The following is a 56747-nucleotide window of genomic DNA, read 5'->3' on the forward strand; positions in this document are numbered from 1 at the left end:
CTCCGGCCCCGACTTCCACGCGTCCTCGAACACCTCGTGCGCGTGGAACGGCTTCCCGGCGTCCAGCAGCGCCTGCGCCTCGGCGACCGTCTCCCGCGGAGTCCGCACGACCCCCTCGGGCTGCCGCTCGACGCCCGTCTCGCCGTACGGCAGCGGCCGCCCCAGCCCGTCCCGCGGCCGTGCGCTGCGCGCCCGCCCCTCGGCGTCCCGGTCCCGTGCTCCTGTCCCCGCGTCTTCCATACGACCGATTGTCCCCCTGTCGCCCCTCGCCCTCTTTCTGCCCGGCCGGGAACGTGGGGTAAGGTGCTGTTCGCGCGATCACGCGGGTCACCGCGAGGGAACGCACCGGGACGTGGCGCAGCTTGGTAGCGCACTTGACTGGGGGTCAAGGGGTCGCAGGTTCAAATCCTGTCGTCCCGACTCTATGGAGTCGCAGATGAGGGGCGGTTTCGGAGAAATCCGAAACCGCCCCTTGATCTTTTCTGGGAACCAGTGGGGAACCAGCTGAAGGGTGCGCGGAGCGCGTAGCACGCTGAGGTGTGCGGAGAGTGCCGTACCCGCGGCTGTGATCTTTCGGACGTCCGGGTGCAGGTAGCGCTGAGTGGTGGTCAGTGAACCGTAGGACGCGCCGGGCCACGAGCGGGCGGGGTCTCCTCGATGATGGGAACCGGCCAGAGCCCTGGAGCGGGCCCGAGCGCGGTATGTGAGCCTGCCTGCCACGACAGGCACAGTGAGCGGGTCTGCTCGCTCTTGAGCTGGGCGAACCGGTCACGGATGTACGTCCTGAGCTCCCGTCCGGGGAAGGATATGAGTGACAGGTGCTCCCCGTGGTTGCCCTGGGCCCAGCGCGCGGCAGTGATCTCGTAGCCCGAGACGTGGGCGCAGAGCTGGAGCAGGGCTTCGGGCATCTCCTCCTCGATGAGGAGATCGGCCTTGGCGACCACCACGTCGCGCATGGCTTGGATGTTGGGGATGAAGACGGTGGTGGCCCAGGTGCGCCACTCCGCGAGTTCGTGCTCGGTGGGCGGTGTGTCGTGGCGGAAGGGGTCGCGGCCGTCGGGGCGGGCGTACATCTCCGAGAAGGTGTCGTAGGTGCGGCTGTTGGCTTCCATCAGGGCGAACAGCGGCCCGTAGAAGTCACTCAGTTGCTGGTTGACGCGCGTGAGCCGGGCCTGCCTCTGCGCGAGGCGCAGCCCGTTCAGGTAGGTCGCGAGGTAGCCGACGAACGCCAGCCCGACGGTCACGATCACTGTAGCCATGGGAGGCGATGTTATGGGCCTGCCCAGCATCTGCTGAGGACGAGGTTGTGGAGGCGGGCGACACCGTGCATGGCGTCGTGGATGCCGTCGCCTTGCAGGCGGCAGACGCGGCGGATCTTCTGGCTCTTCGGGGAGGCGGGCCGCGTCTCGTCCGTCGGTGGCGGTGGAAATCCCGTGCCAGTTGCTCAAACACCCGCTCTGCCGCGTCGCATTTTCGTGCGCCGGTGTCGTGCACGGCCGGCTGAGCCATGTCGAAGCCGGCCCGCTGGACATCCACCGCGAGCCTGGCCAGGAACCCTTCGCGATTGCGGTATTCGTCGCCCGGGGGTTCCTCGTAGGCGGCCACATACAGGTCCGCCAGCTCCTCCCGGTCTCCGTCCGCCTGCCATCGGCTCAGTCTGCGGAAGAACACTTCGCCCATAGCCATCCCCTCGCCCGTAACACCCGGCCCTCTAACTGCCCCACCAGCCCCGGACTCATTCGGACGCCCGGCTCCACCCGGGCACCGTGGCAGGGTCCGGGTCCTCGGACGGGCCGGCCCCGGGAGACTGTGGCGAGGCGCCGGGAGGGACGGGGGAACGGGTCGGTGAGTGGGGGAGGCAGGTCGTCCGGGTGAGGGCGCGCGGGGTGCCGGTCGGCTTCAACGTGAGGGTGTCGGGGGTAGCCGGCAGCAGTCGGGCCTCGACCCCTGGGGCGAGCCGAGCGGGTCACCGCCGTCCGGTGAGGCGTTCGTGTGCCAGGGCCGCGGAATCCTCGGGGCACTGTGCCTCTGCCACGCACACCTCGACATACCGTGTGCCGCTCGCCGCGTGGCGCGTCCGTACCCCGGCGGTGTCCCGTGCGGCGTCCGTCGTGCACGGGACGATCGCCACGAGTCCGTTGCGGGCCAGTACCTCGGCCGTGATACCCGTACGGTCCGTGTCCTCACCGGTGGCGACGGGCCTGTCGAGGACCTGCACCCGGCGCCCCTCGGCTGTCAGCCGCTCGGCCATCGTGAAGGCGGCTGCGCGCCGGTCGGCGAGTGACCGCCCGGTGACCCAGACCGTCGCGCCCGGGCAGGTACATCGGCACTTACCGTCGTTCAGCATGCGTACCCCCAGGCACAGGTGATGCCGCGCGGGGCCTCCGGCACCTCTCGTTGAAGACTTGACCATACCGTTGCCCGCACCTGGGGTCACCATGGGCGGTGGATGCGAACCCGATGGGACGGATCGGCGCCCTGCCGTGGCGGGCGCCCAGGCAGACGGAAGTCGAAGCCCGTGGGTGCGACCCGCCATCGCTCCTTCGCTTGCGCAAGTCTGGAACCGTTAGACTCGCGATTCCTGCCGCGAATGTTACCGTGTGGTGACGGAAAGTAAGCGGCGCGTCTTCGAGTCTCGGGGGATGCGTGACGGGTGCCGGACTGCCGCGGTCTGAGTTCAATGGGGTGTTCGAGCAGGTACTGGACCGGGCTCTTGGGCTCGCACCGGTCGCCGAGGCGATCGACCGGTGCGCGGGACCGCTCGGTCGCGAGGAACTGCGTGACCGGGCGGTGCGGGCGCGCGGCGCCATCCTGGCGTTCGCGGACATCGAATACCGTGCCTATCGCGAAGCCCTTGCCGCGGCCGGCGAGGGCGGGCGGGCGACCGTAGGCGCACCGGAGCCGGCGGCCGACGGCGTCGCCGCGAAGCCGAAGCCGTCTGTGCCCTCGGTGCTCATGTGTCGGGTGCCGGCCGTGATCGGGCTTGTGTTCCTGCTCTCCGGCTTCGCCGTGCGCTCGTACGGCGGTCGCCCCTACGTCGGAGGTGGTCTGGTCACGGTCGGGCTGCTCGCGGCGGCCGTCGCCGTCGGAGCGGCGGTCGGTGATCTCCTGTGGTTGTCGGTGACGGCGGCGCGCGGTCACTCCGGGGGCGCTCGTGACGTGCTTCCCGACGTGGGGCGGGCCCGGCGGGCGTGGGAACTGGCCCTGCTGGAACGGGGGATGGTCCCCTTCCTCCTGGGGCGCCTGGAAGAGGCTCGTATGGGGGAGCGGGGTGATCGCGCCGCGCGTTAGTCCTCGCGGGTGAAGGGGGCGCTGCTGTCCGCCCTGCTGTCTTCTACAACTCTGTTGAAGTTGATTGCGGCTGCCGGCTCGCCCTCTGGCGGCAAGGCGGCCCGATGGAAGGGGAGTCGGCATGGTCCTGTGGGGTCGGGTCAAGGACTCGGCGTCGCGGATGCAGACGGGAAGACCGACCCGTCCGAGCGGCAGCGCGTCGCGCGGCTCGTCTTCGGCAACGAGGTGCTGCCGAACTTTCCGGCCGACGACCTTCAGCGTCGCTTCGACGGCAACCTGGACAAGCCGACCGCCGGCTTCGGCTTCGACTTCGGCAAGGTAAGCGTCTTGCAGGAGGTGGCCAAGGTGAAGAAGAAGCCCGCCGAGGCCCGCGCCGTGATTCGGATCGGCATCGGCATCGGCGGCGCCGACGGTGACTTCGACGCCGTCGAGCGTGCCGTGGTCCGGGACGCGTGCTTCACGCTGGGGCTGCCGCCGCACGGGTTCGACCTCTGACACCGGGGTGGTGCGCTGCTACAGGGGTGTGGCCGCGTGCAGCAGGAGCAGCAGCGTGAGTGCCGAGTTGGCGGAGGACATCGCCGAGAGCAGTGCTCCGGCGGCGGCCGTCCACACGGCCGGCCCCGCTGTGGTGAGGAGGGACGGCCAGCTGTGCACGGTCGGCGCCGGGCCGAGCAGGGCCGCGACCCGGCGCGGGAGCGGGCCCGGTGCGGCCAGGCCGGCCAGCGTGGGGGAGGGGGTGCCCCGCGAGGCGAGCGCCGCCATGCCGATCGCGCGGGCCACGGCCCTGCGGCTGCCGACGGCCTGTGCGGCCTCCTCGTCCGCCCAGCGTTCCGCCGCAAAGACCACGGCGTTCCGCAGCGGCAGCAGGAACGGGTTGGCGCGGGCGGCCAGTAGGACGATCAGCAGATGCCGGTGATGCCGGGCCGCCAGGTGCGCGCGTTCGTGTGCGAAGACGGCACGGCGCTCCCGGGACGCGAGACGGGCGAGCATCGCCGTCGACACCACGATCCGGTCGCGTGGGCCGCCGGGCAGCGCGTAGGCGTAGGGCTGAGGGTCCGGCAGCACCGCGACCTCGGTGGCCGGTAAACCCTCCAGCGCCGCGTGGGCCCGCCCTCGTAGCCGGAGATGGCGCAGCAGCGTGTGCGCGCAGCCGGCGAGGACCGCGAGCAACGCGGGGATGGCGGCCTTGCCCACGATCTCGTGGCGGGGCACGCTGTCGCGCACCTCGGGATCCGACCAGCCGTCGGGGAGCGGGTTGCCGGGGAGCTGCGCGGTGCCGACGACCATCAGCAGCGCCAGGCACACCGTGCTGCACAGGGCCAGCACGGCGGCCACGCCGGTGAGGAGCGTGGTGGCGGTGCGGGGATGGAGGCGCTGTTCGGCCAGGCGCGCGATCGGCCATGCGCTCAGGGGCAGTACGAGCGGCAGGAAGACGAAAATGCCCACGTGCGCGCTCAGCCCTCGTCGCCCGCGTGCCGCAGGAGTTCTCGCAGCAACAGCTCGTCGTCCTCGGGCAGCGTGGTGATGAAGCTGGCCAGCACCGCCCGGCGGTCCTGCTCGCCGTCCAGGACCCGGCGCATCTTCAGCGCGGCGAGGCCGGCCTCGTCGGCGGACGGCATCCACACGAACGACCGGCCCTCGCGCTTGCGGGTGACGGCGTTCTTCGACAGCAGGCGGGCGAGCACCGTCATCACGGTGGTGTAGGCGAGGTCGGCTGCCAGCCGGTCCTGCACCCAGGCTGCCGTCACCGGCCCCTCGGCCTGGTGCAGCGCCGCGAGCACCTGCGTCTCCAGCGCGCCCTGTGCCCTGCGACGGCCGCGCGGATCCGGCTCCGCCACGTGAAGTCTCCCTCCTGCCCGGCCTCTCGTGCCGGGGAGCGTCACATCGTACAAAGCGGTGCATGCGCCACTCACCGCAAACTTCTACAGTGTTGTAGATTCTAGCTCGGGGTCCGTGACACGGGCCCGAACCGACGGTGTGTGTGGAGGGACGAAGATGGGTGTTTCCCTGTCCAAGGGCGGCAACGTGTCGCTGAGCAAGGAGGCTCCGGGCCTGAGCGCTGTACTCGTGGGGCTGGGCTGGGACGTGCGGACCACCACCGGCGCCGACTTCGACCTGGACGCCTCCGCGCTGCTGCTGAACGCCTCGGGCAAGGTCGTCTCCGACCAGCACTTCGTCTTCTACAACAACCTCACGAGCCCGGACGGTTCGGTGGAGCACACCGGTGACAACCTCACCGGTGAGGGCGAGGGCGACGACGAGAGCATCAAGGTGAGCCTCGCCACCGTGCCCGCCGACGTCGACCGGATCGTCTTCCCGGTCTCGATCCATGACGCCGATGCCCGGGGACAGAGCTTCGGGCAGGTCCGCAACGCCTTCATCAGGGTGGTGAACCAGGCCGGCGGCGCCGAACTCGCCCGCTACGACCTGTCCGAGGACGCGTCCACCGAGACCGCGATGGTCTTCGGCGAGCTGTACCGCAGCGGCGCGGAGTGGAAGTTCCGCGCGGTCGGCCAGGGATACGCCTCCGGCCTCGCGGGCATCGCCGCCGACTTCGGAGTCAGCGTCTGAGCCGACGACGTACCCCAGGAATCCGTGTGAGCGGCACACCCGGTCTCCGGCCGGAGGACCGGGCGGACTTCGAGGACGCGGTCCGCCTGGCTCTGGCCACGGCCGACGTACGGTCGGCGCTGCGCACCGATCCGAGCGGCAGGGCGGCCGGGCTGCTGAGAGCGTGGGCGCTGGCCGCGCAGGACGAGATCTCGGCCGTCGCCGCCGAGGAGTACCGCGTGTACCTTGCCGCCCGCTCCGTGCCGTACGGGCGACCGGGCACCGGTGACGGCACGGTGGGGCCGATGCTCGCCGTGCTCACGCCCCTGATATCCGCCGGCGCGGGGACGGTACTGCTGCTCGTGGGATACGGACTCCGGCTCACCGGTGCGGCCACGGAGTTCGCGGCCTCGGTCGTACGGGCCGGCTGGGTGCTCGCGGCGGCCGTGGCGGTGACCGGCGCCGCGGGCGCGGGCGCACTGCTGTGGGCGGCGGCACGAGGCGGAGGCCGGAGCGCCGGGCAGGGGCTCGACCCGCTGCAGGCGCGGGAGAGATGGCGTCAGGTCCTTCTTGAGCGGGGCGTGCTGCCTTATCTGCGCCGTCGCCTGCCTGATGCCCTGACCTCGTGACGGACCGCGAACGAACAACCCGGCGAACGACAGAGAGACGAGGACGCATGTCGGTCAATCTGACCAAGGGCCAGCAGATCAGTCTGAGCAAGTCGGACGGCACCTCGCTGAGTGCCGTGCGTATGGGGCTGGGCTGGCAGGCCGCCCAGCGCAAGGGGTTCCTGGCCAAGTTGGCCGGTGCCCGGGAGATCGACCTCGACGCGTCGGCGGTGCTGTTCGCGGGCGGACAGCCGGTCGACGTGGTCTTCTTCCAGCATCTGGTCAGCGACGACGGCTCGGTGCGGCACCTCGGCGACAACCTCACCGGCGGTGCGGGGGCCGGAGCGGACGACGAGGTGATCCTCGTCGACCTCGGCCGGGTCCCGCCGCACGTCGACCAGATCGTCTTCACGGTCAACTCGTTCACCGGACAGACCTTCGCCGAGGTGCAGAACGCGTTCTGTCGCCTGGTCGACGAGACCACCGGACAGGAACTCGCCCGCTACACCCTCAGCGGCGGCGGACCGCACACCGCACAGATCATGGCGAAGCTGTACCGGGCCGGCGGTGGCTGGCAGTTGAAGGCCATCGGCGAACCCGCCGCCGGCCGGACCTTCCAGGACCTGTTGCCCGCCATCGCCGGTCACCTGTGACCGGGGCGCCCCGCTCCGCTCGGCGACATGGGTTCGCCGGGTCTCTCGGCATACGGCTCGGGGACCTCTCCAGGGCCCCCGGGCCGGGGATCCCGAAGGTTGGGGCGCGTCCGCTGGGCGGACGTGCATTGCCCTCGCCTGGCCCTCCGCGGTGGAGATGGGGAAGGAGCCGTGCCTGCCTGGGCCGATGCCGGTGAACCGGTGGCTGCGGGCTTCGGAGAGCGCATCGAGGGGCGGGTCGCCGTTGTCGATGACGGGCATGTCCCGATAGAAGTGTTCCACCACGTGGGAGGTCAGGTCGACTTCCTCGCCGACGGGCTCATCACCGCTGGGGTCCCGGTGGGTCACCACGGGCGAGTCGAGGACCATGAAACCCGGATGCGGCCTGTCGTCGCCGAGGCGGAACTGGGCCGGCGCGGTGGTGAACGCCGAGTGCGGGACTGAACGGACGCCCTCGCCTGTGCTGGCCCCCCGCGGACGTCCATGGAGTACTGGTCGTACTCCGCGACCACGGCCCACGGCGTTCGGGCACGTCCCGCCGGGGAGCACCGGTCCGGGTCCGCCACCGTATGCCGTCTCTGAGCTGCCGTCGCGTCCACACCTGCGGACGCCCCGGCTTGATGCCGTACCCACTGGCCGTTCGTCAGATCTCCACGTCCGTAGGCCCCTTGCTCGCACGGTTTCAGCGGTTGGAAGAGCTCGAAGAGCGGCTACGCGGCCCGGTACGGCGCGGCGGTTGCCGCGGCCTCGGCGGAAAGGGTCGAGACCGCGGCGGCAGCGCGCCGGTCCCGGCCGGTGAGCTTCCATCCGATCAGCCGCGCGGCCATGGCCGGGGTCGGCGGAAAGACACCGAGCTGGCCGAGCATCGTCATGTCGTCACGCACGGCCTCGTGTTCGACCACCTTGCCGTCGCGCACGGTCAGTACGTGGATGTGCTCGTAGTCGAGCTCGCGGCCGGTCGGCGGCACCACCTTGTCGAGCTTGCCGTCGCGGAAGAGCACGAAGGGCCCGGTGTGCCGTCCCTGCATGCGCAGCCGGACGAACACCTGGCCGCGCTCGTCGTCCACCCCGGTGCTGAGGATGGGGAAGCGCAGATCGCTGTAGGCCGAGCGCATCCAGGCGCTGGAGGCGAGGACCCCGGCCGGTCCGGGGATCGCGCAGGCGGCGGGGGAGTTGTATGCCTCCCGGTTGCGGAAATCGGCGCCGACCACGGCGGCGGCGAGGGCCGGGTCGCCGGTCTCGATGACATCGCGGCCGCCGCGGGCGTATCGCCGAAGACCGTGTTCGCGAGCGCAGGCAGCAAGCGCGAGATCATGGACCGCATCATCGATGCCGGTGTGGCCGCCTCCCGTTCCCAGGAGGTGATGGCGCGGTTGCTGGCGCTGCCCGAGCCGAAGGAGGTTCTCGCGGTGTTGGCCGCGGGCACCCGCTACGGCAGCGAGTCGCAGTTCACCGTGCACGAAGCGATCCGGCTGGCGCTGCCGGTCCATGAGGACGGCGCGGCACTGTGGGAGCGGGCCACCCGCAACGCCCATACGGCGCTGCGCGCGGCGGCCGACCACCTGCATACACTCACGCCGCGCCCGCGCTACTCGGCGGCGGAGACCGCCGACCTGCTCTGGCTCTGGTTCGGCCCGCATGCCCGGCGCATGCTCGTCGCCGAGGCCGGGTGGTCCTGGGACCGTGCCGAGACCGCGATCCGGGAGGCGGCCATCGCGGCCCTCTACCGCAAGGGTGACGAGAGCTGAGTCGTCGGCGCGGTGAAGCGCTCGGTGACCGCGTCCAGCGCGGCTCGGCTTTCCTGTTCCTGCTGATGATCCGGGAGATCCGTCGCGCCGACCTGGGCCGGGCGGGTACCTCGACGGAGGTGTTCTCCCGGGCGACCAGGGGGCCGGCGCGGCCGCGGTGGCGTTGCCGGCGTTCGTCCCGGTCTCGTTCCTCACCGCGTACGCGTACCTGTGCTGGATCCTGATACCGGTGATCGGACCCCCGGTCCTGGCCCGCCTACGACGCCACCGGCAGAGCTGGGGGTGGAGCCTGCGCGTGATTCCGCGCCCGGTCGGTGGCGGCCCTGCGGTCGTTGCGGGCCCCGGCCGGGACCTCAGGCAGCTGTTCGAGGATGGGGCGTGGCATCTGGCCTGGCCAGGTTGTCGGCGCTTTCGCCGTCCCGCAGTGCGGCGCGGGTGAGGGTCGTCGCGGTGCGCAGAAGGCTGGAGATGGCCTCCTCGGGGTCCAGTCCGTACAGATCGGTCAGGCTGAAGAGCGCCTCGGCGCTGACGACGATCGCGAGATCACGCTTGAGCTGCTCCAGCGCGGCCGGTTCGAGGGCGCCGCTCTCGGCCGCCGGTGCCAGCGCGTGGTCGATCATGCCGAAGCGCAGCCCCGGGCGGGCGGCGGCTTCCGCGGGCCGCACCACGGTGGCCGCGATCATCGCCCGCACCACGCCCTGCCGGGCCTGGATATGACGCAGCAGGAACTCGGTCGCGGCGGCCACCCGCTCCACCGGATCGGTGGAGTCGGCGACCGGCGTCAACGCTTCGGCGGGGGTGGGCAGTTGTCCAGCGATGGCCTCGCGCAACAGGCTGAGCAGGTCGGGGAAGTATCGGTAGGCGGTTGCCTCGGAGACCAGGGCCCTACCGGCCACCTCGGGCATGGTCACCTCCTGCCCGGTACGACTGAGCTCGGCCGCGGCCTGCACGATCGCGGTGCGGGTGCGCAACTTCTGGTTGACGCGGCCCGTCGTGCTCTGTGTTCCCATCGGTCCACCTCTCGTTGTCCGCGCGGCTTGGGCGGGTCGACTTCCATGATGAGAGAGCTTGCGTCACACGATGCGAGCACTCTTCCTTCATGAGGGCATGCTCTCATAAAGAACTTTCCCCGTGAACGGCGACTCGGCCGCCGGGCCGGGTGACGGTGAAGTCGTCGGCCCGGGCCCGGCTTGTTCCGCGCCCTGGAGGGCGGCGGCGCGACCGTCCGGTGTCTCGGGGTCGTCGAGATCGCTCTCGCCTCACGGGTCGAGGGTCCGCCGTGGCATAGGTGCGCCGGTCGCGGCAAAGGGCTTCCGTGTTGTGTCCAGCGCCGCCGAGTTGGCCGCCGGAACCGCCGGTTGCGCCGCCCCGGGCGGATGGGCGGGTCGTCGTCGAGGTGATGGGCCGCTGCCTCACGATCGCGGCCGACGGCTTCGCCTGAGTGTCTACCCCCTTTATGAGAGTGGACTTGCATGAATTGTGCGAGGATTCTAAAGTAATGCGAGTCCACTCTCACGAAAAGGGATCGCCGCTGTGAACGCTCCGACCGCCACCCACGCCACCCGTACCGTCGATCTCGCGGGCGGCCTGTCCGTCACCGTCGACGAGTACGGCTCCAACACCGAAGGCACCGCCGTGCTCCTCCTGCACGGCGGTGCCGGTCCTCGCACCATGACCGGACTGGCCACCGCACTGTCGGAGCATGTTTTCGCCATCGCGCCGACCCACCCCGGCTTCGACGGCACTCCGCGCCCCGACTGGTGCGACTCCGTCGCCGACCTGGCGGTGGCCTACCTCGACCTGCTGGACAGCCTGGACCTGACCGGCGTGATGGTCATCGGCAACTCGGTCGGCGGCTGGATCGCCGCCGAGATGGCCCTGCGTGACACCAAGGGCCGCATCGGTGCCCTCACCCTTCTCAACGCCGTCGGCATCCATGCCAACATGCCGGCCAACCAGGTCATAGACCCCCGCACACTGCCGCCCCAGGCGGTCACCAAACTCTCCTTCGCCAACGCGGCCTTCCGCCCCGACTTCTCCACCTTCACCGACCAGCAGCGCGCCACCGCCGCGGCCAACCAGCAGACCCTGGCCGTCTACGGCGGCGCCGGCTTCACCTACGACCCCAAGCTCCGCGGCCGCCTCCACCGCATCACCCTCCCGGTGCTGGTCGCCTGGGGCGAGGAGGACGGCATCGCCAACACCACCTACGGGCGCGGCTACGCCGACTCCTTCCCCAACAGCCGCTTCGTGCCCATCCCCGAGGCCGCGCACTTCCCGCAGATCGAGCAGCTCGGAAAGACCCTGGAGGCCATCGGCGACTTCGTCGACACCGTCGTCAAGCCGGGCCTGGCCGACTGACCCCAGGTCCTTCCGCCCGCGCCCCATGACGACCGGCGCGGACCGGGCGTTCGTACGGTGAGCGGCTCCGCCCCCGTCGGCGCCGGGCGTGTCTGTGCCGGTCCGGCGTCGCGCTCGTCCTCGGAGGTGAGGGCGGCGCGTCGTCGGGCGACCATGCAGAAGGGACACCACCGCGTGCATGGCCTGCCTTGCGCAGCCCGAGCAGCTGCCGGACCTGCTGCACCACGGCGGCGCGGGATACCGGGACGACGACGGGGACGGCCGGCACCGGTTCCAGTTCGCCTTCACCGAGCTCCCGCTGGCGGCCGTGCTGGCCTTGCAGGCCGGGCTGGTGCTGCCGCTGCTGTGGCGGCGCCGCCCCCGGCATGTGCCCGCCCGGAGGTGCGACCCGGGCGAGGACCCCCGGCTGGCCGCCCTCACCGAGCGCGAGCGTGAGATCCTCGTCGCCATCGGCAAGGGCTGGACCAACGGCGAGATCGCCGCCCGCTTCGTCGTGGCCGAGTCCACCGTGAAGACGCACGTCGGCCGGGTGCTTGCCAAGATCGGCGCCCGGGACCGCGTCCAGGCAGTGATCTTCGCCTACGACCAGGGCATCGCCCGCCCTGGCGCAGGCTGACGGACCTTGCTCTTACCCTCCTCTCACCCTACAGGCCGTAGGGTGTGATCTCCTCCTACGGGCTGTAGGAGAATCCGGCCCCGAGGTCGGCCCGGTGGTACGTGACGTGGCACTCTACGGTCGGTCTCGCGGTGACGGCGGGGCCGTGTCCCGGACCGAGGAGTGGAGAGAATGAGCGAACACCGGCGCCGATCGCCGGGGCGGACCGCGCCGGGGTCCAGCCCCGACCGTGTGCCGTCCGGCTCCGGCCCTGTGCCGTCCGGCTCCGACGGTGTGCCGTCCGGGGGCCGGGCCGCGGCCCGCAGGGCCGCCAGGTCCGGGGGCGGGCCCACCCGCCGGGCCGGGGGCACGCGGCGCCCGGACGCCGGACGCTCCGGCCGACGCGGCCTGATCGACTACCCGCGGGCGGGCAGGCGCGGCGTCCGGCGGTGGCTGCCCTCGTGGAAGCTGGTGACCGGCACCTTCCTGCTGCTCACCGGCGGCCTGGTGGGCCTGTTCGGCTATGCCTACGCCACGACGACGATCCCCGGCGCGAACCCCAGCACGCAGGCGCAGAGCAACACCTACTACTGGTCGGACGGCTCGGTGATGGCCACCCAGGGGTCGACCAACCGGCAGAACGTCGATCTCGCGCAGGTCCCGAGACTGGTCCAGTGGGACTTCCTCGCCGCCGAGAACGCCACCTTCTACTCCGATCCGGGCGTCGACACGCAGGGCATGCTCCGCGCCGTCTACCACATGGCCACGGGCGGTGAGGTGCAGTCGGGGTCCACCATCACCCAGCAGTTCGTGAAGAACACCTACCTCACGCAGGACCAGTCGGTCACCCGCAAGCTCAGGGAGATCATGATCTCGCTGAAGATCGGTGACCAGATGTCCAAGCAGGAGATACTCCAGGGCTACCTCAACACCTGCTACTACGGCCGGGACGCCTACGGCATCGAGGCCGCGGCCCGCACCTACTACCACGTGCACGCCTTCCAGCTGAACGTCAGCCAGGGTGCCTTCATCGCCGCCACGGTCAACGAGCCGAGCCTGCTGACGCACGCCGACACCGATCCGGCGGCCAGGGCCCAGGCCAAGGCGCGCTGGAAGTACGTCCTGGACCGGATGGTCAAGATCCACCAGATCACCGACGCCCAGGAGCAGCACTACCTGGCCTCCGGGTTCCCCACGCCCAAGCCGTACACGTCGTCGGCGGGGATGTCCGGGCAGACCGGCTACCTGGTGCAGGCCGCGACGAAGTACGTCGAAGCCCACGCCTCCCTCACGGACCAGCAGCTGGGGCGCGGCGGCTACCAGATCCACACCACCTTCGACCGGAAGAAGGTCAACGCGCTGGCGGCGTCCGTCGCGGCGATGGAGCGGAAGCACCTCGACCCGCAGCACCGCTCCGCCGACAAGGACGTCCAGGTCGGCGCGGCGTCGATCAGCCCGTCCACCGGCGCGGTCGTGGCGCTGTACGGCGGGGCCGGCTGGAACAAGGGGCACTGGACGGACAACGCGGACGCGACCGGGGTGCCGGTCGGCTCCACCTTCAAGCCCATCGACCTGGCCGCGGCTCTCGACCACGGCGCCGTCCTCTCTCCCGGACAGCCGGCCTCGCCGATCACCCCGGCCTCGAAGTTCGACGGCGACGACGGCATCACCATCAGGAACCAGCAGGGCCAGGAGCTCCCGGACTCGAACGACCCCACGGGTCTCCTGCACCAGCGCAACGACGTGACCACGAAGTGGGGTTACATCACCCTGCGCAAGGCGATGGAGCAGTCGGTCAACACGCCCTACGTCCAGCTCGGCGAGTACGTCGGCTACGACGACGTGGAAGGCGAGGCCCTGAAGGCGGGGCTCCTGCGCACGAGCCTGCAGTACGACACCCCGGGCTTCTACATCGGCACGTCCACCCCGTCGGCGATCCGCATGGCGGACGCGTACGCCACCTTCGACGACGGCGGGATCCAGCACGAGCCGTACTCGGTCACCAAGGTCGTCGCCGACGACCGGGAGCTGCCCGGCTTCGGCAGCCCCAAGGGCACCACGGCCATGCCCGCGTCGACCGCCGACACCGTCACCGACGTCCTGCGGGACGTCGTGAAGTACGGCACCGGTACCAACGCCCAGGCCCTGGGCCGCCCGGTGGCCGGCAAGACCGGTACGACCGACGACTACAAGTCCGCCTGGTTCATCGGCTACACCCCGCAACTGACGACGGCCGTGAGCATGTTCAAGGAGGACCCGAAGAACGCCGGCCTGCAGTCCATGCAGGGCGTCGGCGGCTACGCCAAGGTCTTCGGCGCCGACATGCCCACCGAGGTGTGGACCCGCTACATGACCGCCGCTCTCCAGGGGCAACCCGTCCAGCAGTTCCCGCCCGCACCCCAGCTGGGCCAGAGCACGGACGAGAACGGCGCACCCTCGCCCACCCCGACCCCCACCCCCTCCGCGGCCCCGAGCACCCCCGCGGCCACCCCGACCGCACCGGCCACCATCCCGAACCACACCACCGCACCGTGCCACCGGCACCGGAGGCACTGCGCGGCCCCGAGCCCGACCGACACCACCGGTACCACCACCGGAACCACCGGCGGCGGGCTGCTCGGCGGAACGACCGGCGGCACCACCTCCCCCTCACCGACGACCGGCGCACCGGCCACGGCCGGTACCCGCGGCGGGCCCTGAACCGCGTCAGGCCGGTCGGTTCCCGGGCAGGAGCCACCCGATGCGCAGTTCTTCGGCACCCGGGCGGAACGTCCGCATGAGTTCGGCGCGCTCGGGATCGTCCTCGGGAAGGTTCTCGGCGAGGAGGGCCTGCGCGGCGACGGTCTGCGGCCGGGCGCCGAGCGCGGCCCGCAGGTGGAGTGAGCGGCGCAGCATCGCGATCCGCTCGGCGGGCTCCTTGTGCGGCGCGAGGTGTCGGATGATGTAGGACTCGAAGTAGCCGTCGCCGTACTTCGCCGCGATCTCGAGAGCCGTCTCGTAGCGCGGGAGGGCGCCGGCCGGGTCCTCGTCGATGTTGTCCAGCAGGACGGCCAGGTGGTATTCGGCCCAGCCCCGCGTCCTCTCGTCGCTGCTCCCGGCCGCCGCGCGGTAACCGGCCTCGGCCGCGGCGCGGTCGTCGGCGCGGGGGTCGTACCGGAACAGCAGGCGGCTGTAGGCCAGCCGCGCCGCGAGCAGGTGTGCCGTCGGCGAGGCGGGATCGAGCGCCGCGACCGCTTTCTCGGCCTCCTCGTGACCGTCGATCCGGAAGAACCAGCGGTCGACGGCGATCTCCGCGCGCAACTCGGGGTCGGCGTCCGGGCCCAGGACGGCGAGCGCGGCGTCCCACTCCCCGAGCAGCAGCAGTCGGCGGGCCGTGTAGGTGGCATCAGCTATCATGGCACCTACATTAGGAAACGGCGATGTAGGTGGTCAAGTGCAGTACGGTGACTACATTGGGAACGTGACGCGGTTGGCCGTCGAGCTGGCCAACACCGGGACCCTCGATCGGCACGGCGAACTCGTCGCCGCGTTCTTCGCCGAGCACGAGGTGACTCCGCCGCCGGACGGCGACTACGGCGAGCTGCCCGACCTCGTGCGCACGGCCCTGGCGCAGTCGGTCGACGGCACCGCCCCGGACGCCGTGCACCGTCTGCTGCGCGACTACCCGCCGGAGATGCACCTCTCCGACCACGACGATTCCGGCGGCTGGCACATCCACTTCAGCCGCAACGGCACCCCGGCCGGGCGCTGGGTCGGACAGCTGATCGCCGCCCAGCTCGCCCTGGTCGTGGCCGGGGATCCGGCGGTGACGCTCGGACGGTGCGCCGCGGCCGGGTGCGGAAACTACTTCGTGGACCAGTCGCGGAACCGGACCCGCAGGTTCTGCTCCAACGCGTGCGCGAGCCGGACGACGGTCGCGGCCCATCGGGCCCGGGCGGCGAAGAACACCTGAGCGGGCGGTGACGGCCCCGGCTACCAGGCGCGCGCCGCCCGCCGCAGGGTGTCGCGCACCCGGCGCACGCCGGGGTCGGCCTCGGCGCCGGGGCGCTGGACGAGGAACAGGGTGTTCAGCGGCGGTTCCTCCGGGTCGTGCAGGAGGGTCAGCCGGCCGGAGTCGAGGTGGTCCTGGCACAGCGAGCGGGGCAGCACGCTGACGCCCGCCCCGGCGCCCACCGCGGAGAGCACCGCGTAGAGGTTGGGCACGGTGACCGCGGCGTGCGTGGTGAGCTGCTTGCCGAAGACGGTCCGCCAGTAGCGGCGCAGGATCGGCAGGTCGTCGGCGTAGGTGACCAGGGGGACCGCGCGCAGGGCGGCGGGCAGGCCGCACGGGTCGTCCGGCGGCGCCTGCGCGGCGATCCGCTCGGCCCAGAGGGGAGCGGCGACGAGCAGGTACTCCTCGTCGGTGAGCGGCACGGACTCCAGGGCGCGCCCGCGCGGCCGACGGGTGGCGACGACCAGATCGTGACGGCCCGCCCGCAACTCCTCAAGGAGCGGCTCCGGCAGTCCCTGGGCGACCCGGAGCCGGATGCCGTCCGAGACCAGGGGCGCCAGGGCCGGCAGGACGCGTACGCACAGCAGCTCCGACGGGCCGGCGAGGTGCACGGGCGTGGCGTGGTCGGCCTCGGAACCGCCCTCCAGGGCGGCGAGCGCGTCGAGGGGGCTCGCGATCCGGGCGGCCAGCTCGTGGGCCAGGGCGGTGGGCCGCACACCGCGCGGCAGCCGGGTGAACAGCTCGCGGCCCGTCTGCTGCTCCAGGGTGCGGATCTGCGCGGTCACCGTGGGCTGGGAAAGCCCGAGCGCGGGCGCCGCCGCGGTGAAGGTGCCGGCGCGGTAGACGGCCAGGAAGGTGCGCAGCAGGTTCAGGTCGGCATGCGCCGGGAGCTGTCCGCCGGGGCCGGCCACGGCGTCGAGGGGGACGGGGGTCCGCTTCTTCACGGCAGCCATCGTATCCGGAACCGGCATCGGAGTTCCGATGGCAGAGATCGGCGCTCCTATTGGTACTCCGATGGTGGGCGGGCCTACGGTCGATTTCCCGACACCGCACTTCACCGTGAGGACACCCCCATGACCACGCAGAACGCGATCAACTGGCCCGAGAAGTACCTCCCCGGCACCGGCGACAACTTCGTCTCCAACGAGGTGATCGTCCAGGGCGTCACGGCGGCCCGGGTCTGGCACTACCTGACCGACACCTCCGAGTGGGAGGGCTACTACGACAACGTCGCCGACATCGGTTTCCCGCAGGGCGGCGGCCCGCGGCTGAAGGGCGACCAGGTCTTCAGTTTCGGCACCTTCGGCTTCCCGCCCCTCGACGCCCACGTCGTCGAGTACCAGGCACCGGCGCAGGGCACGCCCGGCCGGCTGTCCTGGACGGCGAAGCAGGACGGCAAGCCCGAGGAGCGGCTGGACGTGCTGCACGCCTGGCTGGTCGAGGACCTGCCGGGCGGCCGGGTGCGCATCCTCACCCAGGAGACCCAGATCGGCGCACCGGCCGCGGCCCTGGCGAACGAGCGCCCGAACCCCATGCTCAACGGCCACCAGGCCTGGCTGGACGGCCTGGTCCGCGCCGCCTCCGAGTAGTCCGGTCCGCCGAAACCGGGAGCGGCCCTCACCTCGCGTTACGCTCGGGGACTGTGAGTGACGTGCCGGGCGGGCGACCGCCAGAGACCCCCGGGGAGCCGGCGGCCGAACCGGGGACCGCCCTGCGCGTCGCCGTCACGCTTCTGGTGGCGGCCTCCGGGGCGGTGGAGACCATCTCCTTCACCGCCCTCGACCATGTCTTCGCCGGGGTCATGACCAGCAACCTGGCCCTGCTGGGGATGGCGGTCGGCCGCGCCCAGGGCACGGGCGTGACCGCGGCGGTGCTGGCGCTCGCGGGGTTCGGGCTGGGCGCGGCCGGAACCGCCCGGTTCACCCGCGGGCACGAGGGCACCGTCACGCACTGGCCGCGGCCGGTGCTGCGCTGCCTCGTCGGCGAGGCGCTCCTGCTGGCCGTGGGCGCGGTGGTCTGGGCCGTCCTCGGCGGAGCGCCGGGGCCGGCGGCCCGGGACGTCCTGCAGTTCGGCGCCGCGCTGACGATGGGCATCCAGTCGGGGGCCATGGTGGCGGCCGGCCGGGCCGCGGCACCGACCACCTATCTCACCGGCACGCTGGCCACGTACATCGTCAAGGGCGTGGGAGCGGGCCGCCCGAACCGCTGGGTGCCCGTGCGGCTGGCGGCCCTGATCGCGGGCGCGGGGGCCTGTGCGGCGGTCCTGCGGACCGCGCCGGGCTGGGCCGGAGCACTCCCGCCGGTCCTCGTGGCGTGCGCCCTCCTGGCCGCACGCGCTCCCGGGAGGGAGTGAGGGTTTCTAGTAAATTAGTAATTAATCTTGACACGGTTTCGGCCACGGGCCACAGTCATCGCCGAGACGACGTGGTCCCGCTCCGGCAGAGCGGTTCGCGTCTCGTTCTCCTGCTTCCCAACCCCCGGGAGACGCAAGTGACTTCGCACCCGCCCGCAGCCGGACCCCGGCACCACCGGTTCACCAGGCCCGCCCTCGCGGCGGCCGTCGCGGTGGTCCTGGCCGCCACCGTGACCCCCGACGCCGTCGCGCAGACGGCGGTCGACCAAGGCGCACCCGCCGGCTACGACAGCGGCCTCGCGCCGACGCCCTACATGGGCTGGAACACCTACTACGGGCTCGGCGCACCCACCGAGAAGGAGGTGCGCGCCGTCGCCGACAGACTCGTCAGCAGCGGTCTGCGGGACGCCGGCTACGACATCGTCTGGCTGGACGGCGGCTGGCAGGCCGACAACCCCCGGGACGCCCGGGGCCGGTTGACGGCCAACCCGGACCGCTTCCCCTCCGGCATCCCCGCCCTCGTCTCCTACCTGCACGAACGCGGACTACGGGCCGGCATCTACACCGACGCGGGCACCTACGACGGCGGCAGGAGCTGCGGTCTGGGCAGTCGCGGGTACTACGACCAGGACGCACGGCAGTTCGCGAGCTGGAAGATCGACGCCATCAAGGTCGACTTCCTCTGCGGGATCGGCGCGAAACTCGATCCGGGCCCCGCCTACAAGGAGTTCGCCGACGCGGTCGCCAAGTCCGGCCGCAGGATGCTGCTGAACCTCTGCAACCCGCTCACCGACGACTGGGGCCTGCCGCACACCCCCGAGCAGGACGCCCACAACACCTACGTCTACGCTCCGGCCATCGCCGACTCCTGGCGCACCGGCACCGACATCGCCTGGGGCACCCCCAGCCCCGGCGAGTGGCCCGACATCCTGCGCAACATGGACGCCAACGCCTGGCACCCCGAGGCGCAGGGCCCCGGCCACTACAACGACCCCGACTACCTCATCCCCATGCGGAGGATGACCGACGGGACATACGAGCTCACCCAGGAGGAGTCCACCACCCAGTTCGTGATGTGGGCCGAGATGGGCTCGCCGCTGATGCTGGGCTCCGACCCGCGCACGCTGTCCGACGCGATGCTCGGCACGCTCCGCAACCCCGAGATCATCGCCGTCGACCAGGACCCCCTCGGCGTCCAGGGCGTACGGGTGGCGACCGACCCGACCGGCGACGTCTACAGCAAGGTCCTGCACGGGCACGGGCAGCGCGCCGTCGTCCTGCTCAACCGCTCGGACCAACCGGCCGGGCGCACCGTGCAGTTCGCCGACACCGGTCTCGGCGGCCCGGTCCGGGTCCGCGACCTGCGGGCGCGTGCCGACCGGGGTACCCACACCGGGTCGTACACCGTCGAGGTCCCGGCGCACGGCACCGCCTTCCTCAGGCTGACCGGCGCCGACGCCCTGCCGGGGACCGACCTGGGCGTCACGGCCACCGCGAGCCCGGCCGTGACGGGCGACGGCACCACCTTCTTCCGGGGGCCGCACGGCTCGCTCGTCCAGAGCACCGGCGGGCGGACGCGGGACCTAGGCGGTCCCGCGCAGGGGAAGATCCTCGGCCAGCCCGCCGTGTACGCCTCGGCCGGCGGCCGGATCGACGTCTTCGTACGCGGCGCCGACTCGCGGGCCTACCGGCGGGTCCACGCCGACGGCAGGTGGGGCCGATGGCAGTCCCTGGGCGGGGAGTTGACCGACGCACCGTCCGTCGCCTTCACCGATCCCGCCCACTGGACGCTGTTCGCGCGCGGCGCCGACGGCACGGTCGTGCAGCGCGGCCCGGCGACCGGCTGGTCCTCGCTCGGCGAACCCGGGGGCAAGCAGGTCTACGGCCGCCCGTCCGCCGTCGTCGACGCCCAGGGGCGCGTCCACGTCGCCGTACGCAGTGCCGCGGACGACATGTGGACGCGGACCCGGGACACGGCGGGGGAGTGGTCCGACTGGACCTCGCTCGGCGGGACCGTCAGCGGCAGCCCCACGCTGGTCGCCACCGGGGACGCGGTGCTGCTGTACGCGCGGGCCGCCGACTACACCCTCTGGCAGCAGCGGTACGCCGACGGCGCCTGGCAGGGCTGGAGCAAACGGCAGGAGTTCCCGAGCGCCGCGTTCGACGGCGCGCTCGGCGCGGTCGCCGCCCCGGACGGAGCCGTGGACGCGGTCTTCCGCGGAGTCGACGGCCACGTGTACCGGACCCGATTCAACTGAACGAGGAATCCACCATGGCCAACCCCCAGACCAGCAGACGGCGTTTCCTCGCCGGACTCGGTGCCACCGGGACCGCGGCACTGCTCAGCGGCTGCGTCACCTCCACCTCCTCCGGGAAGACCTCCTCGAAGGGCCCGGCGACCCTCCAGTCCAACCTCTCCGCCCCGCAGGCCAAGGCCGCGATGGAGGACCTGGTCGCGGCCTACGGCAAGAAGGGGTCCGGCAGCGCCGGCCTGAACACGGTCGCCGCCGAGACCTTCCGCACCCAGCTGCCGACCTACCTCACCTCCGCCAACCCGCCGGACGTCTACACCTGGTACCCCGGCTCGGTCGCGGACGCCTACGCCAAGAAGAACCTGCTGCTCGACCTCGACGAGGTGTGGAGCTCCTCGCCCGACCTCAAGAAGTACACCAAGGCCCTGAACTCGCTGTGCACCGCGAGCTCCGGCAAGAAGATCTTCGTGCCCAACACCTACTACTGGTGGGGCATGTTCTACCGGAAGTCCAGCTTCGCCAAGTGGGGCGTGACCGCCCCCACCAGCTGGGACGGCTTCCTCGACCTGTGCGACAAGCTCAAGAGCAAGGGCGTCGCCCCGATCGGGCTCGGCGCCGGCGGCAACACCCCCTGGGTGGCGTCGGCCTGGTTCGACTACCTCGACATCCGGATCAACGGCGCCCGGTACCACCGCGAACTCCTCGCCGGGAAGCACCGGTTCGACGACCCCGAGGTGCGCAGGGTCTTCGACCGCTGGCAGGAGGTGCTGCCCTACTTCGACCCGAACGGCACCGCCCTCGCCTTCCAGGACGCCACGACCGCACTGCTCAACGGCAAGACCGGCATGATGCTCATCGGCACCTTCTTCGCCGACTCGGCACCCAAGAGCGCCCTGGACGACATCGACTTCTTCCGGTTCCCCGTCATCGACTCCAAGATCCCGCTCGCCGAAGAGGCCCCGGTCGACGGCTACTTCGCCAGCGCCCGCACCGGCCGCCGCGACCAGGTCTTCGACCTGCTGAAGTACCTCGCCACGGCCGAGGCCCAGGAGATATACATCAAGGGCTCCTCCGGGACCGTCCTGCCCTGCAACCCGGACGCCAAGGACGCCGGCACCGCGCTGGTGAAGAAGGGCCGCGCACACGTCGCGGAGGCCGCCGAGATCACCCAGTTCTTCAACCGGGACTCCAGCGACGCCCTCCAGCCCACCGCCGACACCGCCCTGACCAAGTTCCTCGCCGAGCCCAAGCAGATCGGCGGCATCCTGACCGACTGGCAGCGCGACGCCCAGAAGATCTGGAACGCCTGACGTGGCCGTGCTCACCGCCCCCGACCGGAAGTCCCCGGTCCGCCTGCCCCTCAGCGGCAGGCGGGCCCGGGGCCCCCGGCGCACCCCGCCGCTGGTCCTCGCCTTCGTCCTGGTACCGCTGCTCGCCGAGGCCGTGTGGGTGTTCTGGCCCGCACTCCAGGGCTTCTACCTCGCCCTCACCAAGTGGGACGGCGTCTCCCCGCCGCAGTTCGTCGGCCTGGACAACTTCCGGGAGATGGCCCACGACGACGTCTTCCGCAGCGCGCTCGGCCACACCGTCCTGTGGCTGGTCCTGTTCGGCGGTCTCTCCGCCGTGCTGGGGCTCGCCGCCGCGCTGCTGCTCCAGCAGGAACGGCGCGGGGTCGGCTTCTACCGGGCCGCGCTGTTCCTGCCGGTCGTCTTCTCGCTGGTCGCCACCGCCCTCGTCTGGCAGGCGATCTACCAGCCCGACGGCGTCCTCAACCGGGTGCTGGAAGGCGTGGGCCTCGGCAGTCTCCGGCACGCCTGGCTCGCCGACCAGGACACCGCCCTGTACGCGGTGATCGTGCCCGCGCTGTGGCGCCAGATCGGCTACGTCATGGTCCTGTACCTGGCCGGACTCAAGGGCATCGACCCGGCGCTCTACGAGGCCGCCAAGGTCGACGGCGCGAGCGCCCGGCAGCGCTTCCGCCACGTCACGCTGCCCCAACTCCGCAGCGTCAAGGCGGTCGTGCTGTCCGTCATCGTCATCGACTCGCTGCGCTCCTTCGACGTCGTCTGGTCCCTCACCCGAGGCGGCCCCTACCACTCGTCCGAGCTGCTGAGCACCTACATGTACTCGACCGCCTTCCAGTCCCTGCGCCTCGGCTACGGCTCCGCCCTGGCCGTCGTCATCTTCGTCCTCGCCTTCGGGGTCATCGCCGCCTACCTCGTCCGCGCCTTCCGGGAGGCCGACTGATGTCCGCCAACTCGACGGCGCTGCGCCGCAGACGGGCCGCGACCGCCGGCTTCCACCTGGGCGCGGGGGCGCTGGCCGTCCTGTGGCTGCTGCCCATCGCCCTGGTCGTGGTGACCAGCCTGCGCTCCTTCGACGACATCGCCGCCCACGGCCTCGGCAGTTGGCCGCGCTCCTTCACCCTCGCCAACTTCGGCCAGGCCTGGACCGACGGCGGCCAGCAGCAGGCCCTGATCAACAGCCTGCTAGTCACCGTGCCCTGCGTCCTGGTGACCCTGGCCCTCGCGGCGATGGCCGCGTTCGCCCTCAGCCGCTACGAACTCCCCTTCCGGCGCTCCCTGTTGCTGCTCATGCTCGGCGGCAACCTGCTGCCCCCGCAGATCCTGCTCATCCCGGTCTCCAAGCTCAGCGAGGTGATGGGCGTCTACGACACCCTGCCCGCGCTGATCGGCGTGCAGATCGGCTTCGGCGTCGGCTTCTACGTCTTCGTCCTGCACGGGTTCATGCGGTCGATCCCGGTGGAGATCCAGCAGGCGGCGGTCGTCGACGGGGCCGGGCCCTGGCAGATCTTCTGGCGGATCATCCTCCCGCTGACCCGCCCCGCCCTGGCCGCCCTCAGCGCGCTGTCCTTCACCTGGATCTTCAACGACCTGCTGTGGGCGATCACCGTCCTGCGCAGCGACACCAAGATGCCGATCACCGCCGCCCTCATCGGACTCCAGGGCCAGTACGTGTCGATGTGGAACGTGATCGCGGCCGGATCGGTCATCGCCGCCGCGCCCACGGTCGCCGTGTTCCTGCGCTTCCAGCGGCACTTCGTGGCCGGCCTCAACCTGGGAGCCGTCAAGTGACCTACCCGCGCTGGACCTTGCGCACGGAGCACACCGGCTACACCGTCCGGCTCTCCCCGGACGGCCCCTGGGCCGAGCTGGACGCCTGGGGCCCGCCGGGGGTCGAGGACGGGCCGTCCGCCCTCGACTGGTCCCACCGCACCCACTTCGTCACGCCCGCCGACGCGGCTCCGGCCGAGTATCTGCCGTACGGGCTGCGGCCGTTCACGGGGGCCGAACTGGTGGCGGGCGGGGGCCGCGGCGTGTGGTGGGAGTTCGCCGGCGCGGAGGAGACGGAAGGATCACTCCGCCTCGCCTTCGTGGACGAGCTGATCGGCCTGCGCACGGTCCTCTGCTACGAGACCGTCCCCGGCACCGACGTGATCCTCCGCTGGGCCGAGTTCACCGCCACCGCCGAACTCCGCCTGGAGCGGCTCGACTCGGCCGCCGTCACCGTCCCCGTCAGGGGCCCGGCCCGGCTGACGTATCTCTCCGGCCAGTGGTCGCAGGAGTTCCAGCACACCCGGCTCGACCTCGCTAGAGGCACGTTCACCATCGGCAGCACGCAGGGTGCGCCCGGCCACGCGTACGCGCCCTGGCTCGCCGTGCAGGACGGGGACGCCGCCTACGGCGTCGCCCTCGAATGGCCCGGCAACTGGCACATCACGGCGGAGGCCGAGCCGGGCGGTGCGGTACGGATCCGCGCCGGACGGGTACCGCACGAGGGTGCCGTGCACATGGCCGCGGGCGAGACCCTCGCCACTCCCCGCCTCGCCTGCGCCTTCAGCCCGGACGGCCTCGACGGCCTGTCCCGGGTCTGGCACCGCTACGAGCGCCGCCTCGCCGGCGACCGGCTGCACCGCCCCCGCAAGGTGCTCTACAACTCCTGGGAGGCCACCGGCTTCGACGTCGAGGCCGCAGGGCAGCTGGAGCTGGCGAAGGCGGCGGCGGACATCGGGGCCGAGCTGTTCGTCGTGGACGACGGCTGGTTCACCGGCCGCGCCGACGACACCGGCGGCCTCGGCGACTGGTACCCGGACCCGGCGGCGTTCCCGCGGGGCTTCGGCCGGTTCGTCAAGGAAGTCCGCGCGCTCGGCCTGGACTTCGGCCTGTGGGTGGAGCCGGAGGCGGTCAGCCCCGGCAGCCGCCTGTACGCCGAACACCCCGAGTGGGTCTACCGCATCGACGGCCGCCCCGCCCGGCTCGTCCGCAACCAGCTCCTCCTAGACCTGGGCCGGACCGACGTCCAGGACTTCGTCATCGGCACCCTCGACCGGCTGCTCGGCACCTACGGCATCGGCTACCTGAAGTGGGACATGAACCGCCCGCCCACCGAACGCGGCCGTCCCGGCACCGGTCCCGGCGGGACCGCCGGCCCGGCCGACCTGGACGCCGAGCACGTCGCCGGCTACCTGCGGGTCCTCGACCACCTGCGCGCCAACCACCCCGACGTCACGGTGGAGGGCTGCGCCGGCGGCGGCGGACGCGTCGAGCACGCCACCCTCGCCCGCACCGACGTCGTCTGGCCCAGCGACAACACCGCGCCGATGGACCGGCTGCGCGTCCAGCACGGCTTCCTGCACGCCCACGCGCCGCACGTCATGAGCTCCTGGGTCACCGACGCCCCGGGCATCTTCGACCCGCGCCCGCGCAGTCTCGCCTTCCGCTTCGTCAACGCCATGTGCGGGGTCCTCGGGATCGGCGCCGACCTGCGCGCCTGGACCCCGGAGCAGCGGGCCGAGGCCGCCCGGTGGATCGCCCGGTACAAGGAGGTGCGGGACGTGATCCACCACGGCGAGGCCCGGCTGCTCGGCACGCCGGACGACCCCACCTGCGGCGTGCAGTACGACGCCGGTGACCGGACCGTCGTCGCCGCGCTCTCCACCGGCCGCCTCGACGGCGCGCCGCTCATGCCCGGCCGGCCCGACCGGCTCCGGCTGCGCGGCCTCGACCCGGCGGCGCGCTACCGGGACACGGTCACCGGAACGTCGTACGGCGGAGCCCATCTGCTCCACCACGGCCTGCCGTTCGCGTGGAGTGCCGAGCACGATGCCGACCTGGTGGTACTGAGCCGCCTGTAGGCCGCATATGTTTCCAGCAGCTCATCCTCTAAGGAGCCCGATGGACCAGTCCGTTCGACGGTACGGTGCCCGCTTCACCGGCCGTACCGCCGTGGTGACCGGCGCCGCCTCCGGCATCGGCGCCGCCACCGCCGCACGCCTCGCCGGGGAGGGCGCCGCCGTCGTGCTCGCCGACCTCGCCGACGAACGCGGCCAGGCCGTGGTGGACGGCATCGAGAAGGACGGCGGCCGGGCCAGGTACGTGCACGCGGACGTCGCCGCCGAGGACGACTGGGCGCGGATCGTCACCGCCGCCCACGCCTTCGGGCCGGTCGACGTGCTCGTCAGCAACGCCTACGCCGTCGAGGTCGTACCGGCCCACGAACTGCCCCTGCCGTCCTGGGAGCGGCAGCTCGCCGTCAACCTCACCGGCGGCTTCCTCGGCGTCAGGGCGGCCCTGCCCGACCTGCGCGCCCGCCGCGGTGCCGTCGTCCTCACCTCGTCGGTGCACGCCCGCGCGGGCATCCCCGGCCACCCCGCCTACGCCGCGGCCAAGGGCGGCCTGCTCTCCCTGTGCGGGCAGCTGGCCGTCGAGTACGGGCCCGAGGTGCGCGTCAACGCCGTGCTCCCCGGCCCGATCCTGACCGGGGCCTGGGACCGGGTACCGCAGGAGGAACGGGAACGCAGCGTCGCCCAGACGGCCGCCCGCCGCTTCGGCACCCCCGAGGAGGTGGCCGCCGCCATCGCGTTCCTCTGCGCCGACGAGGCCTCCTACGTCACCGGGTCCAGTCTCGTCGTGGACGGCGGCTGGAGCGTCGTGAAGGCCTCCGCATGATGCCCTCTGGAAAGAAAGGCTGTACGACATGACGCCCTACGCCCGCCGCGGTGTGCACGGCCAGACCGTGGAGGCCCTGGCGCGCCGCATCCTGGGCGGCGAGATCCCGGAAGGCGCCACGCTCGACCTGGTGGCGCTGCAGAGCGAACTCGACGTCAGCCTCACCGCCCTGCGCGAGTCCCTCAAGGTGCTCGCCGCCAAGGGCATGGTCGACGCACGGCAGAAGCGCGGCACCTTCGTGCGGGCCCGCGCGGACTGGAACCTGCTCGACGCCGACGTGCTGCGCTGGCAGTTCGAGGGCGGCCGTACGACCGGCGCGGAACGGTCGCTGCTGCGCAACCTCGCCGAGGTCCGCGCCATCATCGAGCCGGCCGCCGTCCGGCTCGCCGCCGAGCGCCGCACCGAGGCCGACCTGCTCTCCCTGGAGATGGCCGTCGCGGCGATGGCGCGGGAGGAGGCCGACCCCGGCCACGCCGTCGACGCCGACCTCGCCTTCCACCGGGCCCTGCTCGCCGCCACCCACAACGAACTGCTCGAACGCATGGAGATGGTGATCGAGTCGGGGCTCGCCCACCGCGACCGGATCGTGCACAGCTCCCCGCACAGCGAGGACCCCGTCCCCGCCCACCGCGCCGTCCTGGACGCCGTACGCGACCGCGACCCGCAGGCGGCCGAGACGGCCATGCGGGCCCTGCTCGACCAGGCGGGCCGCGACCTGGCCCGGCTCGACGGCCCAGAAGACGAGCCGGGTTCCGGCGAGGCGACCGGGACGGGGACCGACGACACGGAAGGCGGCGGCCGGTGAAGATCGAGCGGATAGAGACCTTCCTCGTCCCACCGCGCTGGCTGTTCTGCCGCGTCGAGACCGACGACGGAGTGGTCGGCTGGGGCGAACCCGTCGTCGAGGGGCGTGCCGAGGTCGTCCGCGCGGCCGTCGACGTCCTCGCCGAGTACCTGGTGGGGCAGGACCCGCTGCGCATCCAGGACCACTGGCAGGTGCTCACCAAGGGCGGCTTCTACCGGGGCGGCCCGGTCCTGTCGAGCGCCGTCGCGGGCCTCGACCAGGCCCTGTGGGACATCGCGGGCAAGACCTACGGCGCCCCCGTGCACGCCCTGCTGGGCGGCCCGGTGCGCGACCGGGTCCGGGTCTACGCCTGGGTCGGCGGCGACGAACCCGCCCAGCTGACCGAACAGATCGCCGCCCAGGTGGCGGCGGGCTTCACCGCGGTGAAGATGAACGGCGCCGGGGCCACCTCGCCGCTGGCGACGGCCGCGGAGACGGCGGCCGTCGTCGCCCGGGTGAGCGCCGCCCGCGAAGCCCTCGGCCCGGACCGCGACGTCGCCGTCGACTTCCACGGCCGTTTCACCGCCGCCAGCGCCCGCCGCGTCCTCGCCGAACTCGCCCCGCTGCACCCGCTGTTCGTGGAGGAACCCGTCGTCCCCGAGCAGGGCCACCTGCTGCCCGGCCTGGTCACCTCCAGCCCGGTGCCGCTGGCCACCGGCGAACGCCTGTACTCGCGCGCCGAGTTCCTGCCCGTCCTCGCCGCCGGCATCGCGGTCGCCCAGCCCGACCTGTCGCACGCCGGCGGCATCTCCGAGGTGCACCGCATCGCCTCGCTCGCCGAGACCTACGGCGCCCAGCTCGCCCCGCACTGCCCGCTCGGCCCCATCGCCCTCGCGGCCAGCCTCCAAGTCGCCTTCGCCACCCCGAACTTCCTCATCCAGGAGCAGAGCCGCGGCATCCACTACAACAAGGACGCCGACCTCCTCTCCTACCTCGTCGACCCCGAACCCTTCCGCTTCGTGGACGGGCACGCGCACCGCGGTGACGCCCCCGGGCTCGGCATCACCCTCGACGAGGCGGCCGTCCGCGCGGCCGACCGCGCCGGGCACCGGTGGCGCAACCCGGTGTGGCGGCACGCCGACGGCTCCTTCGCGGAGTGGTGACCGTGCCACCGCCCCTCGACGTCGTGACCGACCTAGCGCACGGCGGCCGGTGGACCTCGCTGCGGCACGGCGACCGCGAATGGCTGTGGCGGCCGGAGAGCCCCGAACGCGACGGCGTCGCACCGGGCGGCGCGTTCGTGGACGCCGGGGGAGTGGAGGAGTGCGTCCCGACCGTGCGCGGCACCCCCGACCACGGGGACGCGTGGTCCCGGCCCTGGACGCGGGAAGGGGACGGTGCCGGGGAGACGGTTCGCTGCGACCGCTTCGTCCTGACCCGCACGCTGTGCGCCACGGACGACGGCGTGGAGGCCGCCTATGTGCTGACGGCCGAGCCCGGTTTCCGCTTCCTCTGGGCCGCGCACGCACTCCTGGACCTCTCCGAGGAGGCCGTCGTGCGGGCCCGGGAGGGGGCGCCCACCCGGCTGTTCCCGGAGGCGGCGCCCCTGCTGGACCGTCCCTGGCCGGACGGCGCCCCCTGGCTGGAGGGTGCCTGGCCGGCCCCCCGGGGGCTGCGGCTCGACCGGTTCGGACCGGACGACGGTACGGCGGTCGGGGCCGTGGTGGAGGGCGGGCGGTGCTGTGTGCACGACGGCGCGGACCGGCTCGCCCTGGCCGTCGAGGCGGAGGGGCAGCCGTGCTCCGTCGCCCTGTGGCGCAACCTCGGCGGCTTCCCCGCCGGCCGGCCCTACCGCAGTACGGGCGTCGAGCCGATGCTCGGCCGCGTCTTCGACCTCGCCGACGCAGGACCGGACGACGCCGCCCGCGTCCCCGCCTCGGGCGAGGTCCGCTGGCGGCTCACCGTGACGGCCGACTGCCGCTGTCCCTGAGACCCAAGGTCCCCAAAACAAGAAAGGAGCCCGCTCGTGGATCTGCGAGCCGCCCTCGCCGCCCGCCGCCTGCTCGCCATCGTGCGCGGCGGCGACCCGGACGCCGCCCTGCGCACCGTGCTGACCCTGGCCGAGGAGGGCATCGAACTGATCGAGGTGTCGCTCAGCGGCACGGACGCGCTCACCGTCCTCACCCGGGCCCGCAAGGAACTCGGCCCCGACCGCCCGCTGGGCGCCGGCACGGTGCTGACCACCGCCGACGCGCACGCCGCCCACCGCGCGGGCGCCACCTTCGCCGTCACCCCCGGCCTCGGCGCCGGTGCCGACACCGCACGGCAGCTCGGCATGCCCGTCCTGGCGGGCGTGCTGACCCCCACCGACGTGATCGCGGCGCAGGCCCGTGGGGCCGCCGCCCTGAAGCTCTTCCCGGCCGCCGAGGCAGGGGGAGCGGCGTATCTGAAGGCGCTGCGCGGGCCGTTCCCCGACGCGGCGTTCGTCCCGGTCGGCGGCGTCGACGTACCGGCCGCGCGGGCCTACCTGGCCGCCGGGGCCACCGCGGTCGGCGTCGGCTCCCCCCTCGTCGGGGACGCGGCGGACGGCGGCAGCCTCACCGCGCTGCGCGACCGGGCCCGCGCGTTCCGGGCCGTCGTACGGGAGGAGGGGCCCGCGTGACGGCTGCCTGGCGTCCGGCCCCGGGACCGGTCGTCTGCCTCGGCGAGACCATGGCCGCCCTCGCCCCCGACCCGCCCCTACCGCCGGCGGACGCCGATCGACTGCGGCTGTCCGTCGCGGGGGCCGAGTCGAACGTGGCCATGTACCTCGCGGACCACGGCGTCCCGGTCCACTGGCTCTCGGCCGTCGGCGACGACCCGCTGGGCCGCCGGGTGCGCGCCGCGGTCGCCGCCGCCGGGGTCGACGTGACGCACGTGCGCACCGACCCGCACCGGCCCACCGGGCTTCTCGTCAAGAACCCGGGACCCGCCGGAACCCGCGTCCACTACTACCGCACCGGGTCGGCGGCCTCGGCCCTCGGCCCCGGCCTGCTCGACGGCGAACCGCTCGGCTCGGCCGCCCTGCTGCACCTCACCGGCATCACCCCCGCCCTCTCCGCGTCCTGCCGCGCCCTGGTGACCCGGGCCCTCGACCGGCCCGCCGCCGAACGGCCGTACGCCGTCAGCTTCGACGTCAACCACCGTGCCGCGCTGTGGCCGCACGGCACCGCGCCGTCGGTGCTGTGCGCCCTGGCCGACCGCGCCGACATCGTCTTCGTGGGCCTCGACGAGGCCCAGGCGCTGTGGGGCGGGAACCTGACCGTCACCGGGCTGCGGGAGCTGCTGCCCGGTCCGCGGATCCTCGTCGTCAAGGACGGCGCCCGCACCGCTACCGCCGTGACCGCGCACGGCACGTGCACGGTGCCCGCGCTGCGGACGGCCGTGGTGGAACCGGTCGGCGCGGGCGACGCCTTCGCGGCGGGCTTCCTGGCCGGGCTGCTGCGCGCGGAGCCGCTGCCCCGCGCCCTCCGGCTCGGCCACCTCACCGCCGTCTCCGCGCTCAAGGTGACGGCGGATCACGGACCCCTGCCCGCGGCGACGGACATCGCCCGGCTGCTCGAACTCCCGGACCGGGACTGGCTGTGGTACGAGGACGGCACGGACACCGGACCGGCGGCCGGGCCCGAACGGCCGCAGGGAGAAGGCTCCGAAGCTGCCCCGAGCCGGCCGAACAGGACGACGGAACAGCCCTGACCGGCGGCACCGAGGCCGGCCCGTCGATCGGTTCGGCGTGCCCGTGCGGACCGCGCGGCACGGCACGAGACGATGCCCGCCCCGCTCCCGCGTTCGTGAAGCCGGCCCACCCGCCGGGTGCGCGGGCATACGGCCACCGGTCGAGAGCGTGTTCGCTCCGTAGTCGCCGACCAAAAAACACGTGGACCGCGCGACCGTCGTCGCGGGACACTTCCCTTTCCTGACCTGCCGATTCCAGGCCGCCGCGGACCAAGCGACGGCCGACTCGGCATGCCGCGCGACGACTACACAGGGTTGAGATGACATCCTCTGTCGATTTACCTGCGACGGGACCGCGCAAGGGCGCCGTACTGCTCGCCCTTCGCCACTACGGACGGGAGCTGGCCCGGCTCAAGTGGCTCACGCTGCCCGGGATGCTGCTGCCGGCGCTCGGCAACATCGGAATCAACTACCTGGCCCCGCTGGTCGTGGCCAAGCTGATCGGCCGGATCGCCGACGGCCACGGTCCGGGCCTCCGCGCCACACTGCCGTACGTCCTCGGCTTCGCCGGTGTCCTGCTGCTGGCGGAGACGCTCTGGCGGATCGGTCTGCACTGCCTGAACCGTCTGGACGCCCTCGGCATCGAGCACCTGTACATCATCGGCATGGACGAACTGTTCGCGAAGGACGCCGCGTTCTTCCATGACAACTTCGCGGGCTCCCTCACCAAGCGGGTGCTGAGCTTCGCCACCCGCTTCGAGGAGTTCGGCGACACACTGACCTTCAACATCGTCGGCAGCTTCGTGCCGCTGGCGTTCGGTTCGGTGGTGCTGTGGCGGTACGAGCCGCTGCTCGTCGTCGCGCTGCTCGCGATGATCGCGGTGACGGCGGTGTGCGTGTTCCCGCTGATCCGCCGCCGTCAGCGGCTCGTCGACCGGCGTGAGGAGGCGATCGCCCGGGTGTCCGGGCACGTCGCCGACAGCCTGATGAACATGGACACCGTCCGGGCGTTCGCCGCCGAGCGGCGGGAGGCCGCCGAACACCGGTCGCGGGTCGCCGAGTCGAGGCGGCGCACCCTGCGCTCCTGGGACTACGGCAACCTGCGCATCGACACCCTCGTCGCGCCGATGTCCGTGGCGACCAACGCGGTGGGCCTGCTGCTCGCGGTGTCGCTGGCGGGCGGCGGACACAGCGTGGAGGCGGTCGTGGTCGCCTTCACCTACTACACCAACGCCACCCGGATCATGTTCGAGTTCAACCAGATCTACCGGCGTATGGAGAGTTCCATGACGGAGGCGGCCCAGTTCACCGAACTGCTCCTCGAACCGCCGACCGTCGTCGACCCCCCGGCCCCGGAGCCGCTCGCGCCGCGGACCGCCGGTGTCCGCTTCGAGAAGGTCTCCTTCACCCACGCGGGCGCCAAACCGCTGTTCGAGGGGCTGGAACTGGACGTGCCCAGCGGGTCGAAGTTCGGCTTCGTCGGCCGGTCGGGCGGCGGCAAGACCACGCTGACCCGGCTGCTGCTGCGGATGACCGACATCGACGCCGGCCGGATCACGATCGGCGGCCAGGACATCAGCCGGCTGCGCCAGGCCGACCTGCGCGGCCAGATCGCCTACGTCCCGCAGGACCCGGCGATGTTCCACCGCACCCTGCGGGACAACATCGCCTTCGCCCGGCCGGACGCCACCGACGCCGAGATCCGGCTGGCGGCCGAGGCCGCGCACGTCACGGAGTTCGCCGACGCGCTGCCGGACGGGTTCGACACGATGGTGGGGGAGCGCGGCGTCAAGCTCTCCGGCGGCCAGCGCCAGCGGGTCGCCCTGGCCCGGGCGATCCTGCGGGACGCCCCGATCCTGCTCCTGGACGAGGCGACCAGCGCGCTGGACTCCGAGAGCGAGATCCTCGTCCAGGAGGCGCTGTGGCGGCTCATGGAGGGGCGCACGGCGCTGGTGGTGGCGCACCGGCTGAGCACGGTCGCCTCCATGGACCGGCTGGTCGTCCTCGACCGCGGGCGGATCGTCGAGCAGGGCACGCACCACGAACTGCTCGCCGCGGAGGGCGCGTACGCCAAGCTGTGGCAGCACCAGTCGGGTGGGTTCCTGGACGAGGGGCCGGCGCGGGCCGAAGTGCATTGAGCGTTCCGCGGGGGTGCGTTGTCGGGTGGCCACGACGGTCCCGCGGTCGCCGAACGGCCTCACTGCCCCCGGCGCTACGCGTCCTGCCGCGGTTCCCGCACGACGGCGACCTCGCCCGGTGCCACGGTGACCGTGCCGTCGGCCGGCTTGCCGGACAGCAGCTCCACCGAGCCTGCCGCGACCGGGACTTCCGCGCCCTCGCCGGTGTGGTCGATCACGAACACGTAGTCCGCGTCCGCCCCGCGCCGCACGGCGACCTCCACACCGGCCGGGGCGGTGCGGCCCGCGGCCACGCCCGCCTCGGCGCGGATCCGGCCGAGCAGGCCCGCCAGGGTGTCCGCGTCCGGCAGCGTCGCCACGTACCAGGCGGTGCCCGCGCCGTAGCCGTGCCGGGTCACCGCCGGCACCCCGGCGAGCGGGCCGTCGGCGTACGACGTGACCGCCTCCGCGCCCGCGAGCCGTACCCGCTCGGACCAGAGCGAGCCCGTGCCGCCCTCGCCGAGCGCCACCCGCTCCTCGGGCAGCAGCGGGAACAGCTCGTCCGTGGACACGCCGAGCAGCTCCCGGAAGGCGCCCGGGTAACCGCCCAGCCGCACATGGCAGTTCTCGTCCACCGCACCGCTGTGGAAGCCGACGGCGAGGGTGCCGCCGGCCTCCGCGAAGGCGGTGAGGTTCGCGGCGCCCGTGTCGTCGACCAGGTAGAGACTCGGGGCGAGTACCGCCTTGTACGCCGACAGGTCCGCGTCCGGGCGGACGAAGTCCACCGCCACACCGGCCCGCCACAGCGGCTCGTACCAGGCGCGGACGATGTCCAGGTAGCGCAGCTTCTCGGATGGCTGCGAGGGCAGCTCCACGGCCCAGCGGGCGTCCCAGTCCCAGACGACGGCCACCTCGGCCGTGCCGGTGCTGCCGCGCACCTCGGCGAGTGCCCGGAGATCGGCGCCGAGCCGGACCACGTCCCGCCAGATCCGGCTGTCCGTCCCGGCGTGCGGCAGCATCGCCGAGTGCCACTGCTCGGCGCCCGCCTTCGCCGCCCGCCACTGGAAGTAGCAGATGCCGTCGGCGCCGTGCGCCACGTGCGCGAGCGCGTTGCGGCGCAGCTCACCGGCCGTCTTGGCCCGGTTGACGGGCTGCCAGTTCACCGCGCCCGTCGAGTGCTCCATCAGCAGCCACGGCCCGCCCGCCAGCGACCGCATCACGTCGCCGCTCAGCGCGACGTCGATCTGCGACTCCGGGTCGGCGGACATCAGGTAGTGGTCGTTGGCCACCACGTCCAGCTCCGGGGCCCAGCGCCAGTAGTCGAGGGCGTCGAAGTTGTACATCACCATGAAGTTGGTGGTGGCGGGGATCGCCGGGGCCGCCTCCCGCAGGACGTCCCGCTCCGCCTTGTACAGCGACAGCAGTTCGTCCGAGCAGAACCGCCGCCAGTCCAGCTGGTGGGTCGGGTTGGGGACGGCGCCGGTCGCGCGGGGCGGCAGGATCTCGTCCCAGTCGTAGTACCACTGGCTCCAGAAGGTGGTGCCCCAGGCGCCGTTGAGGGCCGCCAGGTCGTCGCCGTACCGGGCCCGCAGCCAGCGGCGGAAGGACTCCGCGCTGGTGTCGCAGTAGCAGGCCGCGTTGTGGCAGCCGTACTCGTTGTGGACGTGCCACATCTGCACGGCCGGGTGGCTCGCGTACCGCTCGGCGATCGCGCCCGCGATGCGCAGCGCGGCCTCGCGGTAGGCGGGGCTGCTCGGGCAGAAGGTCTGCCGGCTGCCGTACGACAGGGTGCGGCCGTCGTGGTCCACCGGGAGCGCCTCGGGGTGGGCGCGGAAGAACCAGGCCGGCGGGGCGGCGGTGGGCGTGGCGAGGTCGGCGGCGATGCCGTTCTCGTGCAGCAGGTCGAGGATCCGGTCCATGCGCGAGAAGTCGTAGACGCCCTCGGCGGGTTCCATGAGCGCCCACGAGAAGATGCCGACGCTGACCATGTTCACGCCCGCCTCGCGCATCAGGCGGACGTCCTCGTCCCACACCTCCTCGGGCCACTGCTCGGGGTTGTAGTCGCCGCCGTAGGCGATGCCGGGGACGGAGAGGGTGCGGTCGTTCATCGGTTGGCTCCGGTGGCTCCGGTGAGAAGGCGGCGGGTCGTCTCCACGCCCCACGGGTCGAGTGAGAGCAGCCGGTCGCTGGAGGCGACCAGGCCGCCGACGGCCTCCACATGGGCCGCCCAGCGCGCACGGGTCTCCACGGCGGGGCGGGCCATCAGGCAGTCGGGGTCGTTGACCCAGAAGCGGTTGTGCTGCCACTGGCGGCCGACGCCGGTGAACTCGGCCGGGTCCTGGCCGGGTTGGCTGAAGTCGTCGGCCTCGGGGCGGCGGTGCGGAGCCGTGTCCGGGCTGACCCGCATGGCGTCGAACAGGCCGATGGACGGCAGGACCGGCGCGCCGCAGCCCAGCAGGTAGGCGTCCGCGCCGATCGCCTCCCGGATCAGCCGGATGCCGAGCCGGTACGCGGTGAGCGCGTCGGCACCCGAGTGCCGCACGCCGTCCAGGGCGCCCGCGTAGAGGAAGTCGGTCTTGAAGTAGTCGTAGCCCTCGGCGCGCAGCGTCGCGAAGACGTCGGTGAGGTAGGCCGCGGCGGCCGGGTGGGTGGTGTCCAGGACGTACAGCACGTGACCCCAGTTGCGGCCCGCGCGCAGCGGGCTGCCGTCGGGGTCGCGGACCAGCCAGTCCGGGTACGTCTCGGCGAGGTCGCTCGCCGGGTCGACCAGGAAGGGCGCCGTCCAGATGCCCGCCCGGCGGCCGCGACCGCGGATGGCGTCCGCGATGCCCCGCCGGGAGCGGAAACGGCCGGAGAGGTTCAGCCAGTCGCCGAGCGCGCTCTGGTAGCCGTCGTCGATCTGCACCACGTCGACCGGCAGGTCGAGGGTGTCCATCGCCCGCAGGTTCTCGTGGATGTCGTCCTCGGTGACGGCCGTGAAGTACTCGTACCAGGAGCACCAGACGGTGGGCGCCGGGCGGGGCGCAGGCACGGCCAGGGCGCCGGCCCAGTCGGCCAGCACGGACTGGATGCCCGTGCCGGTCCACTCCTTGACCGGGCCGTCGGCCTCGACCTCGGCGACCCCGTCCGCGACGGTCAGCCGGACCGAGGGAACCTCGTGCGGCGGGTCGGCCGCCGCCCAGAGCCGGACCGGGGAGCCGTCGCCCGGGTCGAGCGCCAGCAGGCCCTCGCCCTGGAAGGCCCCGGCGGGGACGGCACGGCCGGGGCGGTAGCAGACGGTCGCCCAGTTGGCGTTGGCCGGGCGGTACGGGGCCGCGCCGAGGGCGTAGGAGCCGCTCGGCGACCAGGACTGCCAGCCCTCCTCGTGGACACGGGCAGTGCGCGTGTCCACGGGCACGGAGGCGACCGGGGTGAACGGGTTGTGCACGAGGTTCTCTTTCGGACGGGGCCGGATCAGCCCTTGGCGGAGCCCAGGGTCAGACCGCTGACGAACTGCTTCTGCAGCGCGAAGTAGACGAGCAGCGTCGGGATCGCGGTGAGCAGGGAACCGGCGGCGACCAGGTTCGGGTCGGTGAAGTACTGGCCGGAGAGGTTGTTCAGCGCCGACGTGATCGGCATGTTCTCACCGGTCGAGATCAGCACCAGGGCCCAGAAGAAGTCGTTGTAGATCCAGATCGACAACAGGGTCGCCAGGGCCGCCATCGCGGGCTTGCACAGCGGCAGCGTGATCTGCCAGTACAGCCGCCACACCGACGCGCCGTCCACGAGCGCGGCCTCGGTCAGCTCGTGCGGCAGCGAACGCATGTAGTTCGACAGCACGAACGCGCAGAACCCGGACTGGAACGCCACGTGGATCAGCACCAGACCGAGCGCCGAGTCGTACAGCTTGCCGCTCGCGGTGATGCCGGGCAGGTTCGTCAGCAGGTACATCCGGTACAGCGGGGTGATGATGACCTGCTGCGGCAGCAGGTTGCCGGCCGTGAAGACCAGCAGCAGGAACAGGTTGACCCGGAAGTCGAAACGGGCGACGTAGAACGCGACCATCGACGACAGGAACAGCGTGAGCAGCACGGCCGGGACCGCGATGACCAGTGTGTTCATGAAGTAGTGGGTCATGTCCGACTGCTCGAACGCGTTCTTGAAGTTGTCGAAGTTCAGCGTGTGCGGCCAGGACACGTAGCCGCGGTTGCTGGTCTCGCTGTACGGGCGCAGCGCCGAGAAGACCGCCCACAGCAGCGGGGCGAGCCACGCCAGGGCCGTCAGGGCCAGGAACGTGTGCAGCAGGACCCGGGCCGGGCGGATCGGGTTGCGCTGCTTGGGCAGCGCGTTGCTCACGGTGCTCATGCGCGGCGCTCCTTCCGGAAGGTCGCGATCAGGTAGGGAATGATCACGATCAGGGAGATGAACAGCAGCACCACCGCGATCGCCGAGCCGTAACCGATGCGGCTGGACTCGCCGATGATGTTGTTGGTCACCAGGATGGAGAGCAACTCGGTGCCCTGGGCGCCCTTGTTGAAGACGAAGACCAGGTCGAAGGCGCGCAGCGCCTCGATGATGGTCACGACCAGGACGATGGTGTTGGTCGGCCGCAGCGTCGGGAAGATGACGTTCTTGAACGTCTGCCACTCGTTGGCGCCGTCGAGGGCCGAGGCCTCCCGCAGCGACGGGTCGACGCTCTTCAGGCCGGCCAGGTACAGGATCATCATGTAGCCGGTGTGCCGCCAGGACGCGGCGACCAGGACCGCCCACAGGTTGAGGTTCGGGTCACCGATCCAGTCGATGTAGTGGCCCGGCTTGTTGGCGCCGATGAGGCTGTTGATCAGGCCCGTGTCCGGGTTGTAGATCAGCTGCCAGACGAACCCGATGCAGGCCAGGGAGATGACGACCGGGAGGAAGAACGCCGTCTGGTAGACCCGGCTGAACCGGATCTTCTTGTCCAGCTGCACGGCCAGGAACAGGCCGAACGGCGTCGGGATCAGGATGAGCACCACGAACCAGATGACGTTGTGCTCGACGGCCGGCCAGAACTGCGGGTTGTCGGTGAAGAGTTGATGGAAGTTGTCGAACCCGACCCACTTGATGGAGTCGAAGCCGATGCCGTCCCATGAGGTGAAGGCCAGCAGGATCGAGGCCAGGGCGGTCACCCAGACCAGGAGGACATGGAGGATCGTCGGCACGCCCGCCATGAAGGCGAGGGTGATCCGGTCACGGCGGGTCAGCAGGCGCTTGTGGCCGTGCTGGACCCGCTTCTTGTCGGACGCGCGCCCAGGAGGCGGCACGGCGGCCGCCTCCTGGGACTTCGTGGGGGTGTCAGTCGACATTCGGGAGCTCACTCGGACGCGAAGATCGTCTTCTTCTGGCGCTCGATGGACGAGAGCAGACTGTCGATCCCCTTCGGGTTCTGCAGGAACTTCTGCAGGGAGGGCTGCATCACCGTGGAGGTGAAGTCCGGCCGGGAGTCGCGGTCCATGAACTGGGTGAGGCTCTTGGCGGCGCCGATCATGTCGAACGCCTTCTTCTGCAGCGTGGAGTACGAGGCGGTGGAGGCCTTGCTGGAGGCGGCCACCACGCTCGGGTCCGTCTTCAGGTACGTCTCCTCGGCGGCGGGAGTGCCGAGGTACTCCAGCAGCTTCACGACACCGTCGTGGTTCTTCGGGGACTTGCTGACCATGAAGCCGTCGGTCGGCGCCTCGACGGTGTCCTGGCCGTACGCGGAGTTGATCTCCGGGAACGGGAAGAAGTCGAGGTCCTCGAGGTCCGAGGCGTTGGTGAACTGCTGGGCCACGAAGGAGCCGAGGAGGTACATGCCGGACTTCTTCGAGACCAGGCCCTGGGCGGCGTCCTGCCAGGTGCGGCCCATGAAACCGTCCTGGTGGTAGGGGAGCAGCTCGGCCCAGTGGTCGAAGACGGCCTTGACCTTGGCGTCGGTCCACTCCGCCTTGCCCGCCATCAGCTGGACGTGGAAGTCGTAGCCGTTGAGGCGGAAGTTGATCTGGTCGAAGGTGCCCATCGCCGGCCAGGCGTCCTTGTCGCCGAAGGCGATCGGGACCAGGCCGTCCTTCTTCATCTGCTTGCACAGCGCCACGAGTTCGTCCCACGTGGTCGGGACCGTGTAGCCCTTCGCCTGGAAGACGCTCTTGCGGTAGAAGACCGCCCAGGGGTACGTGGTCAGCGGCACGAAGTAGTACTTGCCGTCCTCGCCCTTGCTGAGCTTCTTCATCGCGTCGGGGAAGTTGGCCCCGATCTTCTCCCACACGTCGTCGATCGGGGAGGCCAGGCCCTTCTGCGCGAAGAACTGCATCCGGTAGCCCGCGAACCAGTTGAACACGTCGTCCGGCGTGCCCTGCAGGTAGGAGTTGATCTGCTCCTGGAAGGTGTTGTGGTCCTTGGTGTTCACCTTGACGGTGACGCCGGACGACTTCTTGAAGGCGTCGTAGACGGACTGGTACGCCTTCTTCGGCACGGCGTCGGACGCGTTGGAGCCGAGGCTGACGGTCTTCGGGTCGGAGGAGGACCCGCTGCCGCCGCAGGCGGAGAGCAGGGGAATGCCGGCGCCCGCGAGGAGGGCGGCCGAACCGGCACCGCGCAGGACGTTACGGCGGCTCGGACCCGGCACGTGAAGACCGGACGGGGAGATGCGCATGGCGGCTCCTGAGTAACAGGGTTCGGCAAGGGGAAGAGTTGATCTTCGAAAGGTCCCGAAACCGATCAGAAACCAACTCGGCCGAACATCGTGGGCGCAATAACAGCCGCTTGTCCGCTCATGCGTCAATAGCCTGCGTCTCTCTCGCCCGTCTCTTGCCCGAAACGTAATCGACATGGTTGCCTGCCGGTTTGTTGAACAAAGCGGTACGACGGAGCCCCCACCGGACAAACTCCGTGGGGGCTCGTGTGCGGGCGTGTTGGTTTCGGGTGGCGGGACCAGCGGTTAAACCCGCAGCAACCGGCCCGGCACGGCACGTTCTACGGCCGTACCAGCAGTTGGAAGTCGAAGGCGTACCGGGACGCCCGGTAGACGTGGCTGCCGTACTCCACCGGCCGCCCGGTGTCGTCGTACGCCGTGCGCTGCATGGTGAGCAGGGCGGCGCCCTCCTCCTCGTCGAGCCGGACGGCCTCCTCGGCGGTGGCGCGGCGGGCGCCGACCGTCTGCCGGGCGCTGTGCAGGGTGATGCCGGCCGTGCGCATCATCCGGTACAGGCCGGTCGACTCCAGCCGCTCGGTGTCGAGTTCGAGCAGGGCGGCCGGCAGGTAGTTGCACAGGAACGCCACCGGCTGGCCGTGCGTGCAGCGCAGCCGCTCCAGGACGACCACCTCCGCGCCCTCGGCGATGCCGAGCGCGGCGGCCACCTCGGCGCTCGCCGGGATCCGCTCGTTGCGCAGCACCCGGGTGGTCGGGCCCTGCCCGGCCGACTCCAGGTCGTCGTAGAGGCTGCTCAGCTCCAGCGGCCGCTTGACCTGGCTGTGCACGACCTGGGTGCCCACGCCCCGGCGGCGTACCAGGAGGCCCTTGTCGACCAGCGACTGGATGGCCTGGCGGACCGTGGGCCGGGACAGGCCGAGCCGCACCGACAGGTCGATCTCGTTGCCCAGGAGGTTGCCCGGGGCGAGCACCCCGTGCTCGATGGCCTCCTCCAGCTGCTGGGCGAGCTGGTAGTAGAGCGGTACCGGACTGCCGCGGTCCAGGGCGAAGTCCAGGGTGTCGAGCGCCGAGACGGTCGCGGCGCGGGCGGAATCACCGGTTCGGGCCACCGGGACACCTCCTTCCAGAGCGCGGGTCGGGGGTCACAGGTGCCGGCGGCGGTCGGCGACCTGCCGGTCGTACTCCTCGCGGGCCTGTACGGCGGCCTCGCGGGCGGCGGTCTCGGCGACCGGCACGTCCCACCAGGCCTCCGCCCCGGGAGCGGTCGGCGCCGGGTCCGTCTCCACGTACACGCAGGTCGGCCGGTCGCTCGCGCGGGCCGCCGCGAGGGCCTCGCGCAGCTCCCGCACGGTCTTGGCGCGCAGCACCTCCATGCCGAGGCTGGCCGCGTTGGCGGCGAGGTCCACCGGCAGCGGGGCGCCGGAGAAGGTGCCGTCGGCGGCGCGGAACCGGTAGGCGGTGCCGAACCGCTCGCCGCCGACCGTCTCGGAGAGGCCGCCGATGGAGGCGTACCCGTGGTTCTGGATGAGGACCAGGTTGACCGGCAGGCCCTCCTGGACCGCGGTGACGAGCTCGGTCGGCATCATCAGGTAGGTGCCGTCGCCGACCAGCGACCAGACCACCGCGTCCGGGGCCGCCTGCTGGACGCCGATGCCGGCCGGGATCTCGTAGCCCATGCAGGAGTAGCCGTACTCCAGGTGGTACTGGCGCGGCGAGCGGGCCCGCCACAGCTTGTGCAGGTCGCCCGGGAGCGAGCCGGCCGCGTTGATGACAACGTCGTCATCGCCCACCACGGCGTCGAGGGCGCCGAGCACCTGGGTCTGGGTCGGCACGGCGTCCTCGTCGTCCGCGCGGTAGGCGGCCTCGACGACCGCGTCCCACCGCTCCTTGCCGGCCCGGTACCCGGCCTCGTAGGCGCCGTCCACGCGGTACCCGGCGAGCGCCCCGGCGAGCGCCTCCAGGGCCGCCCGCGCGTCCGCCACGACCGTCCGCGCGGCCAGCTTGTGCGCGTCGAAGCCGGTGATGTTCACGTTGAGGAAGCGGACGTCCGGGTTCTGGAAGAGGGTGCCGGAGGCCGTGGTGAAGTCCGTGTACCGGGTGCCGACGCCGATGACCAGGTCGGCGGCGCGGGCCAGGTCGTCCGCGACGGCGGTCCCGGTGTGCCCGATCCCGCCCAGGTCGGCCGGGTGGTCGTGGCGCAGCGAGCCCTTGCCCGCCTGGGTCGAGGCCACGGGGATGCCCGTGGCCTCCACGAGGGCCCGCAGAGCGTCTTCCGCGCGGCTGTGGTGGACTCCGCCGCCCGCCACGATCAACGGCCGCTTGGCGGCCCGCACGGCGTTCACGGCGGCCGTCAGCTCCACGGGGTCAGGGGCGGGCCGCCGGACCCGCCACACGCGCTCCGCGAAGAACTCCTCCGGCCAGTCGTAGGCCTCCGCCTGGACGTCCTGGGGGAGGGCCAGGGTGACCGCGCCGGTCTCGGCCGGGTCGGCGAGCACCCGCATGGCGTTCAGCGCGGAGGGGATCAGCGCCTCGGGGCGGGTGATCCGGTCGAAGTAGCGGGAGACCGGGCGCAGGGTGTCGTTGACCGACACGTCGAACTCGGTCGGGTGCTCCAGCTGCTGCAGCAGCGGGTCGGGCGCGTGGCTGGCGAAGTAGTCGCCGGGGAGCAGCAGCACCGGCAGCCGGTTGATGGTGGCGAGGGCGGCGCCGGTCACCAGGTTGGTGGCGCCCGGGCCGATGGAGGTGGTGACCGCCTGCGCGGAGAGCCGGTCCAGCTGGCGGGCGTGGCCGACCGCCGCGTGCACCATCGCCTGCTCGTTGCGGCCCTGGTGGTACGGCATCACGTCGCCGTACTCGAGGAGCGCCTGGCCGATCCCCGCCACGTTGCCGTGGCCGAAGATGCCCCAGGTGCCGGCGATGAGCCGGTGCCGGACGCCGTCGCGCTCGGTGTACTGGGCGGACAGGAACCGCACCAGCGCCTGGGCGACGGTCAGGCGGGTGGTCGGCAGGCTCATGGAGGACCTCATTCGGACGGGGTGGCAGGGCGGGGCGGGCCGGCGTCCCGCTCCGCCCGGGCCAGGGGTACGCCCGACGGGAGCGGGTAGAGATCGGGTTCGGAGCGGGTCGGGCGGATGCCCCCTCAGGTGTAGATCGGGGCAGGTCGCGCTGTCAATGGTTTGTACTTACATTCGGACCTGAATGTGAAATGATGTCTTAACAAAGTATTGACAGCGGGCCTCACAGGGACTTGTATCCCGTCCCAACGCACAGCAGTGACCCGGGCCACCTCCTTCGGTCCGGGCCAGGGGATCCGCCGGATCCCTTCCTTCTCCGGTCGCACAGTGAGGTGCAGGATGGACCGCTCTTCCCACTCCCGTTCGCGCAGGCTGGCCCCGATCGTGGCCGTCGCCGCGGCGGCAGCCCTGACCCTCGCAGGCTGCTCCAGCAGCTCCGGAGGAAAGAAGTCCGAAGAGGGAGGAGCGGCGGCCTCCGCGGGCAAGGCGTCCACCCCCCGCATGACGGTCGCGCTGGTCACCCACCAGGCGCCGGGCGACACCTTCTGGGACATCGTCCGCAAGGGAGCCCAGGCCGCCGCCGACAAGGACAACATCAAGCTCGTCTACTCCGCCGACCCGAACGCGGGCAACCAGGCCAACCTGGTGCAGAACGCGATCGACCAGAAGGTCGACGGGATCGCGGTCACCCTCGCCAAGCCCGACGCCATGAAGGACGTCATCTCCAAGGCCACGGCCGCGAAGATCCCGGTCGTCGGCCTCAACTCCGGCCTCAGCGACTGGAAGAAGCTCGGGCTCCTCGAGTTCTTCGGCCAGGACGAGACGGTCGCCGGCGAGGCGCTCGGCAACCGGCTGAACACGGAGGGCGCCAAGAAGGTCGTCTGTGTCATCCAGGAGCAGGGCAACGTCGGCCTCACCCAGCGCTGCGACGGTGTGAAGAAGACGTTCTCCGGGACGACGGAGACCCTGTACGTCGACGGCACCTCCCCGACCTCGGTCAAGTCGACGATCACCGCCAAGCTCACCCAGGACACCGCCATCGACCACGTCGTCACGCTCGGCGCCCCGATCGCGCTGATCGCCGTGCAGTCGGTGTCCGACGCGGGCAGCAAGGCGAAGATCGCCACCTTCGACCTCAACAAGGACCTCACCGGCGCCATCAGCAAGGGCACCATCGAGTTCGCCGTCGACCAGCAGCCCTACCTCCAGGGCTACCTGGCCGTCGACTCGCTGTGGCTCTACAAGAACAACGGCAACTACATGGGTGGCGGCGAGCAGCCGGTCCTGACCGGCCCGGCCTTCGTCGACAAGTCCAACGTCGACAAGGTCGCCGAGTTCGCCGCGAAGGGCACACGGTGATCGGTATGAGTCAGCAGGCACAGCCGGCGGTGGCGACGCCGCCGGCTCCCGGCCCGAAGGAGAAGGACGGGCGGACCGCACAGCGCCCCCTGGCGCTGCGGATCCTGGCCCGGCCGGACGTCGGCGTCTTCCTCGGCGCCGTCGCGGTCTACGTCTTCTTCCTGATCTCGGCACCGCCGGTGCGCGAGGCCGGCTCGATGGCGAACATCCTGTACCAGTCCTCGACCATCGGCATCATGGCGCTGCCGGTCGCGCTGCTGATGATCGGCGGCGAGTTCGACCTCTCCGCCGGCGTCGCGGTGGTCAGCTCGGCCCTCACCGCCGCCATGCTCAGCTACCAGCTGACCCTCAACGTCTGGGCGGGCGTGATCGTCGCGCTCCTCGTGTCGCTGGGCATCGGCTTCCTCAACGGCTGGCTGGTCGTCAAGACCGGACTGCCCAGCTTCCTCATCACCCTGGGCAGCTTCCTGATCCTCCAGGGCGTGAACCTCGCGGTGACCAAGCTGGTCACCGGCAACGTCGCCACCGACGACATCAGCAACATGGACGGCTTCGGACAGGTCAAGGCGGTCTTCGCGTCGTCCTTCGACATCGGCGGCGTCCAGGTGAAGATCACCATCTTCTGGTGGCTGTTCTTCGCCGCCATCGCCACCTGGGTGCTGCTGCGCACCAAGTACGGCAACTGGATCTTCGCGGTCGGCGGCAACAAGGAGAGCGCCCGCGCGGTCGGCGTCCCGGTGAACTTCACCAAGATCTCGCTGTTCATGCTGGTCGGCTTCGGCGCCTGGTTCGTCGGCATGCACCAGCTGTTCTCCTTCAACACCGTGCAGTCCGGCGAGGGCGTGGGCCAGGAGCTGATCTACATCTCCGCCGCGGTCATCGGCGGCTGCCTCCTGACCGGCGGTGCCGGCTCGGCGATCGGCCCGGTCTTCGGCGCCTTCATGTTCGGCATGGTCCAGCAGGGCATCGTCTACGCGGGCTGGAACCCCGACTGGTTCAAGGCCTTCCTCGGCGTGATGCTCCTCGGCGCCGTGATGATCAACCTGTGGGTCCAGCGGACCGCGACCAGGAGGTGACCCGATGACAGACAACACCACCGGAACCCACGGCGCCGTCCTCCAGGACGACGCGCCCGCCGACGGCGGCCCGATCGTCGAACTGCGCGGCGCCGGCAAGTCCTACGGCAACATCCGCGCCCTGCACGGCGTCGACCTCAAGGTCTTCCCCAACCAGGTGACCTGCGTCCTCGGCGACAACGGCGCCGGCAAGTCCACCCTCATCAAGATCATCTCGGGGCTGCACCAGCACACCGAGGGCGACTTCCTCGTCGACGGCAGCCCGGTCCGCTTCGCCAGCCCGCGCGAGGCCCTCGACAAGGGCATCGCCACCGTCTACCAGGACCTGGCGACGGTCCCCCTGATGCCGGTGTGGCGGAACTTCTTCCTCGGCTCCGAGATGACCAGGGGCCCCTGGCCCGTGCGCCGTCTCGACATCGCGAAGATGAAGGAGACCGCCGACCGCGAACTGCGCAACATGGGCATCATCCTGGACGACCTGGACCAGCCCATCGGCACCCTCTCCGGCGGCCAGCGCCAGTGCGTGGCCATCGCCCGCGCCGTCTACTTCGGCGCCCGCGTCCTCATCCTGGACGAGCCGACCGCCGCCCTCGGCGTCAAGCAGTCCGGCGTGGTCCTGAAGTACATCGCCGCCGCCCGCGAACGCGGCCTCGGCGTCATCTTCATCACCCACAACCCGCACCACGCCTACATGGTCGGCGACCACTTCAGCGTCCTGCGCCTCGGCACCCTCGAACTCTCCGCCGAACGCAGCGACATCACCCTGGAGGAACTCACCAACCACATGGCGGGCGGCGCCGAACTCGCGGCCCTCAAGCACGAGCTGTCCCAGGTGCGCGGGGTCGACACCGAGGAACTCCCCGAAGAGGAGGACGTCGCCGCACCCGCCGCGACCGGTCCGGAAGGGAAGTCGTGACCCCGTGACCACCCCTCTCGACCGCATCCGGGTCGGCTCGGCCCCGGACTCCTGGGGCGTCTGGTTCCCTGACGACCCCCGGCAGGTCCCCTGGGAACGCTTCCTCGACGAGGTCGCCGAGGCCGGCTACTCCTGGATCGAACTCGGCCCCTACGGCTACCTCCCCACCGACCCGGCCCGGCTCACCGACGAGATCGCCAAGCGGGACCTGAAGGTCTCGGCGGGCACGGTCTTCACGGGCCTGCACCGCGGCCCGGCCGTCTGGGAGTCCACCTGGGAGCACGTCAGCCAGGTCGCCGCGCTCACCCAGGCCATGGGGGCGAAGCACCTGGTGGTCATCCCGTCCTTCTGGCGGGACGACAAGACCGCCGAGATCCTGGAGCCGCCGGAGCTGACCGGCGAGCAGTGGGCCCACCTCACCAAGGGCATGGAGCGGCTCGGTCACGAGGTGAAGGAGACGTACGGCCTGGACATCGTCGTCCACCCGCACGCCGACACCCACATCGACACCGAGGACCACGTCGAGCACTTCCTCGACTCGACCGACACGGACCTGGTCAACCTCTGCCTGGACACCGGTCACTACGCCTACTGCGGCGGCGACAGCGTCAAGCTGATCGAGACCTACGGCGAGCGGATCGGCTACCTCCACCTCAAGCAGGTGGACCCGGCGGTCCTGGCCGACGTCCAGGCCCGGGGCACCCCGTTCGGGCCGGCCGTGGCCCAGGGGGTGATGTGCGAACCGCCCGCCGGTGTGCCGGAGCTGGGTCCGGTGCTGGAGGCGGCGCAGCGGCTGGGTGTCGACCTGTTCGCGATCGTCGAGCAGGACATGTACCCCTGCGAGCCGGACAAGCCGCTGCCCATCGCGGTGCGCACCCGGAAGTTCCTGCGGTCCTGCGGCGCCTGACCGCCGCTTCCCCGGGCCCGTGGATTTCTCCACGGGCCCCGCGCGCCCCGGCGGGTTCGGGAACACCCGCCGGGGCGCGCGCGTTCGCATGGTGACGGGTGACGCCCGCTACGACGGGGAGGACGATCATGAGCCACGAGGAGACCGCGGCCGAGGCCGTGACACGCAAGGAGCGGTTCGGCGCGCTGCCCGAGCGGATCCGCCCGGAGGAGATGGTGGAGACCAGGCCGGCGGTGCCGCACGACCCGGACCGGGACGTCTACGACCCGGACGAGTTCGCGGTGCGCTACGGCCTCTGAGCCGCTGCCGGGAGCCGGACCGCGCCGTGGGCGAGCAGGCTCTCGGCGCAGTCCAGCACCGTCTGCCGGGCCGGGCGCGGCTGCCAGCCCAGCAGCCGCGCCGCCTTCTCGGTGCTGTGCCGGTTGCGCCGGCCCAGCGCCGGGGTGATCTCCCGCAGCGAGGGGTCCCGGAAGCGGGCCGCGAGGCGCACGGCGAAGTCGGGCAGCAGGCGGGTGGAGACCTGCCGCCCGCGCTCGCCGAGACCGTCCCGCAGCACCCGCGCCATGTCCGCCATCCACACGAACTCGCCGGTGGCGAGGAAGCGTTCGCCCGCCGCGGTCGGTGAGGTCATCGCCCTGAGATGGACGTCGACCAGGTCCCGGACGTCGACCACCTCCAGCCCGATCCGCGGCACCCCGGGCATCGCCCCGGACACCATCCGGGCGACGATCCCGACGGAACCCGCGGTGTCCGCCGTCAGCACCGGCCCGAACACCGCGCCGGGCAGCACGGTGGTCAGCTCGGTCGGCCCGTCGTGCCCGCGCATGAACTCCCAGGCCGCCAGCTCGGCGAGGGTCTTCGACCGCCGGTAGGGGATCAGCGTCGGATCCTCCGGATCGGTCCACAGTGTCTCGTCGGTGACCCCCTCCGAGGCGTACGACGACGGGCTCGCGGCGTTCGCGGCCGACGTCATCACCACCCGCCGCACCCCTGCCGCGGTGGCCGCCCGCAGCACGCGCAGGGTGCCGTCCCGGGCCGGGGTGACCAGGTCGGGGGTGCCCGCGGTCACGCCCAGTGGCGAGGCCACGTGCAGCACCCGGTCGACGCCCTTCATCGCCGCGTCCCAGCCGGCGTCGGCGGTGAGGTCCGCCACGGCGAAGCCCAGCCGCCCGGCCGGGTCGACGACGGTCGAGACGGCGTCGACGACCGCCTGCTCCCGGCCCGGGTCGCGCACCGTGGCCCTGACGTCGTATCCGCGCCTCAGCAGCTCGGCGACGCACCAGCCGGCGATGTACCCGGTGCCCCCGGTGACCAGAACGAGTTCGGGCATGACTGACCTCCACGCATGCGACGGGATGTGTGCCAGAATCGGCAATGAAACGGAGACCCCTCCGCTACGTCTCCCAACGTACCGGAGGGGTCTCCGGATAGCAATCCACACCGGACGGACCACAGACAACGTGAACCCGCAGCCCTCGAAACCGACCCGGAGGGACGCCCGCGACAACCGGGACCGGATCCTCTCCGTGGCCCGCGCGGAGCTCGCCGCCGCCGGCACGGCATCCCTCTCCGCCATCGCCCGCAAGGCCGGTGTCGGTATCGGCACGCTCTACCGGCACTTCCCGACCCGGGAGGCGCTGATCATGGAGCTGTACCGGCACGACCTCCAGCACCTGATCGACCTCGCCCCGGAACTGCTGGGCACGCATCCGCCGCTGGATGCGCTGCGCCGCTGGTTCGCCGAGGTCGCCCACTACGGCAGGCTCAAGTTCGGCGTCTCCGAGGTCGTGCACGCGGCGACCGGGGGCGCCGCCGAGGACCCGATGTACGGCCCGTTCGTGGACGCCATCGGCGTCCTGCTCGCCGCCGGAGCCGCGGACGGCAGCCTCAAGCCGGGCATCGACCCGGAGGACGTGCTCCTCCAGCTCAGCGTCCTGTGGCGGATCGACCCGGCACGCGGCGACGCCGAGGCCCGGGCGGCCCGGATCCTGGCGCTGATCGTGGACGGGCTGCGGGCCTGACGCAAAGGACGGCGGGGCGGGGACCCGTGCCGGTCCCCGCCCCGCCGCTCATACGGTGTCCGCGGGTGTCAGGCCCCGCGGACCTCCGCGATCGTCACCGGCCGGTGCTCGTGCAGGGACAGCGTGCAGGCGTCGGCGATCCAGCCGGCCTCCAGGGCGTCCTCGACGGTGCACGGGGAGGGCCGGGTGCCGGCCACGACCTCGGTGAACGCGGTGAGCTCGGCGCGGTAGGCCGCCGTGAACCGGTCCATGAAGAAGTCGTGCGGGGTGCCCGCGGGGAACGTCACGCCGGGCTCCACCGAGCGCAGCGGGAGCTTGTCCTCCAGCCCGACGGCGATGGAGTCCGCGAAGCCGTGCAGCTCCATGCGGACGTCGTAGCCGCGGGCGTTGTGCCGGGAGTTGGAGACCACCGCGATGGTGCCGTCGTCCAGGGTGAGGATCGCGCCTGTGGTGTCGGCGTCGCCCGCCTCCTTGATGTAGTCGGCGCCCCGGTTGCCGCCGACCGCGTACACCTCGGTGACCTCGCGGCCGGTCACCCAGCGGATGATGTCGAAGTCGTGCACGGAGCAGTCCCGGAAGATCCCGCCGGACGCGGCGATGTAGGCGGCCGGCGGCGGGGCCGGGTCCAGGGTGGTGGAGCGGACGGTGTGCAGCTTGCCCAGCTCACCGGACCGGACGGCGGCCCGGGCGGCGACGAAGCCCGCGTCGAAGCGCCGGTTGTAGCCGATCTGGATCGGCACGCCCCTGTCCTGGACGGCCTTGAGGACGTCGACGCCCTCCGCCATCGTCTTCGCGACCGGCTTCTCGCAGAAGACCGGGACGCCGGCCTCGACACCGGCCAGGATCAGGGCCGGGTGGGCGTCGGTGGCGGCGGCCACCACGATGCCGTCCACGCCGGCGGCCAGCAGCGCCTCGGGCGAGTCCACGACCTCGGCACCGAACTTCTCCGCGGCGGCCTTGGCGGCGTCCGCGAACGGGTCGGTGAAGACGAGCGACTCGACGACGTCGAGCCCGGAGAGAGTCTCGGCATGAAAAGCACCGATACGGCCGAGACCGAGGATTCCGATACGCATTGAGTGTTGCTCCTTCATGTTGTTACAGAGGGCGGTATCAGGCGCCCCGTCAGGGGCGCGGGGAACTGCGCGGCCAGCCACGACGGCGCCGCAGACGACACGCGGCCTTCAGCTCTCCCGCCGTGCCGCAGCCGCCCGCAACCCGTCCCGCAGTACCCGCGGCACCCACCCCTCCCGCAGTGCCCGCCGCACGAGGTCCGCCTGCGAGGGCGGGGCCATGCCGTCGACCGGCGGATCGCTGTCGAGGTTGGTCGGGAACGGGTAGCCCTCGGCGCTCGCGGCGATGACATGCTCCAGCCACGCCTCGCCCGCCCCCTCCGACCGGCGCCGGCGCAGCACCGGGTAGACCGCGTTGGCCACCGCCTCCCGGTCCACGGTCTCCATGGCCCGCCCGAACGCGGAGGACACCTGGAGCAGATTGGCCGTCCGGCGCACGTCGAGGGTCCGGTTGGTGCCGGCCGCGTGGAACACCGCCGGGTTGAAGAACACCGCGTCGCCCTTCGCGAGCGGCAGCTGCACGTGGCGGGCCTTGAAGTACTCCTGGAACTCCGGCCGCCGCCAGGCCAGGTAGCCGGGCTCGTAGGTCTGCGAGTACGGCAGGTACATCGTCGGCCCCGACTCCACCGGCATGTCGCAGTGCGCGACCGCCCCCTGGAGGGTGAGCACGGGGGAGAGGCGGTGCACATGGGCCGGGTAGGCCTCGGCCTGCTCGTCGGAGAGGAAGCCGAGGTGGTAGTCGCGGTGCGCGGTCTGCGCCGCGCCGCCCGGGTTCACCACGTTGACCTGCGAGGTGATCTGGTAGCCGGGGCCCAGCCAGGCCCGGGAGACCAGGGCCACGACGTCGTTGGCGTAGTAGTCGGCGAACGCCTCCGGGTCGTACAGCGCCGCCTTCTCCAGGGCGTTCCACACCCGCTCGTTGGCCCCGGGCGTCGCGAAGTGGTCGCCGGCCCCCGCGCCGGACTCGTGCTGCTCCGAGATGAGCGCCTCGAAGACCGCGGTGGCCCGGTCGACCACCTGCGGATCGGGGAACGCGCCCCTGAAGACCAGGATGCCGGGACCGTCGGCCAGGGCCCGGACGAGTTCGTTCCGCACCTCGTGGGCCGGGCCGGCGGCGCGCAGCCGCTCACTCTCGTAGACGAGGACGTTCTCCTCGACGGCCGAAGCGTAGGGGTAGCCGGCCGGGTCCGTGGTCCGCTCGACCAGGGCACGGAAGGCGTCGAGGTCGCAGTCCTGCGGCGAGAGCCAGGCGCGGCCCTGTTCGGCGGCGAGGGACATCGATGTCCTGCTTTCGGTCACGGCCATGGTCTCGGCCACGGCGGGGCTCTGCCATTCTTGTCAGCACAAACCCCTCGAACAACCAGCAGCGACCCGTCAAAAACCCCTCAAGGAGGCAGCCCGTGGGCCACCCCTTCCCCATCCGTGAGATCGCCCGCCAGGCCGGGCTCAGCGAGGCCACCGTGGACCGGGTGCTGAACGGCAGGGGCGGCGTCCGCGAGAGCACCGCCCGCGAGGTGGAGCGGGCCATCGCCGATCTGGACCGGCAGCGCACCCAGGTCCGGCTGGTGGGCCGTACCTTCATGGTCGACATCGTGATGCAGGCGCCCGAGCGGTTCACCACGGCCGTGCGGGGCGCGCTGGAGGCGGAGCTGCCGGCCCTGCACCCGGCGGTGGTGCGCTCCCGGTTCCACTTCCGGGAGACCGGGCCGGTCGAGGAACTGGTGCGGACGCTCGACCGGATAGCCCGCCGGGGCTCGCAGGGCGTGATCCTGAAGGCGCCGGACGTCCCCGAGATCACCGCCGCCGTCGGGCGGCTCAGGTCGGCGGAGATCCCGGTCGTCACCCTCGTCACCGACCTGCCCGCCAGCGGCCGGCTGGCCTACGTCGGCAGCGACAACCGGGCCGCCGGCGCCACCGCCGCCTACCTGATGGGCCAGTGGCTCGGCGACCGGCCCGGCAACGTCCTCACCAGCCTCAGCAGCGGCTTCTTCCGCAACGAGGAGGAGCGCGAGATGGGCTTCCGCAGCGCCATGCGGGCCCGGTACCCCGAGCGCACCCTGGTGGAGATCGCCGAGGGACAGGGGCTGGACGCCACCCAGTACGACCTGGTCCGCGCCGCCCTGGAGCGCGACCCGGAGATCCGCGCCGTCTACTCGATCGGCGGCGGCAACATCGCGACCCTGCGCGCCTTCGCCGACCTGGACCGCGAATGCGCCGTGTTCATCGCCCACGACCTCGACCACGACAACACCCGCCTGCTGCGCGAGCACCGGCTGTCCGCCGTCCTCCACCACGACCTGCGCCAGGACATGCGGGAGGCCTGCCACCTGGTGATGCGCGCCCAGGGCGCGCTGCCGCCCGCGGGTCCGACCCTGCCGTCGGCGATCCAGGTGGTCACGCCCTACAACATGCCCGCGGCCACGGCCCGCTGAGCGCGCCCATGCGCTGTGGACCGTGCTCGTGCGCTCCCGACCACGCTCACAGATTGATCGCGTACGCCTTGCGCAGCGTCTCGTGCACCGTCCAGGTCGTCCGGTCGCCCGCGCGCAGGACGGCCATGTCACCGGGGCCCACGGTGAACGTCGTCCCGCCCTCGACCTCGATCGTCGCCGAGCCGCTGACCACCACGAACAGCTCGTCCGCCTCGGTGTCGGTGACCACCCCCGGGGTGATCTGCCAGATCCCGCGGAGCTGCTTGCCGTCGGCCGACTCCCAGACCACCTTCCCGGTGACCTCGGGCGTGCCGGAGACGATCTGCGCCGGGTCGAGCGGGTCGGGTTCGAGGTCGGCGTCGGGGATGTGCAGGGCGAAGCTGTGCGTCGTCATACGGCGACCCTAGCGAGCCCACCGGTGTGCGGGGCGTGGACAGGGTGTGCGGCATCCGGCCTGGTGGGAGGACACTTCGTCGGGCCGTGCCCGGTGGCGGCCGGGTCCGGTCCGGGTGATCGTGGAGGACATGGCTGACTCCACGGCGGCCGTGCCGGAGCCGCGTGCGCACGACACCCGCGAGGCCGTCCTGTTCGGCGGGGTCTACGGCGCCGTGCTGGCCTGCTCGATGGTGGCCGCGCTCACCCAGTACGGCCACACCTCCGAGGCCAGCCGCCGCTACGACGCCCTCTGGCTCCTGGTCACCGCCTGCGCCTCCGCCCTGGCGCACGGCTACGCCCACTACATCGCCGAGCGCGCCCCGCACCAGCGCTGGGACGCGCTGCACACCCTGGCCGACGAATGGCCGCTGGTCACCGCCGTGCTGCCCACGGTCTTCCTGCTCGCGGGCGCCGGCTGGGGCTGGTGGCCGCCGAAGGGCGTCGAATACCCGGCGTTCGTCCTGAACATCGTCATCCTGTTCGCCCTCGGACTCTTCACCGCCCGCTGGTCGGCGCGGAGTTGGCCGGCCGCCGTACTGATCGGCGCCGTGGACGCGTTGCTCGGGGTGATCGTGGTGGTGGCCAACGCGTTCATCAAGTAGACGCGGTGAGCGGCGCGGTGGGCGGGCGCGGCGCGTGGCTGCGGTTCATTGAACAGTGAACGGGTTTACGATCGGCCCAGGGCACTGTTCCTCCGCGCAAGGAGCCGGCATGACCACCGAAGACGCAGTCACCGCAGAGGCCGTCGACAGTCTGCGGGGCACCGACGACCCCCGGCTGCGCGAGCTGCTGACCGCGCTCATCCGCCATCTGCACGCCTTCGCGCGCGAGACCCGGCTGACCCAGCGCGAGTGGGAGACGGCGATCGCGTTCCTCACCGAGACCGGGCAGACGTGCACGGACACCCGGCAGGAGTTCATCCTGCTCTCCGACGTCCTGGGCCTGTCGATGCTGGTCGAGACGGTCAACGGGCACAGCGACCCCGGCTCCACCGAGTCGACCGTCCTCGGCCCCTTCCACATGACCGAGTCGCCGGTCCGTGAACTCGGCGCCGACATCGACCTGGTGGGCACCGGCGAACCCTGCGTGGTCAGCGGTGTCGTCCGCTCCGCCGACGGCACCCCGCTGCCCGGCGCGGTCCTGGACGTGTGGCAGGCCGACCCGCACGGCTTCTACGACGTGCAGCGGCCCGACGTCCAGCCGCCCGGCAACGGCCGCGGCCTGTTCACCGCCGACGGCGAGGGCCGCTTCCGGTTCCGGACCTGCGTGCCGAGCGCCTACCCGATCCCGACCGACGGCCCGGTGGGCACCCTCCTCAAGGCCACCGGACGGCACCCCTACCGCCCCGCCCACATCCACTTCATCGTCTCGGCCGCGGGGCACGCGCCGGTCACCACCCACATCTTCGTCGCCGGCGGGGAGTACCTGGACTCCGACGCGGTGTTCGCCGTGAAGGAGAGCCTGGTCAAGGACTTCACCCCGACCGACGACCCCGCCCTGGCCGGGGAGTACGGGGTCCCGAACCCGTTCCGGCACGCCCGCTTCGACCTGGTCCTGGAGCGCTCGTGAACCCCTTGGACTTCGTGTACGAGTCCCGTCCCTCCCGGGTGGTCTTCCGGCCCGGCGCCGCGCTCACCGCACCCGCCGAGGAGGCCCGGCACCTCGGTCTGCGGCGGCTCCTCGTGCTCAGCGGCGAGCGGGGCGCGGAGACGGCGCGGGCGGTCGCCGACTCGCTGGGGGACGCCTGCGCGGGGCTGCACACCGGGGCCCGGATGCACGTACCCGTGGAGGTGGCCGACCGGGGCGTCGAGGCGGCCCGGGCCGCGGGCGCCGACGGCTGTGTGGCCGTCGGCGGCGGCTCGGCCGTCGGCCTCGGCAAGGCCGTCGCGCTGCGCACCGGACTCCCGCTGATCGCCGTGCCCTCCACCTACGCCGGCTCCGAGATGACCCCGGTCTGGGGCCTGACCGAGCACGGCGTCAAACGCACCGGCCGCGACCCCGTCGTCCTGCCGCGCAGCGTCGTCTACGACCCCGAACTCACCCTGTCCCTGCCCGTCCCGCTCTCGGTGACCAGTGGGATCAACGCCCTCGCCCACGCCGTCGAGGCGCTCTACGCCCCCGACGGCTCACCGCTCGTCGCGCTGATGGCCGAGGAGGGCGTACGGGCGCTGGCGGGCGCGCTGCCGGAGATCGCCGCGGCCCCGGACTCCGTACCGGCCCGCTCCCGCGCCCTGTACGGGGCCTGGCTGTGCGGGTCCTGCCTGGGCGCCACCACGATGGGCCTGCACCATAAGCTGTGCCATGTCCTCGGCGGCACCTTCGGCCTCCCGCACGCCGAGACCCACACCGTCGTCCTGCCGTACGCCCTCGCCTTCAACGCGCCCGCCGCCCCGGAGGCAGCGACCGCCGTCGCCCGGGCCCTCGGCGCCGACGACGCCCCGGCCGCCCTCCAGGAACTCGCGACCCGCCTCGGCGCCCCCCGCTCCCTCGCCGAACTCGGCCTGAAAGAAGCGGACCTCGCGGTCGCCGCCGCCCAGGTCGCCGGGCAGCCGTACGCCAACCCGAGAGCGGTCACGACCGACGACGCGCTGGCCGTGCTGCGGGCGGCGTACGAGGGCGGTCCCGCCCGGGCGTGACGGCCTGGCCGCGGGACCGGCTCGGCTACCATGCGCGATGTGAACTCACAGGTGGGGCGCGCAATTTGGGCAGTGACGGGCGCCGCCGGGGCGTTCGCCGCGGTCGCCGCCGGCTGGCAGGTTCTCGGCGACGTGGGACCGGAGCAGTTCGCGTTCGCCGGAGTGAGCGCGCTGATCGGCGGAGCCCTCACCTGGTTCCAGGCCGACGGCCCCCGGCGGCCGTCCGTGCCACCGCATCCGGTGCCCCGGGAACTGCCCCGTGACATCGCCGACTTCACGGGCCGCGGACCCGAACTGTCCCAGCTCGACGACCTGTTGCGCACGAGGAACCCGTCGACCGGCCCGCTCGTCGCGATCTCGGGCCGGGGAGGACTCGGCAAGACGACGCTCGCGGTACGGGCCGCGCAGCGCGTGGCGGCCGACTTTCCCGACGGGCAGCTGTTCACGAACCTGCGCGGGTACGCCGCCACGCCCGCCGAACCCTCCGAGGTACTGGGCAGCTTCCTGCGGTCGCTGGGCACCGACCCGCACGCGATTCCCGAGGCCCAGCAGGACCGCGAGCAGTTGCTGCGTACGCTGACCGCCGGACGCCGACTGCTCATCGTCCTCGACAACGCCAACGGCCCCGGGCAGGTGCGGCCGCTCCTGCCCGGCGGGCCCGGCTCGGCGGTCGTCGTCACCAGCCGGGCCCCGCTGAGCAGCATCGAGGGGGCACACCCGATCGTCCTCGGCCTGCTGCAGCCCGGCGAGGCGCTCGAACTGCTGGGCAGGGTCGCCGGTTCGGGCCGGGTGGCGGACGACCCGCAGGCGGCGGCGCGCCTGGTGGCGCTGTGCGGGTACCTGCCGCTGGCCGTACGCATCGCGGGAGCGCGGCTGGCCGAGCGTCCCGACCTCGGTGTGGCCGCGCTGGCCGAGCGGCTGGCCGACGAACGGCACCGGCTGGACCACCTGGAGATCGGAGATCTCGATGTGCGGGCCACCTTCATGATCAGCTATCAGGGCCTCTCGGACGAGCAGCAGCGGGCGTTTCGACTGCTCGGCCGCTTTCCCGGACCCGACTTCGCGGCCTGGCCGCTCGCCGCGCTCATGGGCGTCGCGCCGCGCGACGCCGAGCGCCACCTGGACGCGCTGGTGGCCGCGCAACTGCTCGACCCCGTCCGCCCCGACGAGACCGGTGCCACCCGCTACCGGTTCCACGACCTGCTCCGCGCCCTCGCCGCCGAACAGCCCGAACCCGAGGCCGACGCCGCGGCCG

At 72.0% G+C, this 56747-nt stretch carries 55 protein-coding genes, 1 tRNA gene and 1 pseudogene (2 of these 57 running past the window's edge); 37 read left to right on the forward strand and 20 right to left on the reverse strand.

Features of this window, described 5'->3' with window-relative positions:
* Window positions 1-240 carry the start of a DUF309 domain-containing protein gene (locus ACGF5O_RS29490; protein WP_393812904.1) on the reverse strand. 270 nt of this gene lie to the left of the window's left edge, so 240 of the gene's 510 nt are visible here — the first part of the coding sequence; its start codon is at window positions 238-240; the stop codon falls past the left edge of the window.
* 106 nt (window positions 241-346) lie between these two features.
* Here ACGF5O_RS29490 and ACGF5O_RS29495 point away from each other — a divergent pair.
* Window positions 347-420: transfer RNA gene (locus ACGF5O_RS29495), tRNA-Pro, on the forward strand.
* A 188-nt stretch (window positions 421-608) separates the two neighbouring features.
* Here ACGF5O_RS29495 and ACGF5O_RS29500 read toward each other — a convergent pair.
* Both ACGF5O_RS29500 and ACGF5O_RS29505 read right to left on the reverse strand, forming a co-directional pair.
* Window positions 609-1259: a hypothetical protein gene (locus ACGF5O_RS29500; RefSeq protein WP_393812905.1), complete on the reverse strand. Its 651-nt coding sequence runs from the start codon at window positions 1257-1259 to the stop codon at window positions 609-611.
* A 707-nt stretch (window positions 1260-1966) separates the two neighbouring features.
* On the reverse strand, window positions 1967-2347 hold the full coding sequence (locus tag ACGF5O_RS29505; RefSeq protein ID WP_393812906.1) for a hypothetical protein: 381 nt from the start codon (window positions 2345-2347) through the stop codon (window positions 1967-1969).
* 338 nt (window positions 2348-2685) lie between these two features.
* On the opposite strand from ACGF5O_RS29505, the gene ACGF5O_RS29510 reads away from it, so the two are divergent.
* On the forward strand, window positions 2686-3291 hold the full coding sequence (locus ACGF5O_RS29510) for a hypothetical protein (RefSeq protein WP_393812907.1): 606 nt from the start codon (window positions 2686-2688) through the stop codon (window positions 3289-3291).
* 9 nt (window positions 3292-3300) lie between these two features.
* The gene (locus ACGF5O_RS29515) at window positions 3301-3786 is read left to right on the forward strand and encodes a tellurite resistance TerB family protein (protein ID WP_393812908.1); all 486 of its coding nucleotides are present in this window, start codon (window positions 3301-3303) and stop codon (window positions 3784-3786) included.
* Window positions 3787-3804: 18 nt separating this feature from the next.
* Here the strand turns inward: ACGF5O_RS29515 and ACGF5O_RS29520 are convergent, their stop codons facing one another.
* Both ACGF5O_RS29520 and ACGF5O_RS29525 read right to left on the reverse strand, forming a co-directional pair.
* Complete coding sequence (locus ACGF5O_RS29520) at window positions 3805-4737, reverse strand: M56 family metallopeptidase (RefSeq protein WP_393812909.1); 933 nt, start codon at window positions 4735-4737, stop codon at window positions 3805-3807.
* A gap of 8 nt (window positions 4738-4745) precedes the next feature.
* The gene (locus ACGF5O_RS29525; RefSeq protein ID WP_393812910.1) at window positions 4746-5129 is read right to left on the reverse strand and encodes a BlaI/MecI/CopY family transcriptional regulator; all 384 of its coding nucleotides are present in this window, start codon (window positions 5127-5129) and stop codon (window positions 4746-4748) included.
* A 157-nt stretch (window positions 5130-5286) separates the two neighbouring features.
* Here ACGF5O_RS29525 and ACGF5O_RS29530 point away from each other — a divergent pair, with 157 nt between their 5' ends.
* The 4 genes from ACGF5O_RS29530 (at window position 5287) to ACGF5O_RS29545 (ending at window position 7546) form a co-directional block, all read left to right on the forward strand.
* On the forward strand, window positions 5287-5862 hold the full coding sequence (locus ACGF5O_RS29530; RefSeq protein ID WP_393812911.1) for a TerD family protein: 576 nt from the start codon (window positions 5287-5289) through the stop codon (window positions 5860-5862).
* A 26-nt stretch (window positions 5863-5888) separates the two neighbouring features.
* Complete coding sequence (locus ACGF5O_RS29535) at window positions 5889-6470, forward strand: hypothetical protein (RefSeq protein ID WP_393812912.1); 582 nt, start codon at window positions 5889-5891, stop codon at window positions 6468-6470.
* A 47-nt stretch (window positions 6471-6517) separates the two neighbouring features.
* Window positions 6518-7102 (forward strand): TerD family protein, encoded by a 585-nt coding sequence (locus tag ACGF5O_RS29540; protein WP_393812913.1) that lies wholly within the window; start codon window positions 6518-6520, stop codon window positions 7100-7102.
* Between the two features lie 171 nt (window positions 7103-7273).
* Window positions 7274-7546 (forward strand): hypothetical protein, encoded by a 273-nt coding sequence (locus ACGF5O_RS29545; RefSeq protein WP_393812914.1) that lies wholly within the window; start codon window positions 7274-7276, stop codon window positions 7544-7546.
* 266 nt (window positions 7547-7812) lie between these two features.
* Here the strand turns inward: ACGF5O_RS29545 and ACGF5O_RS29550 are convergent, their stop codons facing one another.
* A complete protein-coding gene (locus tag ACGF5O_RS29550) occupies window positions 7813-8433 on the reverse strand; it encodes an ester cyclase (protein ID WP_393813119.1) in 621 nt (206 codons plus the stop codon).
* Between ACGF5O_RS29550 and ACGF5O_RS29555 the strand changes: the two genes are divergently transcribed.
* A complete protein-coding gene (locus ACGF5O_RS29555) occupies window positions 8383-8850 on the forward strand; it encodes a TetR/AcrR family transcriptional regulator (protein WP_393812915.1) in 468 nt (155 codons plus the stop codon). The two genes, ACGF5O_RS29550 and ACGF5O_RS29555, sit on opposite strands and share 51 nt — an antisense overlap.
* Window positions 8851-9203: 353 nt before the next feature.
* Here the strand turns inward: ACGF5O_RS29555 and ACGF5O_RS29560 are convergent, their stop codons facing one another.
* The gene (locus ACGF5O_RS29560; protein ID WP_393812916.1) at window positions 9204-9860 is read right to left on the reverse strand and encodes a TetR/AcrR family transcriptional regulator; all 657 of its coding nucleotides are present in this window, start codon (window positions 9858-9860) and stop codon (window positions 9204-9206) included.
* A gap of 523 nt (window positions 9861-10383) precedes the next feature.
* Here ACGF5O_RS29560 and ACGF5O_RS29565 point away from each other — a divergent pair.
* The 3 genes and pseudogenes from ACGF5O_RS29565 to ACGF5O_RS29575 all read left to right on the forward strand — a co-directional run bounded on the left by ACGF5O_RS29565 (window position 10384) and on the right by ACGF5O_RS29575 (window position 14506).
* Window positions 10384-11211 carry an alpha/beta fold hydrolase gene (locus ACGF5O_RS29565; RefSeq protein ID WP_393812917.1) on the forward strand — a complete coding sequence of 276 codons (828 nt, stop codon included), beginning with the start codon at window positions 10384-10386 and terminating at the stop codon, window positions 11209-11211.
* 298 nt (window positions 11212-11509) lie between these two features.
* Window positions 11510-11827, forward strand: a pseudogene (locus ACGF5O_RS29570) (response regulator transcription factor); the annotation flags it as partial.
* A 171-nt stretch (window positions 11828-11998) separates the two neighbouring features.
* Complete coding sequence (locus ACGF5O_RS29575; protein WP_393812918.1) at window positions 11999-14506, forward strand: transglycosylase domain-containing protein; 2508 nt, start codon at window positions 11999-12001, stop codon at window positions 14504-14506.
* Between the two features lie 6 nt (window positions 14507-14512).
* Here ACGF5O_RS29575 and ACGF5O_RS29580 read toward each other — a convergent pair whose 3' ends face one another.
* Entirely contained in the window at window positions 14513-15202 is a 690-nt protein-coding gene (locus tag ACGF5O_RS29580) for a hypothetical protein (protein ID WP_393812919.1), read from the reverse strand.
* A gap of 64 nt (window positions 15203-15266) precedes the next feature.
* Between ACGF5O_RS29580 and ACGF5O_RS29585 the strand changes: the two genes are divergently transcribed.
* A complete protein-coding gene (locus ACGF5O_RS29585) occupies window positions 15267-15758 on the forward strand; it encodes a CGNR zinc finger domain-containing protein (protein WP_393812920.1) in 492 nt (163 codons plus the stop codon).
* Between the two features lie 20 nt (window positions 15759-15778).
* Here ACGF5O_RS29585 and ACGF5O_RS29590 read toward each other — a convergent pair whose 3' ends face one another.
* Window positions 15779-16741: a LysR family transcriptional regulator gene (locus tag ACGF5O_RS29590; protein ID WP_393812921.1), complete on the reverse strand. Its 963-nt coding sequence runs from the start codon at window positions 16739-16741 to the stop codon at window positions 15779-15781.
* Between the two features lie 129 nt (window positions 16742-16870).
* Between ACGF5O_RS29590 and ACGF5O_RS29595 the strand changes: the two genes are divergently transcribed.
* The 14 genes from ACGF5O_RS29595 (at window position 16871) to ACGF5O_RS29660 (ending at window position 33007) form a co-directional block, all read left to right on the forward strand.
* Window positions 16871-17386 carry an SRPBCC domain-containing protein gene (locus ACGF5O_RS29595; protein WP_393812922.1) on the forward strand — a complete coding sequence of 172 codons (516 nt, stop codon included), beginning with the start codon at window positions 16871-16873 and terminating at the stop codon, window positions 17384-17386.
* Window positions 17387-17439: 53 nt separating this feature from the next.
* Entirely contained in the window at window positions 17440-18150 is a 711-nt protein-coding gene (locus tag ACGF5O_RS29600) for a DUF1275 family protein (protein ID WP_393812923.1), read from the forward strand.
* 137 nt (window positions 18151-18287) lie between these two features.
* Window positions 18288-20408, forward strand: a complete 2121-nt coding sequence (locus ACGF5O_RS29605; protein ID WP_393812924.1) for a glycoside hydrolase family 27 protein — start codon at window positions 18288-18290, stop codon at window positions 20406-20408.
* A gap of 14 nt (window positions 20409-20422) precedes the next feature.
* Window positions 20423-21712, forward strand: coding sequence for an ABC transporter substrate-binding protein (locus ACGF5O_RS29610; RefSeq protein WP_393812925.1), 1290 nt, complete (start codon window positions 20423-20425; stop codon window positions 21710-21712).
* Window position 21713: 1 nt separating this feature from the next.
* Entirely contained in the window at window positions 21714-22649 is a 936-nt protein-coding gene (locus ACGF5O_RS29615; protein ID WP_393812926.1) for a carbohydrate ABC transporter permease, read from the forward strand.
* Window positions 22649-23497, forward strand: a complete 849-nt coding sequence (locus ACGF5O_RS29620) for a carbohydrate ABC transporter permease (RefSeq protein WP_393812927.1) — start codon at window positions 22649-22651, stop codon at window positions 23495-23497. Before ACGF5O_RS29615 ends, ACGF5O_RS29620 begins: the two co-directional genes overlap by 1 nt.
* Window positions 23494-25557, forward strand: a complete 2064-nt coding sequence (locus ACGF5O_RS29625) for an alpha-galactosidase (protein ID WP_393812928.1) — start codon at window positions 23494-23496, stop codon at window positions 25555-25557. The genes ACGF5O_RS29620 and ACGF5O_RS29625 overlap by 4 nt, the downstream gene beginning before the upstream one ends.
* 40 nt (window positions 25558-25597) lie before the next feature.
* Complete coding sequence (locus ACGF5O_RS29630; protein ID WP_393812929.1) at window positions 25598-26371, forward strand: SDR family NAD(P)-dependent oxidoreductase; 774 nt, start codon at window positions 25598-25600, stop codon at window positions 26369-26371.
* Window positions 26372-26399: 28 nt separating this feature from the next.
* Complete coding sequence (locus ACGF5O_RS29635; protein WP_393812930.1) at window positions 26400-27176, forward strand: FadR/GntR family transcriptional regulator; 777 nt, start codon at window positions 26400-26402, stop codon at window positions 27174-27176.
* Window positions 27173-28318: a galactonate dehydratase gene (dgoD, locus tag ACGF5O_RS29640; RefSeq protein ID WP_393812931.1), complete on the forward strand. Its 1146-nt coding sequence runs from the start codon at window positions 27173-27175 to the stop codon at window positions 28316-28318. The genes ACGF5O_RS29635 and dgoD overlap by 4 nt, the downstream gene beginning before the upstream one ends.
* Window positions 28319-28320: 2 nt before the next feature.
* Window positions 28321-29145, forward strand: a complete 825-nt coding sequence (locus ACGF5O_RS29645) for a hypothetical protein (protein ID WP_393812932.1) — start codon at window positions 28321-28323, stop codon at window positions 29143-29145.
* A 36-nt stretch (window positions 29146-29181) separates the two neighbouring features.
* The gene (locus ACGF5O_RS29650; RefSeq protein WP_393812933.1) at window positions 29182-29817 is read left to right on the forward strand and encodes a bifunctional 4-hydroxy-2-oxoglutarate aldolase/2-dehydro-3-deoxy-phosphogluconate aldolase; all 636 of its coding nucleotides are present in this window, start codon (window positions 29182-29184) and stop codon (window positions 29815-29817) included.
* Entirely contained in the window at window positions 29814-30890 is a 1077-nt protein-coding gene (locus tag ACGF5O_RS29655; protein WP_393812934.1) for a sugar kinase, read from the forward strand. The genes ACGF5O_RS29650 and ACGF5O_RS29655 overlap by 4 nt, the downstream gene beginning before the upstream one ends.
* Window positions 30891-31189: 299 nt before the next feature.
* Entirely contained in the window at window positions 31190-33007 is a 1818-nt protein-coding gene (locus ACGF5O_RS29660; protein WP_393812935.1) for an ABC transporter ATP-binding protein, read from the forward strand.
* Window positions 33008-33081: 74 nt separating this feature from the next.
* Here ACGF5O_RS29660 and ACGF5O_RS29665 read toward each other — a convergent pair whose 3' ends face one another.
* The 7 genes from ACGF5O_RS29665 to iolD form a co-directional block, all read right to left on the reverse strand.
* Window positions 33082-35094 (reverse strand): beta-galactosidase, encoded by a 2013-nt coding sequence (locus ACGF5O_RS29665; protein WP_393812936.1) that lies wholly within the window; start codon window positions 35092-35094, stop codon window positions 33082-33084.
* Window positions 35091-36413, reverse strand: a complete 1323-nt coding sequence (locus ACGF5O_RS29670; protein WP_393812937.1) for a glycoside hydrolase family 36 protein — start codon at window positions 36411-36413, stop codon at window positions 35091-35093. The genes ACGF5O_RS29665 and ACGF5O_RS29670 overlap by 4 nt, the downstream gene beginning before the upstream one ends.
* A gap of 26 nt (window positions 36414-36439) precedes the next feature.
* Complete coding sequence (locus tag ACGF5O_RS29675) at window positions 36440-37330, reverse strand: carbohydrate ABC transporter permease (RefSeq protein ID WP_393812938.1); 891 nt, start codon at window positions 37328-37330, stop codon at window positions 36440-36442.
* Window positions 37327-38307: a carbohydrate ABC transporter permease gene (locus ACGF5O_RS29680; protein WP_393812939.1), complete on the reverse strand. Its 981-nt coding sequence runs from the start codon at window positions 38305-38307 to the stop codon at window positions 37327-37329. Before ACGF5O_RS29680 ends, ACGF5O_RS29675 begins: the two co-directional genes overlap by 4 nt.
* A gap of 8 nt (window positions 38308-38315) precedes the next feature.
* Window positions 38316-39629: an ABC transporter substrate-binding protein gene (locus ACGF5O_RS29685; RefSeq protein WP_393812940.1), complete on the reverse strand. Its 1314-nt coding sequence runs from the start codon at window positions 39627-39629 to the stop codon at window positions 38316-38318.
* A 320-nt stretch (window positions 39630-39949) separates the two neighbouring features.
* Complete coding sequence (locus ACGF5O_RS29690; RefSeq protein ID WP_393812941.1) at window positions 39950-40735, reverse strand: GntR family transcriptional regulator; 786 nt, start codon at window positions 40733-40735, stop codon at window positions 39950-39952.
* A gap of 33 nt (window positions 40736-40768) precedes the next feature.
* The gene (iolD, locus tag ACGF5O_RS29695; protein WP_393812942.1) at window positions 40769-42640 is read right to left on the reverse strand and encodes a 3D-(3,5/4)-trihydroxycyclohexane-1,2-dione acylhydrolase (decyclizing); all 1872 of its coding nucleotides are present in this window, start codon (window positions 42638-42640) and stop codon (window positions 40769-40771) included.
* Window positions 42641-42979: 339 nt separating this feature from the next.
* Here iolD and ACGF5O_RS29700 point away from each other — a divergent pair, with 339 nt between their 5' ends.
* The 5 genes from ACGF5O_RS29700 to ACGF5O_RS29720 all read left to right on the forward strand — a co-directional run bounded on the left by ACGF5O_RS29700 (window position 42980) and on the right by ACGF5O_RS29720 (window position 47197).
* Window positions 42980-43999, forward strand: a complete 1020-nt coding sequence (locus tag ACGF5O_RS29700; protein WP_393812943.1) for a sugar ABC transporter substrate-binding protein — start codon at window positions 42980-42982, stop codon at window positions 43997-43999.
* Window positions 43999-45075 (forward strand): ABC transporter permease, encoded by a 1077-nt coding sequence (locus ACGF5O_RS29705; protein ID WP_393813120.1) that lies wholly within the window; start codon window positions 43999-44001, stop codon window positions 45073-45075. Before ACGF5O_RS29700 ends, ACGF5O_RS29705 begins: the two co-directional genes overlap by 1 nt.
* A gap of 4 nt (window positions 45076-45079) precedes the next feature.
* The gene (locus ACGF5O_RS29710; protein ID WP_393812944.1) at window positions 45080-45991 is read left to right on the forward strand and encodes an ATP-binding cassette domain-containing protein; all 912 of its coding nucleotides are present in this window, start codon (window positions 45080-45082) and stop codon (window positions 45989-45991) included.
* Between the two features lie 4 nt (window positions 45992-45995).
* Window positions 45996-46898: a sugar phosphate isomerase/epimerase family protein gene (locus ACGF5O_RS29715; protein ID WP_393812945.1), complete on the forward strand. Its 903-nt coding sequence runs from the start codon at window positions 45996-45998 to the stop codon at window positions 46896-46898.
* A gap of 128 nt (window positions 46899-47026) precedes the next feature.
* Window positions 47027-47197, forward strand: coding sequence for a hypothetical protein (locus ACGF5O_RS29720; RefSeq protein WP_393812946.1), 171 nt, complete (start codon window positions 47027-47029; stop codon window positions 47195-47197).
* On the opposite strand, the gene ACGF5O_RS29725 is transcribed toward ACGF5O_RS29720, so the two are convergent.
* Window positions 47185-48228 carry an NAD-dependent epimerase/dehydratase family protein gene (locus ACGF5O_RS29725; protein ID WP_393812947.1) on the reverse strand — a complete coding sequence of 348 codons (1044 nt, stop codon included), beginning with the start codon at window positions 48226-48228 and terminating at the stop codon, window positions 47185-47187. The genes ACGF5O_RS29720 and ACGF5O_RS29725 overlap by 13 nt on opposite strands.
* Before the next feature lie 130 nt (window positions 48229-48358).
* On the opposite strand from ACGF5O_RS29725, the gene ACGF5O_RS29730 reads away from it, so the two are divergent.
* Window positions 48359-48919 carry a TetR/AcrR family transcriptional regulator gene (locus ACGF5O_RS29730; RefSeq protein ID WP_393812948.1) on the forward strand — a complete coding sequence of 187 codons (561 nt, stop codon included), beginning with the start codon at window positions 48359-48361 and terminating at the stop codon, window positions 48917-48919.
* Between the two features lie 68 nt (window positions 48920-48987).
* Here ACGF5O_RS29730 and ACGF5O_RS29735 read toward each other — a convergent pair whose 3' ends face one another.
* Both ACGF5O_RS29735 and ACGF5O_RS29740 read right to left on the reverse strand, forming a co-directional pair.
* Complete coding sequence (locus tag ACGF5O_RS29735; protein ID WP_393812949.1) at window positions 48988-49992, reverse strand: Gfo/Idh/MocA family oxidoreductase; 1005 nt, start codon at window positions 49990-49992, stop codon at window positions 48988-48990.
* Window positions 49993-50100: 108 nt separating this feature from the next.
* Window positions 50101-51267: a phytanoyl-CoA dioxygenase family protein gene (locus ACGF5O_RS29740; RefSeq protein WP_393813121.1), complete on the reverse strand. Its 1167-nt coding sequence runs from the start codon at window positions 51265-51267 to the stop codon at window positions 50101-50103.
* 122 nt (window positions 51268-51389) lie between these two features.
* Here ACGF5O_RS29740 and ACGF5O_RS29745 point away from each other — a divergent pair, with 122 nt between their 5' ends.
* The gene (locus ACGF5O_RS29745) at window positions 51390-52421 is read left to right on the forward strand and encodes a LacI family DNA-binding transcriptional regulator (protein ID WP_393812950.1); all 1032 of its coding nucleotides are present in this window, start codon (window positions 51390-51392) and stop codon (window positions 52419-52421) included.
* Window positions 52422-52467: 46 nt separating this feature from the next.
* Here ACGF5O_RS29745 and ACGF5O_RS29750 read toward each other — a convergent pair whose 3' ends face one another.
* On the reverse strand, window positions 52468-52815 hold the full coding sequence (locus ACGF5O_RS29750; protein WP_393812951.1) for a cupin domain-containing protein: 348 nt from the start codon (window positions 52813-52815) through the stop codon (window positions 52468-52470).
* 130 nt (window positions 52816-52945) lie between these two features.
* Here ACGF5O_RS29750 and ACGF5O_RS29755 point away from each other — a divergent pair, with 130 nt between their 5' ends.
* The 4 genes from ACGF5O_RS29755 to ACGF5O_RS29770 all read left to right on the forward strand — a co-directional run.
* On the forward strand, window positions 52946-53458 hold the full coding sequence (locus ACGF5O_RS29755; RefSeq protein ID WP_393812952.1) for a hypothetical protein: 513 nt from the start codon (window positions 52946-52948) through the stop codon (window positions 53456-53458).
* 109 nt (window positions 53459-53567) lie between these two features.
* On the forward strand, window positions 53568-54425 hold the full coding sequence (locus ACGF5O_RS29760; RefSeq protein ID WP_393812953.1) for an intradiol ring-cleavage dioxygenase: 858 nt from the start codon (window positions 53568-53570) through the stop codon (window positions 54423-54425).
* Between the two features lie 5 nt (window positions 54426-54430).
* Entirely contained in the window at window positions 54431-55492 is a 1062-nt protein-coding gene (locus ACGF5O_RS29765; protein WP_393813122.1) for a maleylacetate reductase, read from the forward strand.
* Between the two features lie 72 nt (window positions 55493-55564).
* Window positions 55565-56747 carry the 5' portion of an ATP-binding protein gene (locus ACGF5O_RS29770; protein ID WP_393812954.1) on the forward strand. The gene runs 980 nt beyond the window's last position, so only the first 1183 of its 2163 coding nucleotides appear in the window; the start codon lies at window positions 55565-55567; the stop codon falls past the right edge of the window.

It is taken from the genome of Streptomyces sp. NPDC048291, from assembly GCF_043201715.1.
Classification (GTDB): domain Bacteria; phylum Actinomycetota; class Actinomycetes; order Streptomycetales; family Streptomycetaceae; genus Streptomyces.

Excerpts from the sequence above, each read along its gene's own strand:
- ACGF5O_RS29685 (WP_393812940.1), bottom strand. The coding sequence starts at position 39,629 with ATGCGCATCTCCCCGTCCGGTCTTCACGTGCCGGGTCCGAGCCGCCGT.
- ACGF5O_RS29575 (WP_393812918.1), top strand. The coding sequence starts at position 11,999 with ATGAGCGAACACCGGCGCCGATCGCCGGGGCGGACCGCGCCGGGGTCC.
- ACGF5O_RS29750 (WP_393812951.1), bottom strand. The coding sequence starts at position 52,815 with ATGACGACGCACAGCTTCGCCCTGCACATCCCCGACGCCGACCTCGAA.
- ACGF5O_RS29620 (WP_393812927.1), top strand. The coding sequence starts at position 22,649 with ATGTCCGCCAACTCGACGGCGCTGCGCCGCAGACGGGCCGCGACCGCC.
- ACGF5O_RS29580 (WP_393812919.1), bottom strand. The coding sequence starts at position 15,202 with ATGATAGCTGATGCCACCTACACGGCCCGCCGACTGCTGCTGCTCGGG.
- ACGF5O_RS29740 (WP_393813121.1), bottom strand. The coding sequence starts at position 51,267 with ATGTCCCTCGCCGCCGAACAGGGCCGCGCCTGGCTCTCGCCGCAGGAC.
- iolD (WP_393812942.1), bottom strand. The coding sequence starts at position 42,640 with ATGAGCCTGCCGACCACCCGCCTGACCGTCGCCCAGGCGCTGGTGCGG.
- ACGF5O_RS29560 (WP_393812916.1), bottom strand. The coding sequence starts at position 9,860 with ATGGGAACACAGAGCACGACGGGCCGCGTCAACCAGAAGTTGCGCACC.
- ACGF5O_RS29735 (WP_393812949.1), bottom strand. The coding sequence starts at position 49,992 with ATGCGTATCGGAATCCTCGGTCTCGGCCGTATCGGTGCTTTTCATGCC.
- ACGF5O_RS29710 (WP_393812944.1), top strand. The coding sequence starts at position 45,080 with ATGACAGACAACACCACCGGAACCCACGGCGCCGTCCTCCAGGACGAC.
- ACGF5O_RS29755 (WP_393812952.1), top strand. The coding sequence starts at position 52,946 with ATGGCTGACTCCACGGCGGCCGTGCCGGAGCCGCGTGCGCACGACACC.
- ACGF5O_RS29630 (WP_393812929.1), top strand. The coding sequence starts at position 25,598 with ATGGACCAGTCCGTTCGACGGTACGGTGCCCGCTTCACCGGCCGTACC.
- ACGF5O_RS29665 (WP_393812936.1), bottom strand. The coding sequence starts at position 35,094 with ATGAACGACCGCACCCTCTCCGTCCCCGGCATCGCCTACGGCGGCGAC.
- ACGF5O_RS29500 (WP_393812905.1), bottom strand. The coding sequence starts at position 1,259 with ATGGCTACAGTGATCGTGACCGTCGGGCTGGCGTTCGTCGGCTACCTC.
- ACGF5O_RS29760 (WP_393812953.1), top strand. The coding sequence starts at position 53,568 with ATGACCACCGAAGACGCAGTCACCGCAGAGGCCGTCGACAGTCTGCGG.
- ACGF5O_RS29675 (WP_393812938.1), bottom strand. The coding sequence starts at position 37,330 with ATGAGCACCGTGAGCAACGCGCTGCCCAAGCAGCGCAACCCGATCCGC.
- ACGF5O_RS29530 (WP_393812911.1), top strand. The coding sequence starts at position 5,287 with ATGGGTGTTTCCCTGTCCAAGGGCGGCAACGTGTCGCTGAGCAAGGAG.
- ACGF5O_RS29680 (WP_393812939.1), bottom strand. The coding sequence starts at position 38,307 with ATGTCGACTGACACCCCCACGAAGTCCCAGGAGGCGGCCGCCGTGCCG.
- ACGF5O_RS29505 (WP_393812906.1), bottom strand. The coding sequence starts at position 2,347 with ATGCTGAACGACGGTAAGTGCCGATGTACCTGCCCGGGCGCGACGGTC.
- ACGF5O_RS29635 (WP_393812930.1), top strand. The coding sequence starts at position 26,400 with ATGACGCCCTACGCCCGCCGCGGTGTGCACGGCCAGACCGTGGAGGCC.
- ACGF5O_RS29700 (WP_393812943.1), top strand. The coding sequence starts at position 42,980 with ATGGACCGCTCTTCCCACTCCCGTTCGCGCAGGCTGGCCCCGATCGTG.
- ACGF5O_RS29595 (WP_393812922.1), top strand. The coding sequence starts at position 16,871 with ATGACCACGCAGAACGCGATCAACTGGCCCGAGAAGTACCTCCCCGGC.
- ACGF5O_RS29725 (WP_393812947.1), bottom strand. The coding sequence starts at position 48,228 with ATGCCCGAACTCGTTCTGGTCACCGGGGGCACCGGGTACATCGCCGGC.
- ACGF5O_RS29540 (WP_393812913.1), top strand. The coding sequence starts at position 6,518 with ATGTCGGTCAATCTGACCAAGGGCCAGCAGATCAGTCTGAGCAAGTCG.
- ACGF5O_RS29660 (WP_393812935.1), top strand. The coding sequence starts at position 31,190 with ATGACATCCTCTGTCGATTTACCTGCGACGGGACCGCGCAAGGGCGCC.
- ACGF5O_RS29720 (WP_393812946.1), top strand. The coding sequence starts at position 47,027 with ATGAGCCACGAGGAGACCGCGGCCGAGGCCGTGACACGCAAGGAGCGG.
- ACGF5O_RS29610 (WP_393812925.1), top strand. The coding sequence starts at position 20,423 with ATGGCCAACCCCCAGACCAGCAGACGGCGTTTCCTCGCCGGACTCGGT.